This is a genomic window from Roseitranquillus sediminis (assembly GCF_016918935.1).
Classification (GTDB): Bacteria; Pseudomonadota; Alphaproteobacteria; order Rhodobacterales; family Rhodobacteraceae; genus Roseitranquillus; species Roseitranquillus sediminis.
This window is the reverse complement of the sequence record NZ_JAFFOB010000014.1, coordinates 56253-112210: the sequence shown is the minus strand read 5'-3', so window position 1 is coordinate 112210 and position 55958 is coordinate 56253. Positions and strand designations below refer to the sequence as shown.

General features: G+C 67.8%; 56 protein-coding genes (2 of these 56 cut by a window edge). 33 read left to right on the top strand and 23 right to left on the bottom strand.

Going from position 1 to position 55958, the window contains the following annotated elements:
- From JM664_RS07360 to JM664_RS07340, 5 genes are all read right to left on the bottom strand, one after another.
- Positions 1 to 332, bottom strand: the 5' portion of a protein-coding gene (locus JM664_RS07360) for a sarcosine oxidase subunit gamma (protein ID WP_227419274.1). The gene continues 250 nt to the left of window position 1, outside the view; only the first 332 of its 582 coding nucleotides appear in the window; the start codon lies at positions 330 to 332; the stop codon falls past the left edge of the window.
- A complete protein-coding gene (locus JM664_RS07355) occupies positions 325 to 3306 on the bottom strand; it encodes a sarcosine oxidase subunit alpha family protein (protein ID WP_227419273.1) in 2982 nt (993 codons plus the stop codon). The genes JM664_RS07360 and JM664_RS07355 overlap by 8 nt, the downstream gene beginning before the upstream one ends.
- On the bottom strand, positions 3303 to 3620 hold the full coding sequence (locus tag JM664_RS07350; RefSeq protein WP_227419272.1) for a sarcosine oxidase subunit delta: 318 nt from the start codon (positions 3618 to 3620) through the stop codon (positions 3303 to 3305). Before JM664_RS07350 ends, JM664_RS07355 begins: the two co-directional genes overlap by 4 nt.
- 39 nt (positions 3621 to 3659) lie before the next feature.
- Positions 3660 to 3806 (bottom strand): hypothetical protein, encoded by a 147-nt coding sequence (locus JM664_RS07345; RefSeq protein WP_227419271.1) that lies wholly within the window; start codon positions 3804 to 3806, stop codon positions 3660 to 3662.
- Between the two features lie 109 nt (positions 3807 to 3915).
- Positions 3916 to 5163 (bottom strand): sarcosine oxidase subunit beta family protein, encoded by a 1248-nt coding sequence (locus JM664_RS07340; protein ID WP_227419270.1) that lies wholly within the window; start codon positions 5161 to 5163, stop codon positions 3916 to 3918.
- A gap of 175 nt (positions 5164 to 5338) precedes the next feature.
- Here JM664_RS07340 and ccmI point away from each other — a divergent pair, with 175 nt between their 5' ends.
- From ccmI to JM664_RS07325, 3 genes are read left to right on the top strand one after another with little or no spacing between them, the layout of a single operon-like run.
- Positions 5339 to 6550 (top strand): c-type cytochrome biogenesis protein CcmI, encoded by a 1212-nt coding sequence (ccmI, locus tag JM664_RS07335; RefSeq protein ID WP_227419269.1) that lies wholly within the window; start codon positions 5339 to 5341, stop codon positions 6548 to 6550.
- 16 nt (positions 6551 to 6566) lie between these two features.
- Positions 6567 to 7037, top strand: a complete 471-nt coding sequence (ruvX, locus tag JM664_RS07330) for a Holliday junction resolvase RuvX (protein ID WP_227419268.1) — start codon at positions 6567 to 6569, stop codon at positions 7035 to 7037.
- 7 nt (positions 7038 to 7044) lie between these two features.
- The gene (locus JM664_RS07325) at positions 7045 to 7260 is read left to right on the top strand and encodes a DUF1289 domain-containing protein (RefSeq protein ID WP_227419267.1); all 216 of its coding nucleotides are present in this window, start codon (positions 7045 to 7047) and stop codon (positions 7258 to 7260) included.
- Here JM664_RS07325 and dusA read toward each other — a convergent pair.
- From dusA to JM664_RS07285, 8 genes are all read right to left on the bottom strand, one after another.
- Positions 7257 to 8273: a tRNA dihydrouridine(20/20a) synthase DusA gene (dusA, locus tag JM664_RS07320; protein ID WP_227419266.1), complete on the bottom strand. Its 1017-nt coding sequence runs from the start codon at positions 8271 to 8273 to the stop codon at positions 7257 to 7259. The two genes, JM664_RS07325 and dusA, sit on opposite strands and share 4 nt — an antisense overlap.
- A 1063-nt stretch (positions 8274 to 9336) precedes the next feature.
- On the bottom strand, positions 9337 to 10506 hold the full coding sequence (locus tag JM664_RS07315) for a WD40/YVTN/BNR-like repeat-containing protein (protein ID WP_227419265.1): 1170 nt from the start codon (positions 10504 to 10506) through the stop codon (positions 9337 to 9339).
- 88 nt (positions 10507 to 10594) lie between these two features.
- Positions 10595 to 11518 (bottom strand): isoaspartyl peptidase/L-asparaginase family protein, encoded by a 924-nt coding sequence (locus JM664_RS07310; RefSeq protein ID WP_227419264.1) that lies wholly within the window; start codon positions 11516 to 11518, stop codon positions 10595 to 10597.
- Positions 11515 to 12414 (bottom strand): polysaccharide deacetylase family protein, encoded by a 900-nt coding sequence (locus tag JM664_RS07305; RefSeq protein WP_227419263.1) that lies wholly within the window; start codon positions 12412 to 12414, stop codon positions 11515 to 11517. The genes JM664_RS07310 and JM664_RS07305 overlap by 4 nt, the downstream gene beginning before the upstream one ends.
- A complete protein-coding gene (locus tag JM664_RS07300; RefSeq protein WP_227419262.1) occupies positions 12411 to 13160 on the bottom strand; it encodes an SDR family NAD(P)-dependent oxidoreductase in 750 nt (249 codons plus the stop codon). The genes JM664_RS07305 and JM664_RS07300 overlap by 4 nt, the downstream gene beginning before the upstream one ends.
- Entirely contained in the window at positions 13151 to 14167 is a 1017-nt protein-coding gene (locus JM664_RS07295; RefSeq protein WP_227419261.1) for a ketopantoate reductase family protein, read from the bottom strand. Before JM664_RS07295 ends, JM664_RS07300 begins: the two co-directional genes overlap by 10 nt.
- Entirely contained in the window at positions 14164 to 14865 is a 702-nt protein-coding gene (locus JM664_RS07290) for a creatininase family protein (protein ID WP_227419260.1), read from the bottom strand. The genes JM664_RS07295 and JM664_RS07290 overlap by 4 nt, the downstream gene beginning before the upstream one ends.
- A complete protein-coding gene (locus JM664_RS07285) occupies positions 14862 to 15860 on the bottom strand; it encodes a GntR family transcriptional regulator (RefSeq protein ID WP_227419259.1) in 999 nt (332 codons plus the stop codon). The genes JM664_RS07290 and JM664_RS07285 overlap by 4 nt, the downstream gene beginning before the upstream one ends.
- A 155-nt stretch (positions 15861 to 16015) precedes the next feature.
- Here JM664_RS07285 and JM664_RS07280 point away from each other — a divergent pair, with 155 nt between their 5' ends.
- The 10 genes from JM664_RS07280 to JM664_RS07235 all read left to right on the top strand — a co-directional run bounded on the left by JM664_RS07280 (position 16016) and on the right by JM664_RS07235 (position 26568).
- Positions 16016 to 17593: an ABC transporter substrate-binding protein gene (locus JM664_RS07280; protein ID WP_227419258.1), complete on the top strand. Its 1578-nt coding sequence runs from the start codon at positions 16016 to 16018 to the stop codon at positions 17591 to 17593.
- Positions 17594 to 17644: 51 nt separating this feature from the next.
- Complete coding sequence (locus JM664_RS07275) at positions 17645 to 18619, top strand: ABC transporter permease (protein WP_227419257.1); 975 nt, start codon at positions 17645 to 17647, stop codon at positions 18617 to 18619.
- Complete coding sequence (locus JM664_RS07270; protein ID WP_227419256.1) at positions 18616 to 19554, top strand: ABC transporter permease; 939 nt, start codon at positions 18616 to 18618, stop codon at positions 19552 to 19554. The genes JM664_RS07275 and JM664_RS07270 overlap by 4 nt, the downstream gene beginning before the upstream one ends.
- Positions 19551 to 20516 carry an ABC transporter ATP-binding protein gene (locus JM664_RS07265; protein WP_227419255.1) on the top strand — a complete coding sequence of 322 codons (966 nt, stop codon included), beginning with the start codon at positions 19551 to 19553 and terminating at the stop codon, positions 20514 to 20516. Before JM664_RS07270 ends, JM664_RS07265 begins: the two co-directional genes overlap by 4 nt.
- Entirely contained in the window at positions 20513 to 21529 is a 1017-nt protein-coding gene (locus JM664_RS07260; RefSeq protein WP_227419254.1) for an ABC transporter ATP-binding protein, read from the top strand. The genes JM664_RS07265 and JM664_RS07260 overlap by 4 nt, the downstream gene beginning before the upstream one ends.
- Positions 21526 to 23058 (top strand): carboxypeptidase M32, encoded by a 1533-nt coding sequence (locus JM664_RS07255; RefSeq protein WP_227419253.1) that lies wholly within the window; start codon positions 21526 to 21528, stop codon positions 23056 to 23058. Before JM664_RS07260 ends, JM664_RS07255 begins: the two co-directional genes overlap by 4 nt.
- A 97-nt stretch (positions 23059 to 23155) precedes the next feature.
- The gene (gene secG / locus JM664_RS07250; RefSeq protein WP_227419252.1) at positions 23156 to 23509 is read left to right on the top strand and encodes a preprotein translocase subunit SecG; all 354 of its coding nucleotides are present in this window, start codon (positions 23156 to 23158) and stop codon (positions 23507 to 23509) included.
- 92 nt (positions 23510 to 23601) lie between these two features.
- A complete protein-coding gene (locus JM664_RS07245) occupies positions 23602 to 24195 on the top strand; it encodes a CHRD domain-containing protein (protein WP_227419251.1) in 594 nt (197 codons plus the stop codon).
- A gap of 138 nt (positions 24196 to 24333) precedes the next feature.
- On the top strand, positions 24334 to 25977 hold the full coding sequence (locus tag JM664_RS07240) for a CTP synthase (RefSeq protein WP_227419250.1): 1644 nt from the start codon (positions 24334 to 24336) through the stop codon (positions 25975 to 25977).
- Between the two features lie 78 nt (positions 25978 to 26055).
- Positions 26056 to 26568: a RipA family octameric membrane protein gene (locus tag JM664_RS07235; protein ID WP_227419249.1), complete on the top strand. Its 513-nt coding sequence runs from the start codon at positions 26056 to 26058 to the stop codon at positions 26566 to 26568.
- 25 nt (positions 26569 to 26593) lie between these two features.
- Here JM664_RS07235 and JM664_RS07230 read toward each other — a convergent pair whose 3' ends face one another.
- Both JM664_RS07230 and JM664_RS07225 read right to left on the bottom strand, forming a co-directional pair.
- Positions 26594 to 27028 (bottom strand): hypothetical protein, encoded by a 435-nt coding sequence (locus tag JM664_RS07230; protein ID WP_227419248.1) that lies wholly within the window; start codon positions 27026 to 27028, stop codon positions 26594 to 26596.
- Positions 27025 to 27234, bottom strand: a complete 210-nt coding sequence (locus JM664_RS07225) for a hypothetical protein (RefSeq protein WP_227419247.1) — start codon at positions 27232 to 27234, stop codon at positions 27025 to 27027. Before JM664_RS07225 ends, JM664_RS07230 begins: the two co-directional genes overlap by 4 nt.
- A gap of 636 nt (positions 27235 to 27870) precedes the next feature.
- Here JM664_RS07225 and JM664_RS07220 point away from each other — a divergent pair.
- A complete protein-coding gene (locus tag JM664_RS07220; RefSeq protein WP_227419246.1) occupies positions 27871 to 28392 on the top strand; it encodes a DUF421 domain-containing protein in 522 nt (173 codons plus the stop codon).
- Between the two features lie 86 nt (positions 28393 to 28478).
- On the opposite strand, the gene JM664_RS18665 is transcribed toward JM664_RS07220, so the two are convergent.
- The gene (locus JM664_RS18665; RefSeq protein ID WP_264465563.1) at positions 28479 to 28610 is read right to left on the bottom strand and encodes a hypothetical protein; all 132 of its coding nucleotides are present in this window, start codon (positions 28608 to 28610) and stop codon (positions 28479 to 28481) included.
- Positions 28611 to 28811: 201 nt separating this feature from the next.
- Here JM664_RS18665 and JM664_RS07215 point away from each other — a divergent pair, with 201 nt between their 5' ends.
- From JM664_RS07215 to JM664_RS07165, 11 genes are all read left to right on the top strand, one after another.
- Entirely contained in the window at positions 28812 to 29252 is a 441-nt protein-coding gene (locus JM664_RS07215) for a tellurite resistance TerB family protein (protein WP_227419410.1), read from the top strand.
- A gap of 129 nt (positions 29253 to 29381) precedes the next feature.
- Positions 29382 to 30191 carry an ABC transporter ATP-binding protein gene (locus JM664_RS07210; protein WP_227419245.1) on the top strand — a complete coding sequence of 270 codons (810 nt, stop codon included), beginning with the start codon at positions 29382 to 29384 and terminating at the stop codon, positions 30189 to 30191.
- Between the two features lie 31 nt (positions 30192 to 30222).
- Positions 30223 to 30948, top strand: coding sequence for a transporter substrate-binding domain-containing protein (locus tag JM664_RS07205; RefSeq protein ID WP_227419244.1), 726 nt, complete (start codon positions 30223 to 30225; stop codon positions 30946 to 30948).
- Between the two features lie 116 nt (positions 30949 to 31064).
- Positions 31065 to 31949, top strand: coding sequence for an ABC transporter permease (locus JM664_RS07200; protein WP_227419243.1), 885 nt, complete (start codon positions 31065 to 31067; stop codon positions 31947 to 31949).
- Positions 31946 to 32773 (top strand): ABC transporter permease, encoded by an 828-nt coding sequence (locus tag JM664_RS07195; protein ID WP_227419242.1) that lies wholly within the window; start codon positions 31946 to 31948, stop codon positions 32771 to 32773. Before JM664_RS07200 ends, JM664_RS07195 begins: the two co-directional genes overlap by 4 nt.
- The gene (locus tag JM664_RS07190) at positions 32770 to 34308 is read left to right on the top strand and encodes a glutamine synthetase (RefSeq protein ID WP_227419241.1); all 1539 of its coding nucleotides are present in this window, start codon (positions 32770 to 32772) and stop codon (positions 34306 to 34308) included. The genes JM664_RS07195 and JM664_RS07190 overlap by 4 nt, the downstream gene beginning before the upstream one ends.
- Before the next feature lie 40 nt (positions 34309 to 34348).
- Entirely contained in the window at positions 34349 to 35023 is a 675-nt protein-coding gene (locus JM664_RS07185; protein ID WP_227419240.1) for a type 1 glutamine amidotransferase, read from the top strand.
- Entirely contained in the window at positions 35020 to 36372 is a 1353-nt protein-coding gene (locus JM664_RS07180; RefSeq protein WP_227419239.1) for a glutamine synthetase family protein, read from the top strand. Before JM664_RS07185 ends, JM664_RS07180 begins: the two co-directional genes overlap by 4 nt.
- Positions 36369 to 37658, top strand: a complete 1290-nt coding sequence (locus tag JM664_RS07175) for an NAD(P)/FAD-dependent oxidoreductase (RefSeq protein ID WP_227419238.1) — start codon at positions 36369 to 36371, stop codon at positions 37656 to 37658. The genes JM664_RS07180 and JM664_RS07175 overlap by 4 nt, the downstream gene beginning before the upstream one ends.
- Before the next feature lie 63 nt (positions 37659 to 37721).
- A complete protein-coding gene (locus tag JM664_RS07170) occupies positions 37722 to 38906 on the top strand; it encodes a DegT/DnrJ/EryC1/StrS family aminotransferase (protein ID WP_227419237.1) in 1185 nt (394 codons plus the stop codon).
- Between the two features lie 67 nt (positions 38907 to 38973).
- Entirely contained in the window at positions 38974 to 40338 is a 1365-nt protein-coding gene (locus JM664_RS07165; protein ID WP_227419236.1) for an aminotransferase, read from the top strand.
- A gap of 3 nt (positions 40339 to 40341) precedes the next feature.
- On the opposite strand, the gene phaR is transcribed toward JM664_RS07165, so the two are convergent.
- The 3 genes from phaR to JM664_RS07150 all read right to left on the bottom strand — a co-directional run bounded on the left by phaR (position 40342) and on the right by JM664_RS07150 (position 43394).
- Complete coding sequence (phaR, locus tag JM664_RS07160) at positions 40342 to 40890, bottom strand: polyhydroxyalkanoate synthesis repressor PhaR (protein ID WP_227419235.1); 549 nt, start codon at positions 40888 to 40890, stop codon at positions 40342 to 40344.
- A 154-nt stretch (positions 40891 to 41044) separates the two neighbouring features.
- A complete protein-coding gene (locus JM664_RS07155) occupies positions 41045 to 41485 on the bottom strand; it encodes a phasin family protein (protein ID WP_227419234.1) in 441 nt (146 codons plus the stop codon).
- 115 nt (positions 41486 to 41600) lie between these two features.
- Entirely contained in the window at positions 41601 to 43394 is a 1794-nt protein-coding gene (locus JM664_RS07150; protein ID WP_227419233.1) for a PHA/PHB synthase family protein, read from the bottom strand.
- A gap of 135 nt (positions 43395 to 43529) precedes the next feature.
- Between JM664_RS07150 and phaZ the strand changes: the two genes are divergently transcribed.
- Entirely contained in the window at positions 43530 to 44849 is a 1320-nt protein-coding gene (phaZ, locus tag JM664_RS07145) for a polyhydroxyalkanoate depolymerase (protein WP_227419232.1), read from the top strand.
- A gap of 3 nt (positions 44850 to 44852) precedes the next feature.
- Here the strand turns inward: phaZ and JM664_RS07140 are convergent, their stop codons facing one another.
- The 4 genes from JM664_RS07140 to uxuA form a co-directional block, all read right to left on the bottom strand.
- A complete protein-coding gene (locus tag JM664_RS07140) occupies positions 44853 to 46913 on the bottom strand; it encodes an NAD(+) synthase (protein WP_227419231.1) in 2061 nt (686 codons plus the stop codon).
- Positions 46910 to 47416, bottom strand: coding sequence for a CinA family protein (locus tag JM664_RS07135; protein WP_227419230.1), 507 nt, complete (start codon positions 47414 to 47416; stop codon positions 46910 to 46912). Before JM664_RS07135 ends, JM664_RS07140 begins: the two co-directional genes overlap by 4 nt.
- Positions 47417 to 47496: 80 nt before the next feature.
- On the bottom strand, positions 47497 to 48426 hold the full coding sequence (locus tag JM664_RS07130; RefSeq protein WP_227419229.1) for a sugar kinase: 930 nt from the start codon (positions 48424 to 48426) through the stop codon (positions 47497 to 47499).
- A gap of 7 nt (positions 48427 to 48433) precedes the next feature.
- Positions 48434 to 49651, bottom strand: a complete 1218-nt coding sequence (gene uxuA, locus JM664_RS07125; RefSeq protein WP_227419228.1) for a mannonate dehydratase — start codon at positions 49649 to 49651, stop codon at positions 48434 to 48436.
- A 105-nt stretch (positions 49652 to 49756) separates the two neighbouring features.
- Between uxuA and JM664_RS07120 the strand changes: the two genes are divergently transcribed.
- The 7 genes from JM664_RS07120 to JM664_RS07090 all read left to right on the top strand — a co-directional run.
- Positions 49757 to 50473, top strand: a complete 717-nt coding sequence (locus JM664_RS07120) for a GntR family transcriptional regulator (RefSeq protein WP_227419227.1) — start codon at positions 49757 to 49759, stop codon at positions 50471 to 50473.
- A 22-nt stretch (positions 50474 to 50495) separates the two neighbouring features.
- Entirely contained in the window at positions 50496 to 51467 is a 972-nt protein-coding gene (locus JM664_RS07115) for a TRAP transporter substrate-binding protein (protein ID WP_227419226.1), read from the top strand.
- 57 nt (positions 51468 to 51524) lie between these two features.
- On the top strand, positions 51525 to 52028 hold the full coding sequence (locus JM664_RS07110) for a TRAP transporter small permease (RefSeq protein WP_227419225.1): 504 nt from the start codon (positions 51525 to 51527) through the stop codon (positions 52026 to 52028).
- Positions 52025 to 53302, top strand: a complete 1278-nt coding sequence (locus JM664_RS07105) for a TRAP transporter large permease (RefSeq protein WP_227419224.1) — start codon at positions 52025 to 52027, stop codon at positions 53300 to 53302. Before JM664_RS07110 ends, JM664_RS07105 begins: the two co-directional genes overlap by 4 nt.
- A 10-nt stretch (positions 53303 to 53312) precedes the next feature.
- Positions 53313 to 54350 (top strand): L-idonate 5-dehydrogenase, encoded by a 1038-nt coding sequence (locus JM664_RS07100; protein WP_227419223.1) that lies wholly within the window; start codon positions 53313 to 53315, stop codon positions 54348 to 54350.
- Positions 54351 to 54439: 89 nt separating this feature from the next.
- Positions 54440 to 55477, top strand: coding sequence for an AI-2E family transporter (locus JM664_RS07095; RefSeq protein ID WP_227419222.1), 1038 nt, complete (start codon positions 54440 to 54442; stop codon positions 55475 to 55477).
- Between the two features lie 89 nt (positions 55478 to 55566).
- Positions 55567 to 55958, top strand: partial view of a DMT family transporter gene (locus JM664_RS07090; RefSeq protein ID WP_227419221.1) — the 5' portion only. Its footprint extends 514 nt past the window's final position; 392 of the gene's 906 nt are visible here — the first part of the coding sequence; its start codon is at positions 55567 to 55569; the stop codon falls past the right edge of the window.

Here is a 55958-nt window from a genome sequence, read left to right as displayed (position 1 = left end):
GACCCGCTCATGCGGAGCAGCGTACGCATGTCGCTGACGTCCGCGACGAGGTGATGCCGGTCCGCCAGCGACCGGCCCAGCCGCTCCACCAAGTCCTGCGCCTGCCCCTGGGGTACCAGCAGCAGGAGCTCGTCGGGCGCCATCCAGAGCGCACCCACCTCGCCCGTCCAGGCCGCCTCGCCCGTCGCGGGCCACGCAAGGCCCACCGACTCCTCAAGCGCGGACGACAGCTCCTCCGGAGTGCCGCGCAGCGCGATCATGCCACGCGGCTCGGCGGACTCAAGTCTGACGAGGCCGTCGAACCTACGTCCCTCAAGCGGGTATTCAGGCATTCAGCCGCTCTCCCTCCGGATCGTGGAACACGGGCGAGACGATTTCCGCGCGGTACTCGCTGCCATCGGGCTGAAGGAATGACAGCGTCTCGCCCATCCGCTCAGGCCCCCGGTCGACCAACCCCAGCGCGATGCCCCGCCCCAGGGTCGGCGACCAGTAGGCCGATGTTACGCGGCCCTGCGTGCGCCGCTGGCCGTTGGCGTTGGTCCCCTGCGCCACAGCCAGGCTGCCCTCCGGCAAAACCGCGCCGTCTGGGGTAAGAAGGCCTACCAGGCGCCACCGCTCGCCCGCCATGTGCAGGCGCATCTGGCCGCGCTTGCCGATGTAGTCATCCTTCTTCTTCGCGATCGCCCAGTTCAGGCCGAGGTCCTGCGGGATCACCGTACCGTCAGTCTCATCCCCGATCATGATGTAGCCCTTCTCGGCGCGCAGGACGTGCATCGTCTCCGTTCCGTAGGGCGTGGCGTCCTGCGCCAGCCGGTCCCAGATCTCGCCAGCGCGCCCGGCCGGCGCCGCGATCTCGAAGCTGAGCTCGCCCGAGAACGAGATGCGGAAGACCCGCACCGGCACGTCCATCAGCCGCCCCTCGGTCCAATGCATGAACGGCAGCGCCTCGCGCGAGAGGTCCATGCCGCCAAGGCGCTCGAGCAGATTGCGCGCCAGCGGCCCCGCCACCGCGATCTGGCCGAACTGCTCGGTCACGTTCAGAACGTGCACGCGCCAGTCCCACCACTCGGTCTGCAGCCACTCCTCCATGTGGGCGTGGATACGCTCGGCCCCGCCCGTGGTGGTGTGGCAGAGCCATGTCTCGGGGCCTAGCCGCGCCACCACGCCGTCGTCGATGAGAAAGCCATTCTCGTTGCAGATCAGGCCGTAACGGCAACGTCCTTCGGCAATGGTCGAAGGGCGGCCAGTGTAGATCATGTCGAGGAACTGCGCCGCATCCGGCCCCTTGACGATGATCTTGCCGAGCGTGGTGGCGTCGAGGATCCCGACCTCGCTCCGCACCGCCAGAACCTCCCGCCGCACCGCGTCCTCGACCGTTTCGCCGGCCTTCGGATAGACGTACGGCCGACGCCACTGTCCTACCGGCTCCCACGCCGCGCCCAGAGCCTCGTGGCGCGCGTGCAGCGGGGTGCGGCGCACCGGCTGGAACAGGTCGCCGCGCGCCTGCCCGGCAATGGTGGCCAGCGTCAGCGGCGTGTAGGGCGGACGGAACGTCGTCGTCCCGACCGCGGAAATCGCCTGACCTGTCGTGTGAGACAACGCCGCGAGACCATTAATGTTGCTAAGCTTCCCTTGGTCTGTCGCCATCCCGAGGGTCGTGTACCTCTTGGCATGTTCGACGCTGCGATAACCTTCCTGCGCCGCGAGTTCGACATCCGTCAGCTTCACGTCGTTCTGGAAGTCGAGGAAGGTCTGCGCCCGCAGCCGGTGGTCAGCGCTCTGCGGCATCCGCCAGACGGCGAGCGCCGGTGCCTCCGCGCCTTCCTCCGCCGTCACGACCTGACCCGCATCGCCCTCGTGCGCCGCTGCTGCCGCGCCCGCGACCCCGGCCCGATGCGCCGACGCCAGCACCTCGACGGCCCTTGAGTGGCCATCGGCGGAGCCCGCAGGCAGGATTGCCGCCTGCCCATCCGCGCCAGTCGGCGGGAACTGCGGATCGGGCCGGAAAGCGGCCGTCGCCTCGTCCCAGCGCAGCCGCCCGCCGCAGTGCGACCAGAGATGCACCGCAGGCGACCAGCCGCCCGCCATCGCCACGGCATCGCACGGCACGTGCTCCAGCGCGCTTCCCTCGCCCGCCTGCAGGCAGACGTCCACGCCAGTGATGCGCCGTTGCCAGCGGACCCCGGCTATGGCGCGGCCCGGCGCGACGCGGATGCCCATCTCGCGCGCCCGGCGCGGCAGCGGACCGTTGCACTCCGGTCGCGCATCGACGACGAGCGGCACCGACAGGCCCGCCTCGACCAGCGCGATCGCCGTGCGGTAGCCGTCGTCGTTCGCCGTCACGAGCACGGTCCGGTCCCCGGGCGAGACGGCGTACCGCATCAGATTGTCCCTGACAGCCGAGGCCAGCATCACGCCGGGACGGTCGTTCCCGGCGAAGGCCAGCGGCCGCTCGAGGGCGCCGGTCGCCATGACGGTGCGGCGGGCACGGATCTTCCAGAGACGCTCGCGCGGCCCCGGCTCGGGCATCTCGACGGCAAGCATCCAGCCGTGATCGTAGGCGCCCACCACCGTCGCGTTCAGCCGCAGCCGGACGTTCGGCATGGCCTCCAGCTCGGCCACGGCTCGGGCGACCCATTCCGCCGCCGGATCGCCTTCGATCCGCACCCCGTCCACCTGCGCCCGGCCGCCCCAGTGCGGCGACTGCTCCATCAGCAGGACCTGCGCCCCCGCACGTCCCGCGGCCAAAGCCGACTGCAGGCCGGCGATGCCGCCGCCTGCCACCAGCACGTCGACATGGAGGTGGAAATGCTCATAGCGGTCTGGATCCCGCGTTTCCGCGTCTGGCGCACGGCCGAGTCCGGCGGCTTGCCGGATCAGCGGCTCATAGACGCTCTCCCAGAACCGGCGGGGCCACATGAATGTCTTGTAGTAGAACCCCACCGGCAGGAAACGCGACAGTGCCGCGTTCACCACCCCGACGTCGAAGGCGAGGCTGGGCCAGCGGTTCTGGCTGCGGAGCGCCATCCCCTCGCGGAGAGGCGTCGTGGTCGCACGGGCGTTCGGCTCGAAGCGGTCGCCGGTACCGATTCCCAGCAGCGCGTTCGGCTCCTCCGGCCCGCTCGCCACGATGCCCCGGGGTCGGTGGTACTTGAAGGACCGTCCCACGACCCGCTCGCCGTTCGCGAGTAGCGCCGACGCCACAGTGTCACCGGTGAGGCCCGCCAAACGCCGACCGTCGAAGGTGAAGTGGACGGGCCGCGAGCGGTCGATCGCGCTCCCGCCGGTGCCGAGGCGCGTGCTCATCGCTCCCACTCCGGCCGGCGCCGCCGGATCGCCTCCAGCACCTCCTCGGGCGGAGCGGCGGTCTGTGCCGGGTAGGTCCCGAAGACCTCGTTGGTCACCGTGCAGCGCGCGGCGTGGAACCATTTGCCGCAGCCGAAGGCGTGGCGCCAGCGCTCGAAGTGCACGCCCCTGGGATTGTCACGAAGGAACATGTACGCCTCGAACGCCTCGTCCGAGGCCTCGGGCCCCTCGCGGCGCAGATGCGCGGTGCCGCCCGGTGCGAGCTCGGTCTCGTCCGCCAGCACGCCGCAGCAGGGACAGCGCAGCGTCAGCATGTGCCGCCCTCGCCCGCCTGTCGCGCAAGAGACGCGCGGCTAGTTCGCCTCGGGCTCGACCGCGACGGCGCCCTCGTCCGGCGCGACGGCTTCGACCGCCTCTTCGCCTGCCTCGAAAAAGAGCCAGATGATGAGGAAGACAATGATGACGACGGCAGCGATCGCGATGAGGATGGTGCGTCCCATGGCTGCATTCCTTCCCGTCCTGGGTTCACCTGATTGAGGACACAGATCGGCGCGATTTTCCACCCTAGCGTAGGTCGTTCGCAGCCTGCCGAGCGCTCGAGCCCGCCGCTCAATGCGCCACTCCCGCCGCAACGCTCTCGTCGATGAAGCGCCCCTCGCGGAAGCGCTCGAGCCCGAAGTCTGCCGCGAGGGGCCCGGAAGCGCCCGTCGCCACCAGCTCGGCCGTGGCCCAGCCGGAGCCAGGAATGGCCTTGAACCCGCCGGTCCCCCAACCGCAGTTGAGGTAGATGCCTCGGACCGGCGCGCGGCCGATGATCGGCGAGCGATCGCCCGTCATGTCTACGATCCCGCCCCACTGCCGCAACACCTTGAGGCGCGAGAGCATCGGGAAGGTCTCGACCAGCGCCCGCACCGTCTCCTCGATATGGTGGAAGCTGCCGCGTTGCGTGTAGGCGTTGTAGCCGTCGGTGCCGCCGCCGATGACCATCTCGCCCTTGTCTGACTGGCTCATGTAGCCATGGACGGTGTTGGCCATCACCACCACGTCCATGCAGGGCTTGATCGGCTCGGAGACCAGCGCCTGCAGAGGCACGCTCTCGATCGGAAGGCGGAACCCTGCCATCTGCGCCAGTTCGCCCGAGTGCCCCGCCACGACGAGGCACAGGCTCTCACAGTCGATCGAGCCACGGGACGTCTCGACTCCCTGCACCCGGCCACCCTCAGTGCGGACGCCGGTGACGGCGCAGCGCTCGACGATGTGCATGCCCATCTCCGAGCACTTTCGGGCGTAGCCCCACGCCACCGCGTCGTGCCGGGCGGTGCCGCCTCTCGGTTGCCAATGGGCGCCCAGCACGGGGTAACGGGGCCCGTCGATCCGGATGATCGGACAAAGCTCCTTCACCCGCTCCGGCCCGATCCACTCGGTCGCGACGCTTTGCAGCGCATTTGCCTGTACCGTGCGCTTGTAGCCGCGGACCTCGTGCTCGGTCTGGGCCAGCATCATCACGCCGCGCGGGCTGAACATGACGTTGAAGTTCAGCTCCTGGCTGAGGTCCTCGTAGAGCGCGCGGGACTTCTCGTAGATGGCCGCGGACGGGTCCTGCAGGTAATTCGAGCGGATGATCGTCGTGTTGCGGCCGGTGTTGCCGCCGCCGAGCCATCCCTTCTCGAGCACGGCGACGTCGGTGATGCCGTAGTTCCGGCCGAGGTAGTAGGCCGTCGCCAGCCCGTGTCCCCCCGCGCCGACGATCACGACCTTGTAGCGCCGCCGCGGCTCCGGGCTGCCCCAGGCACGGCCCCATCCTGCATGCCGGCGCATCGCCTCACGCACGATCCTGAGCGCTGAATAGCGGGACATGACGCTTCCTCGGCCTCGACTCGACGCCGCCATTCTTGGAGGGTCGAGGCCGCCCTGCCAACCCGTCGCCGTGCCGGAGTATCGCGACATCACGTCCCCCGGCGCGGCGGTTCCCGCGGGCTTTCGCCAGCGCCCCGGCTCGGCTAGACCGGCGCGGAACCGGACGGGACGAAGCATGGCATTCTGGATCACGGCACTGGCGATGGCGGCGGCGGTTGCGGCCCTGCTGCTGCGCGCGTTCTGGAGCGACGCCGGTGCGCCGAACGAGGCGACGGACGTCGACGTCTATCGCGACCAGCTCAAGGAGGTCGATCGCGACGTCGCGCGTAGCGTCCTGACGGAAGACGAGGCGGCGCGGATCCGGCTTGAGGTGTCGCGGCGCCTGCTCGACGCCGATCGTCGGGCGGCGTCCGGAGGGGCCTCGGATGGTGCGCCGAAGGCAGCGAGCGCCGGTGTGGCGTTTACCCTCGCTTTGCTGGTCCTGGGCGGCGGCGTCGGCCTCTATGTCTGGCTCGGCGCGCCGGGATACCCGGATCTTCCGATCGCCGCGCGGCGCGAGGCGGCGGAGGTGGCGCGCGCCGAGCGGCCGAGCCAGGCGCTGGCCGAGGCGGAGGCGGCGGTCGCGATGCCGGCGGTCGAGGGCGACCCACGCCACGCAGCGCTCATGGAACAGCTAAGGCAGACGCTGCAGGAGCGATCGGACGATCTGCAGGGATACGTGCTGCTTGCGCGCAACGAAGCCATCCTCGGCAACTACGCGGCAGCGCACCGGGCGCAGGCACGCGTAATCGAGCTCAAGGGACAGGAGGCCACAGCGGCAGACTGGTCCGACTATGCCGACCTCCTGGTCATGGCCGCCGGAGGCTACGTCTCGCATGAGGCCGAGCGCGCTCTGGCCGAGGCGCTGCGCCGCGACCCGGCGAACGGCACGGCGCGCTATTACTCGGGACTGCTCTACGCCCAGACCGGCCGCCCGGACCTCGCCTTCCAGGTCTGGCGCCCGCTGGTCGAGCAGGGTCCGGGAGACGCGCCGTGGGTGCAGGCGGCCCGGGCGCAAATTGGGCGCGCGGCGCAACTCGCCGGCGTGCGCTACGATCCGCCAGCCGCGCCGGGACCGTCCGCCGCCGATCTCGCCGCCGCGCAGGAGATGTCGCCGGAGGAGCGGCAGGAGATGGTGCGCGGCATGGTCGAGGGCCTGTCGCAGCGTCTCGCCACCGAGGGCGGTCCGGCCGAGGACTGGGCGCGGCTGATCGCGGCCCTCGGCGTGCTGGGCGAGCAGGACCGCGCGGCGGCGATCTACGCCGAGGCGCGGTCCGCGTTCGGGACTGAGGCCGAGAGCCTTGGCCTCATCGACGAGGCCGCCGAACGCGCAGGAATAGCGCGGTGACGTCGCAGGAACCTGGATGATCCACGAGGACATCTCCGACTTCGCCGCCGCCCTGCCCCCGCGCCGGGCGCTCGCCGGGCTCGACCTCGGAGAGCGGACCATCGGCGTCGCGGTTTCCGACGCCACACTCTCTGTCGCGACGCCGCTGGAGACGATCCGCCGGCGCAAATTCACGCTCGACGCGCAGCGGCTGCTCGAGATCGTCGGCGGCCGCGAGATCGGAGGATTGATCCTCGGCCTGCCGCGCAACATGGACGGCAGCGAGGGGCCGCGCTGTCAGTCGACGCGCGCCTTCGCCCGCAACCTCTCGCGGCTTGTCGATCTGCCCGTCGGCTATTGGGACGAGCGGCTCTCGACCGTCGCGGCCGAGCGCGCGCTGCTCGAGGCCGATGCGTCGCGCCGCCGTCGAGCCGAGGTCATCGATCAAGTCGCCGCCTCCTACATCCTGCAGGGCGTTCTGGATCGCCTGCGCAACCTGTCGCCTTGAGTCGCCAATGAAGACGCCCTGCATCGACATCTGCGTGATCCACCGTCGCGAGGGCCTCTGCGTCGGCTGCCTCAGGACCGCCGATGAGATCGCGGCCTGGAGCTCCCTGACCGACGACGAACGTGACGCATTGATGGACGAGCTACCGTCGCGCGCGGCGCGGCTGAAGCGCCGTGCGGGAGGCCGCACCGGCAACGGCGAACGCCGCCGCGCGGGGAGCTAGGAGGCAGCCCGCTCCCGCCCCGCCTCCTCGACCGCACCGAGCGCCGCCAGAACCAGTTCGCGTCCCGCCCCCGGCCTGTGCGCCCCTTCCGACAGGATGTGCCGCCAGCTCCGCGCGCCCGGGCGGCCGGCGAAGAGGCCCAGCATGTGCCGCGTGACGTCATGGAGGCGCCCGCCTGCGGCGAGGTGCCGGTCGATGTAGAGCAGCATCGCGCGCACCGCGTCCTCGCCGGTGACGGCGGCCCGGTCGTCGCCGAAGATCCGGCGGTCCGCGTCCCCCAGCAGGTCCACCGGCGCGTGATAGGCTGCGCGTCCCACCATGACGCCGTCAAGGCCGGCATCGTGGAAGCGCTGGGCCTGATCGAGGCTCGCGATACCGCCATTCACCGAGAGCCGCAGGTCCGGGAACTCGGCCTTCATCCGCAGCACGAGGTCGTGGTCCAGCGGCGGGACGTCACGGTTCTCCTTCGGCGACAGCCCCTGCAGCCACGCCTTGCGCGCATGGATCGCGACGTGCCGCACCCCTGCCGCTCGCATCCGGGCCAGGAAGTCCGGCAGCACCTCCTCGGGCTCCTGCTCGTCGACCCCGATGCGGCACTTTACCGTCACCTCCACCGGAGAGGCGGCGATCATCCCCGCAACGCACTCGGCGACGAGCTCTGGCGACCTCATCAGTACCGCGCCGAAGCAGCCGCTCTGCACCCGGTCGGACGGGCAGCCGACGTTGAGGTTGATCTCGTCATACCCCTCGTCGGCCCCCATCCGCGCCGCGGCCGCCAGCTCCCCCGGCTCCGATCCGCCGAGTTGGAGGGCCACGGGATGCTCTGCCCGGTCGAACGCCAGCAGATGTCGCGCCCCGCCCCGCACCAGCGCCACCGACGTCACCATCTCGGTATAAAGCAGGACCCGCCGCGAGAGCGCACGATGCAGCGCACGACAATGCCGATCCGTCCAATCCATCATCGGAGCGACTGAGAGGCGACTTGCGCTGACTGGATCGAAAAGGTCAAACATGACAAAGCCTTACTTAGAACTTTCGTCCGCAGATCAAGAGCCCTTCGGCCCGAAACGGTGCCTCAACTGCTGCGTTTCTCGCGACAGCGACCATCAAGGCCCGGCTCATGGTTCGGACATGCCCGCCACCGGTTCGAGGACATGCTTGAACCCCGTCCTCGCGAACCTTGAGGCAGGTCGCATCGAGCCGAAGCCAGGGGCGCCGACTCTCGCGGGGGGCAGGAGAAGGTCGTAGCACGCCCTGATCTTCCACGTGCAGCGCAGTGTCAAACAGGGAGCACGTGCCGAGACTGACAGATCGCACGGCCGGACGGTGACGCAAAACCGAGAGAGAGCGTTACGCGAGCCGCGAAGGGCGCGTCGCAGGCCCCGCAGACAGTAGCTCCCTAAGATCTGCGTAGCCAGGCGCCTGCACGGAGGTTCCTGGTCGACGGGCCGCGCAGATCGATCCACATGTGGCGGTGCGAGGAGAGGTGCGAAAAGATTGCCTCCATTCCTTCCTCCGCTATGCGAACAGCATCGCCTCCAGCACCTCCGTCCGTTCCGACGGATGGCTCCGGAACGCCTCGTGCGCCGGCTTGCTGTCGTGCATACTCCGAAAGCCCTCGTCAGCTCCGGCCGCTTCCGCGCGGCATGCCGCGCGCGCAGTCCCGGCTGACCGACTCTTCAATCCTTGCCACAACCTGCTCCATCAGCGTGGCCAGCTCCCCACGGCGAGCGGCTTCGCAAATGGCGCTATGTCAATTCTGCCTTGCGTTCCAGCGTCCAAAGCGCGGCGCCTCTTTCGGTCCTGCGCAACTGAAGCAAATTCTCCGGTATCCGGCTCGATCACCGGCTCGAGAATCGTCAAACTCGTCCGCCTCTGGACTGGAAAAGCAGGGTCAGTCCGGCCCGAATGAGCCATCGTAGGCATCATCCGTCACCGGGTCGAGGAGCGCCGGTGCGAATGGTTGCGCTCCATCCTCAGGGTAGCTTCCACGTATGTCCGGCGGGCGAGCCGGGCAGATAGCGTACACGCTGTACGGCCTCCACCCCCAGCCATATCGCAGCCGCGCGGCTGCCCTCACCCCCGCTCGAGGACCTCTACGCTGAGCACCGTCGGCAGGTGGCGGGCGATCTCGATCCAGCTGTCGCCTTCGTCGGCGCTGGCAAAGATCGAGCCGCTGTTGGTGCCGAAGTAGATGCCAGCGGGAATGCCGCTGTCAGTCGCCATCGCCTGCCGCAGCACGGTGAAGAAGCAATTGCGCGCGGGCAGCCCCTCGCGGAGCGCCGTCCAGCTCTCGCCGCCGTCGCGCGAGCGCCAGACCGCAGCCGAGGCGTCGGGCGGAAAGCGGCCGGCCATGTCGCCGTTGAGCGGCAGGACCCAGACCGTCTCCGAATCCCGAGGATGGACCGCGATGGGAAAGCCGAAGGTGGAGGGGAGCCCGCCGTCGATCTCCTGCCAGCTGCGGCCGCCGTCGCCGCTGCGAAAGACGCCGTGGTGGTTCTGCTGGTAGAGCGTGTCGCCGCCGTTCCCGACCCGCGCGCGGACGATGTTGTGGACACAATGCCCAACCTCGTGCGGGTCGTGGCCGATTGCGGCCGAGCCGGTCTTGTCCCCCAGCGGATCGTAGTTGGCGCGGCGGTTGCGCCGCTCCCACGTCGCGCCGCCGTCCTCGGTGGCGAAAACTCCAGCCGCCGAGATCCCGACCCAGATCCGGCGCGGGTCCTCGGCGGACGGCACGATGGAGTGCAGCGTCAGGCCGGCGCCGCCCGGCTGCCACGACTCGGCCGACGGGTGATCGGTCAGGCCGCTGACCTTGCTCCAGCTCTCGCCGCCGTCGGTGCTGGCGAATAGGAGCGCGGGTTTGCAGCCTGCGTAGATGGTGCCGCCGGCGCGTGCCAGGCTCCAGACCGCGACAACCTCGCCGGTGAAGGGTGCTGGTGGCGCGGGGCTCATCCCGAATTCCGCTGCCATCTCCGGCTGCTCCATCAGCCACGCGTCGAGATGGCCGTGCGACAGCTTCGAGAGGGTCCAGCTCCCCCCGTCGTCGATCGAACGCCAGACGCCGGCGCCGGTCCAATCGCCGCCCCCGGCGGCCCAGAGCGTCCCGTTATCGGCGTCACCGATGACATGGTTGATCGACCATCCGTCGCAATGCGGCCCCCGTACCGCCCACTCGCGCCGGTCCGCATCCCCCTCGAGCAGAAACGCGCCCTTCGTGGTACCGACGAGCAACGTGACGCTTGGCATCTCCACCTCCTCCGACCGTCGACCGGACGGAGAATAGCATGCGGCGCGCCATTCCGCCGCAATCTAGCGCGGCGGTGCGAGATGTTGCTCAGCGATAGATGAAGGTGCGAATGTCAGCCCCGTCCGTGACGCATCCGCGGTACATTCCCTCGCAATTGAAGGGCATCGCGATCCGGCCTGCCGCGTCCACCGCGATCAGGCCGCCGGAGCCGTCGTTCGGCGCGAGGTCCTGCATCACGACGTGGCTCGCCGCCTGCTCCAGCGACTCGCCGCGGTGGCGCATGCGCGCGGCGACCTCGGCGGCGGCGGTCCAGCGGGTGAAGATCTCGCCGTGACCGGTGCCGGAGACCGCGCATGTGGCGTCGTCGGCGAAAGTGCCGGCGCCGATGATCGGCGTGTCGCCGACGCGGCCCGGCGCCTTTGCGGTCATCCCGCCGGTCGAGGTCGCCGCCGCGAGATGCCCGTCGCGGTCGCGCGCGACCGCCCCCACGGTTCCGTGGCGGCGCGCGGGGTCGTCCGTCTCCCGCCCCTCGGCCCGCATGGCGAGCGTCGCCTGCAGCGCGTCCCACCGGCTGTCCGTATGGAAGTAGTCGGCGTCGCCGAACGGCAGCTCCGCCTCGCGCGCGACGCTGAGCGCACCCTCGCCGATCAGCAGGACGTGCGGCGTCCGCTCCATCACCGCGCGAGCGGCCTTCACCGGATTGCGCGGGCCGAAGATGCCGGCGACCGCTCCGGCGCGGCGGGTGGCGCCCTCCATCACAGCCGCGTCCATCTCCTGCGTCCCGTCCGAGGTGTAGACGGCGCCACGTCCGGCATTGAAAAGCGGCTCGTCCTCGAGCGCACAGACCGCCGCCACCACGGCATCGAGCGCGGCGCCGCCCTCATCGAGCACCGCCTGCCCCGCGGCAAGCGCACGGGCGAGACCGGCGTGGTAGGCGGCCTCCTTCTCCGGCGTCATCTTCGACCTGAGGATTGTTCCGGCGCCGCCGTGGATGGCGAGGGCGTAGGTCATGCAGCTCCTTTCAGCCCGGCCTCCCGGGCGCAGTGGCGGGCGATGTCGGCGTGGGTGGCGATCCAGCAGTCGCCCCTGGCGGCGATCCGCTCCAGCAGCGCTTCAAGGATGAAGATGCGGCTGCGGTAGCCGATGACGTGCGGGTGCATGGTCAGCAGGAACAGACCGCCCTCGGCATGAGCGCCCTCGAACTCGCGGGTGAAGATGTCGAGCACGGCCTCGGGCGGCGTGTAGGGCCGCTGCGCGCCGAAGCGGTTCATCATGAAGTAGACGGCGTCGTCGCGGACCCACTCCACCGGCAGCTCGACGATGCCGGTCGACTCGCCGTCCGCCACGATCTCGTAGGGGTCGTCGTCGGCGAAGAGCGAGCTGTCGTAGAGAAGGCTGAGCTCGCGCGCGATGGCCAACGTGTTGGGACTGTAGTCCCACGAAGGGGTCCGCATCCCGACTGGGCGAACGCCAGTCACCTGCTCCATCGTGTCGGCGGCGCGGAACATCAGGTCGCGCTCGGTCTGCGCGTCGAGCTTCGAGTTCACCTCGTGAATCCAGCCGTGCAGCCCGACCTCGTGGCCCTCGTCCACCAGCATCCGCTGCTCGTCAGGGTGCAGGAGCGCCGAGACCGCGGGCACGAAGAAGCTGGCCTTGGCTCCGTGCCGGTCGAGCGCCGCCTTGATCCGCGGAATGCCGCGCCGGGCACCGAACTCGCCCCAGGAGAGGCGGGCGGGGGAGAGGCCGCCGTCGCGCAGCTCGTTCGTCTCGTGGTCGCTGTCAAAGCTGAGCGCGACGGCGCAGCGGGCGCCGCCGGGCCAGGAGGCGGGCTTGAGGTTGCGGCCCGCGCGGACCTGGTTCACGAGGCCGCGCCAAGTCGGCTCGTCCCATTCGTGCGGTTCGCTCATGCGTGTCCTCCGTCGACGGACAGGATCTGCCCGGTGATCCAGCCGGCGCGGTCGGAGGCGAGGAAGGTGACCGCGTCGGCGATGTCCTCCGCCCGGCCGAGCCGGCGCATGTGGATGCCCTGCACGATCTGCTTCTGCCGCTCCGGCCCGAAGGCGTCCCATTGCCGCTCGGTTGAGGGGTTCGACAGGATGAAGCCCGGCGCCACGGAATTGACCGTGATCCCGTGCGGCCCGAGTTCGAGCGCGAGCTGGCGCGTCAGCCCGACCAGCGCGTGCTTGGCCGCGGCATAGGCCTGGATGCCGGTCAGGCTGGGCCGGAGGCCGGCGCCAGACGAGATGGTCACAATGCGCCCCTGCCCTCGCGCCTTCATCAAGGGTGCCGCGGCCTGCGCGCACCACATGGCGGCGTCGACGTTGGCTTCGAAGATCGCGCGCCAGCCCGCGGGTTCGATCTCCTCGATCGGCCGCCCCGCCTGCCCCCGCACGCCACCGGCGGCGGTGACGAGGCCGTCGATCCGGCCGTGCCGCTCGATGACCGCGCCGATCGCCGCGTGGGCGCCGTTACGGCTGCCGAGGTCCGCCACGTGGGTCGTGATGCGGCCGTCGAAGCGCGTGAGGCCGGCCGCGTCGATGTCGATGGCGGCGACGATCGCGCCCGCTTCCGCGAGCGCGGCGACGATGGCCGCGCCAATACCCTGCGCCGCGCCGGTGACGGCGAAGACCTGTCTCTCGAGGTTCAGGCGCATGCGGCAACCATCCGGTCGACGAGGTCCGCAGACTGCTCGCGCCGTCCATCCTCGAGGTCGTGGATCAGCTCGACGAGCCGCGCGAGCGCTGGTGTCTCCACGCCATGCTGCCGGCCGAGGTCCACCAGCAGGCCGACCTGCGCATCGACCTCGGTCCGGCGCTTGCGCACCGCCAGGTCGCGCCAGATGCCGGAATGCGTCTTGGCGGTGTGCCGGTTGTGCTCGACCATCGCGTCGAGCGACGCGGCCATGCCGGCTCGGTCGGCGCGCAGGAAGGCGTCCGGGTCGAAGCCGTTGAAGCCGAGCGGCCGGATGCCCTGCGCGGCGGCGAGGCGCATGACCTCGTGCCCCAGCGCCTCGTAGACCGGGCGGTGGTCCGGCCGGGCCATCGCGTCGGACATCGAGAGCGGCGTCAGCGCGGTGGCGAACAGCAGCGCGCCATATCCGAGCTTTCCCCAGAGGTAGCCCCAGATGTTGTCGGTGAGCACCGCGTCCGGCTCCACGATGCGGAGGAGCGCGTGGATCTCGCGCACACGGTCGGTGATGCGCCCGTCGAGCTCGCCCACGGCGACGGCGGCGCGGTTGCCGTAGAGGATGCGCCCCGGCTCCAGCCAGTCGGCGCCGTAGTTGACGAAGCAGCCGACGGTGTTCTCTGTCCCGATCCGCTCGGCGATGGCGATCTCGTTGAGCCCGTTCTGGGCCGAGACGACAAGGCCGCCCGGTGCGAGGTGTGGCACCAGCATGTCGAGAGCCTCCCCGGTGTGGTGCGCCTTGACCGCGAGGATGATGCGGGAGAAGCGGCCGGTGAGCTCGGAGGGGGTGCTGGCGGGTAGCCTCTGCGTGAACTCCTCGACCGGGCCCTCGATGCGCAGGCCCCCCTCATGCATCGCACGGACGTGGTCCTCGACGATGTCGACCATGTGCACCGCGTGGCCGGCGCGGGCGAGATAGGCGCCGAGGATGCCGCCGATGGCGCCTGCGCCCCAGATCAGGATCGGCTCGGTCATGCCCAGTCACCCTCCAGCAGGGCGCGCGTCTCCTCGACGGCGACGGACCAGAGGCGGTCGGTGTCGGCGTCGGGCTTCTGGTATACGCCGCCGTAGTTGCCGTCGCCGATCAGCTCGCGCACCGCCGCTGCGTTGCGGTCGCGCAGGCGGTCGAAGGGGACAAAAGGCTTCTGCTCGGTGGGTAGCTGACGGCCGGGGAGGCGGGTCCACGGGAAGTTCTCCATCCACGAGGCGTGGCTGGCGACCGGGTCGATCTCCTGCACCGCGGCCCACGTCTTTGGCGCCTTCCACCAGTCGTGGAAGCGGCAACGGGTTCCCTCGTGCGCCTCCATCCATTCCATCGTCACCGGCTGAACCGGACTGTTGCCGCCGTGGCCGTTGACGATCAGGACCCGGCGAAAGCCGTTGGCGTAGAGGCTGTCGAGGATGTCGCGCACCAGCGCCGCGTAGGTCGCGAGCTTCAGCGACACGGTGCCGGGAAACCCAAGGAAATAGGGTGTCAGGCCGTAGGCGACCGCTGGAAAGACCGGCACGCCCAGCGGCTCGGCCGCGTCGGCCGCGACCTTCTCCGACAGGATCGAGTCGACGGAGAGCGACAGGTACGCATGCTGCTCCGTCGACCCAAGCGGCAGCACGCACCGGTCGTCATGCTCAAGGTACTTCTCGATCTCGAACCAGTTGCTTTCGCCGATCCTCACTGCGTCTGTTCCTCTCGTTGCCGGTGCCGTCCGCGACAGGCGTCGATCGCCGGAAGCAGGTCGGTCTCGATGGCGTGACTGTCCGGCGTGTGCCGGTACTCGATAACGGTCTGGTCAGGGCGCAGGTCGCGGCGCAGATACTCCGCCCCTGTCGAATGGATCACGACGTCGGCGCCCGCGAGCAGGTCCGCCAGACCCTCATCGAGCCGTACGGCGCCGGTGACTCGCGTGACGTGGGGAGCGAAGCGCATGATCCCCGCCCGCATCACCGGCAGGAAGTTCGGGAAGTAGGACACCGCCACCACCTGCGCCTGTGGCGGGATCGTCGCCAGCGCGACCCGCGTCGCCTCATTCGGGATCAGCGTCAGCCCGACGACGGGGATCGACGGAAAATGCGCCTCCGCCTCGGCCCGCAGCGTACGCGGCGTCACGACGAGGTCCACGTCCTGCGGCACCTCCTTCGCCAACTCCTCCGTCGTGCGAGCCAGGATGACGTCGTCGGCGCGCAGGTGCGGCCGGATCTCGCGCGCATAGGCCTCGGTCGCGTCGTGGAACGTCCCCAGCATCAGCAGTCGGACGCGCCGTGGTTCGGCGGCCGCGGAGATGCGGTAGGCGAGTTCGGCCCGCGACAGCCCGGCCTCCCCGCCCAGTCTCACGAGTTCGTCGATCCGGCGCCGGATCTCGCGCAGCCGGGCCGCATGCTGGTGCGACACCCCGCCGTCCGCGACGAAGGTTCCGGCGCCGACCCGCCCTTCGACGTGCCCCGCCTCTTGCAAGGCGGCGTAGACGTGGCTCACGGTGACAGGCGACATGCCGAGCCGGCCCGCCAGGCCGCGCACCGAAGGCAGACGCGTGCCTGGCGCTATGTCTCCGGAGGCGATCCCGTATTCCAGCGCACCGCGCAGCTGGACCGAAACCGGCACCGACGACGCCTTGTCGATCGCCAGCGCGAGGCGGGCGAAAGCGTCATCATGCTCCTGACCGGTGACCATCATTCCGTATCAATGCAGAATAACATTCCGGCGCTCAAGCACGTTTATTGGGCGGCGCAGGCCCTGCTGGAGAAGAAATTGCCACGTCACGGCTTGACCGATAGCGGAATCTGTCCAGTAGTGTGACAGCCGAGTGTAACATCAACAGGAGGGGACACATGCTCAAGCAGGTACTCAAGACGGGCCTCGCCGTGGCCGCGCTGACGGCAGCAGCGCCGGCCGCATTCTCGCAGGAACTGGTCATCGGCCTCCGCGCCGGCCCCGATTCGATCGACCCGCACTGGTCGACGCTCGGCAGCCAGGCCGAGGCCCTGCGCCACATCTACGACACGCTGGTCGATGTCGACGAGACGCTACAGCTCAAGCCCGGCCTCGCCACGAGCTGGGAGCCGATCGACGACACCACTTGGGAATTCAAGCTGCGCGAGGGCGTGACCTTTCACGACGGGTCGGATTTCACCGCCGAGGACGCCAAAGCCTCCATCGAGCGCATCCCCGCCGTCACCGGCCCGATGTCGATGACGCTCTACACCAAGTACGTCGACTCGGTCGAGATCGTCGACGACCATACGATCCGCGTGAAGACGAAAGGGATCGCGCCGGCGCTGCCTAACGACTTCACCCGCCTCTTCGTCGTGCCTGCCGAGACCGGCACCGACGTCGGCAACGAGGAATTCAATGCGGGCGAGGCGGCGATCGGCACCGGCCCCTACCGCTTCGTCTCGTGGGAGCCGAAGGGCGACCTGGTGCTCGAGCGCTACGAGGACTACTGGGGCGAGCAGCCGGCGTGGGAGCGCGTCGTGCGCAAGGAGATCCCCGATGACGCCGCACGCGTCGCGGCACTGCTCTCGGGGCAGGTGGATCTCATCAACTACGTCCCCGCGACGGATTACCTGTCGATGCAGGGCAACCCGGAGATCGAGACCTTCATCTCGGACTCGGTCTACATCCTCAACATTCAGCCTTCGGTGAAGGACGAGGAGCCGCAGCCGATTACGGTCAACGGCGAGGAAGTCGAGGGTAATCCGCTGCAGGATCTGCGCGTGCGCAAGGCGCTCGACCTCGCCATCAACCGCGACGTGCTGGTGAACGTGGTGCTCGAGGGGCTGGGCACGCCGGCGAACCAGCTGATGCCCGAGGGCTTCTTCGGCTACACCGACGAACTGCCCCAGCCGGAGTACGATCTGGAGCAGGCCAAGGCGCTGCTCGAGGAGGCGGGCTATCCGGACGGGTTCGAGGTGGACTTCACCTGCACGAACAACCGTGTGCCGGGCGACGCCGTCGTCTGCGAGGCGCTGGCGCAGATGTGGTCGCGCCTCGGGCTGACCGTCAACGCGCAGGCGCTGAACGGCACCGTGTTCTTCCCGGCCGCGGCCAACGAGGAATACACGATGGCGATGTCGGCCTGGGGCACGCTGACGGGGGAGGCCGCCTACACCTACGGCGCAATGGTCCACAGCAAGGACCCCGAGAAGGGCTTCGGCAACTTCAACCGCACCGGCTACTCGAACCCCGAGTTCGACGAGGTCTTCGTCCGCGGCACCCAGACCCTCGACGAGGAGGAGCGCCGCGGGATCTACGAAGAAGCCTCGCGCATCGCGATGGAGGATCGGGCGCTGATCCCGACCGTTATCCTCCAGACCGTCTGGGCGGCCGACGCCGACACGCTGGAGTTCACGCCGCGCATCGACCAGGAGACGCGCGCCTACGAGATCGCGCCCGCCGAAGCGCAGTAATCAATCGGGGCGCCCCGCAGGGGGCGCCCTTTCCACGCGACACGAGGTTTCATGCTCGGATTCATCGTCAGCCGGCTGATCCAGGCGATTGTCGTCGTCTTCGTGATGTCTGTCGTCGTCTTCGTCGGTGTCTACGCGATCGGCAATCCGATCGACGTGATGATCGACCCCGGCGCGACGGCCGAAATCCGGGAGAACCTGATCCGCCAATACGGCCTCGACCAGCCGCTCTGGCGCCAGTACCTGAGCTTCCTCGGCAACGTGGCCGAGGGCGATCTCGGCCGCTCGATGGTCTACAACACTTCCGTCGTCGGCCTCGTCTTCTCGCGCCTGCCCGCCACGCTGGAACTCGTGCTGGTGGCAGTAGCCATTGCGACCGTCATCGGCATCCCCGCTGGCATTTACGCCGGCTACAAACCCGACAGCGCCGGCGCCAAGGCGATCATGGCGCTCTCTGTGCTCGGCTTTTCCGTCCCGACCTTCTGGATCGGGATGCTCCTCATCATGGCCTTCGCGGTCGAGCTCGGCTGGCTGCCCTCCGGCGGCCGGGGCGAGGTGGGCACGATCCTCGGCATTCCGACCTCGCTCGCCACCGCCAACGGCTGGAGCCACGTGATCCTGCCGGCGATCAACCTTTCGCTCTTCAAGATGGGCCTGCTGATCCGCCTGACCCGCGCCGGCATGGTCGAGGCGATGCAGACCGACTACGTCAAGTTCGCCCGTGCGCAGGGGCTGACTGACCGGCAGATCGTCTTCAGCCACATCCTGCGCAACATCTCGATCCCGATCGTCACCGTCTTCGGGCTCGAACTCGGCTCGACCCTCGCCTTCGCGGTGGTGACCGAGACGGTGTTCACCTGGCCCGGCGTCGGCAAGCTCATCATCGACTCGATCCTGCAGCTCGACCGGCCGGTGATGGTCACGTACCTGATCCTGGTGGTGATCCTCTTCGTGCTGATCAACTTCACCGTCGACGTCGTCTACGCCCGGCTCGACCCGCGCGTGCGCTTGGGAGGTTCGCGATGAGCGACGTCGCCACCACCACGGGCGAGACGCTCGCCGTTCCCTCCGCCGCGCCAATCGAGACGCGCGCTACCCGCCTCAGGAACTTCTGGGCCGACTTCCGCCGCTCCTGGGTCGCCGTCGGCGCACTGATCGTCATCGTCGCGCTGCTGGCCGTGTCATTTGGCGCGCCGCTCGTTGCACCGCAGAACCCCTACGACATGGCGTCGCTGGACTGGATGGACGCATTCCTAACGCCGGGCGAAACTGGCACCGGCGGCTACGTGCACATCCTCGGCACCGACAACGCAGGGCGCGACATGCTGTCGGCCATCTTCTACGGCCTGCGCACGAGCTTCACGATCGGCGTCTCCGCCGGCGCGCTGGCGCTTGCCATCGGCATCTGCGTGGGCCTGACGGCGGCCTATTTCGGCGGCCGCGTCGAGTCGCTGCTGATGCGCATCGTCGACCTGCAACTCTCGATGCCGGCGATCCTGCTCGCGCTGGTGCTCGTTGCGATGCTGGGGCAGGGAGTGGTGCAGATCATCCTGGCCCTTGTCGTCGCGCAGTACGCCTATTTCGCCCGCACCACCCATGGCGCGGCGACGGTCGAGCGCGGCAAGGACTACATCGAGGCCGCGCGCTCGACTCCCCTGCCGACGCGCCGCGTGCTTTTCCGCCACCTCCTGCCGAACGTCCTGCCGCCGCTCATCGTCGTGGCGACGGTGCAGGTCGCCTCGGCCATCGCGCTCGAGGCGACACTGTCGTTCCTTGGCGTCGGCCTGCCGCTGACCGAGCCGTCGCTCGGCTCGCTCATCTCGAACGGGTTCAAGTACATCCACTCCGACCGCTACTGGCTGTCGATCTATCCGGGCCTCTTCCTGATGGTCACCGTCGTCGCCATCAACCTCGTCGGCGATCAGGTCCGCACCGTCCTCGACCCGAGGCGCAGCCGATGAACGCCGCGCTCGACGTCCAGGGTCTGACCACCCGTTTCGACACTCGCGCGGGCACCGTCACCGCCGTCAACGACGTGAGCTTTTCGGTCGAACCCGGCCGCATCATGGGCCTCGTCGGCGAGAGCGGATCGGGCAAGTCCGTCACCGGCTTCTCGATCCTCGGCCTGATCGAGGAGCCCGGACGGATCACCGACGGCCGCGTGCTGGTGGAGGGAACGGACTTGCGCGCCATGCCGCCAGGCCAGCTGCGCTCGATGCGCGGGCGCAAGGTCTCGATGGTGTTCCAGGACCCGATGATGACGCTGAACCCGGTGCTCCGGATCGGCGACCAGATGTCGATGGCCGTCCGCGTGCACGAGCGAATGAACAAGCGGCAGGCGCTGGCGCGGTCCCGCGACGCGCTTGCCAAGGTCGGCATCCCCTCGCCCGAGGAGCGGCTCTCGGCCTACCCGCACCAGCTTTCCGGCGGGATGCGCCAGCGGGTGGCGATCGCGATCGCGCTGCTCCACCGGCCCGCCGTCATCATCGCCGACGAGCCCACGACGGCGCTCGACGTGTCGATCCAGGGCCAGATCCTGGCCGAAGTGCGCCGCCTCGCCGACGAGACCCGCACCGCCATCGTCTGGGTGACGCACGACCTCGCCGTCGTCTCGTCGCTCGCCGACGACATCTGCGTGATGTACGCCGGCCGGATCGTCGAGCGCGGCACGGCCGAGGACGTGATCGCCCGGCCCCGCCACCCCTACACGCGGGGGCTCCTCGACTCGGTGCCCGGTCAGCACGCGCCAGGCACCCACCTGCCGCAAATCCCGGGATCGACGCCGCAGCTCTCGCGGCTGCCGTCGGGCTGCCCGTTCCGCAACCGGTGTCCGCGCGCGACGGAGGTCTGTACGACCGAGCCGCCGGTCGCGCGCTTCGGCGGCCATACCGCTCTCTGCCATCATCCGCTGGAGGCCGCATGAGCCCGCTCCTGACCGTCGATCGCGTCTCGAAGCGGTTTCCGCTGAAGGCGACGCTCATCGACAAGCTGACGGCGGGCCTTGGCAACCGGCGGGCCGGAGGCACGGTTCATGCCGTCACGGATGTCACCTTCGAGGTCGCACGGGGAGAGGTGTTGGGCATGGTCGGCGAGTCTGGCTGTGGAAAGTCGACGCTTGGCCGCATCGTGTCAGGCATCTACGCGCCGACGGAGGGCACAGTCAGGCTCGACGGCGAGCCGGTGGCGCGCGGGCGTGACGACCATGTCGACAAACTGACCACGCGCGTCCAGATGATCCACCAGGACCCGTTCGCGAGCCTCAACCCGCGGATGAAGGTGGGCGAGACCATCTCCGAGGGTCCACGCATCCACCGGCTCGTCCCGGCCTCCGACGTTCGCGCCCGCACGCGTGCGCTGCTGGAACAGGTCGGCCTCGAGGGCGCCTACGCCGATCGCTTCCCGCACCAGTTCTCGGGCGGTCAGCGGCAGCGGATCGCTATCGCCCGCGCGCTGGCGATGCAGCCCGACCTCTTGGTCCTCGACGAAGCCGTCGCCTCGCTCGACGTTTCGATCCAGGCGCAGGTGCTGAACCTCTTCCTCGACCTCCGCCGCGACCTCGGGCTTACCGCGCTCTTCATCAGCCACGACCTGTCCGTCGTGCGCCATGTCTGCGACCGGGTCGCCATCATGTATCTCGGGCGGATCGTGGAGCTCTCGCCCGCCGAGCAGCTTTACGCGGCACCGAAGCACCCCTACACGCAGGCGCTCTTCGCCTCGGTCCCGACACTCGGCACCGGGCGCCGCGCCTTCCGGCCGATCGAGGGCGAAATCCCGTCGCCCATCGACCCGCCGCCGGGTTGCGCGTTCCACCCCCGCTGTCCCTTCGCCGGTCCTCGCTGCCGTGCCGAGGTGCCGCGGCTCACGGCGTCGGGCCCCGGCCGCACCGTCGCCTGCCATCTCAACGACGGCGGCGTCGGACTGAAGGAGGCGGCATGAGCAATCTCGCCACCCGCGTTGCGCGACTGAACGACGTGCTCTGCGCTGTGAACACGCTGGTCTGGGACTCGCGGACGATGATGCCGCCGGGCGGCGCCGCGACGCGCGGGCACCAGGTCGCGACGCTGAAGGGCCTCGCCCGCGACATGATCCTCGACGACGGCATGCGCCGCGCCGTCGATGCGACGCTGGCCGCGACCGAGGGACGTGATCCCGCCGACCCGGAGCGCCGGGCGGCCGAGGCCGTGAGGGAAGCGATCGAGCGGCACGCGCGCCTTTCGCCGGAGCTCCTGCGCGCGCAGGCCGAGCACAGCGCGCTCGCCGCCGCCGCCTGGGCCGAAGCACGCGCCGCCGGCGACTTCTCCGTCTTCCGCCCATATCTCGAGCGGGTTGTGGCGCTCGCCCGGCAGCAGGCTGAGGCACTGGGCTACGACGAACATCCCTACGACGCGATGGTTCACGCCTTCGAGCCGGGTGAGACCGCGGCATCGCTCGGGCGCCTCTTCGACCGGCTGCGGACGGGCATCCTGCCGATACTCGACCACGCGCTTGGCCGGCCCCGGCCTCGAACCGACTTCCTCTACCGCGACTATCCCGAGGCGGCGCAGCAGGCGTTCTGCGCCGAGACCGCCCGGCTCCTCGGCTACGACACCCGTCGCGGCCGCCTCGACACGACGGTGCATCCGTTCGAGATCAGCTTCACCCGCAACGACGTCCGCATTACCTCGCGTTGGTCGCGTAACTACCTGCCGATGGCGATATTCGGTACGATCCACGAGACCGGCCACGCCCTCTACGAGCAGGGAGCGGACCCAGCGTTCGACCGCAGCGCGCACACCACCGACATGCTCACCTTCTACGCGGTGGCGGGGTCGAGCTTCGGCATGCACGAGAGTCAGTCGCGCCTGCTGGAGAACCACGTGGGCCGGTCGCCCGCGTTCTGGAGCGTGCACTACTCGCGCCTGCGCGACACTTTCCCCGAGCAGCTCGCTGACGTGGCGGAGGAGGAGTTCGTGGCCGCCGTGAATCGGGTCGAGCCGGGCCTCGTCAGAGTCGAGGCGGACGAGCTGACTTACGACCTCCACATCATGCTGAGGGTGCAGATCGAGATGGCGCTGATGGATGGCTCGCTCGCCGTCGCCGACGTGCCCGAGGTCTGGAACGAGGCGATGCGGCGGGACTTGGGGCTGGAGGTGCCGCACGACGGGCTCGGCTGCCTGCAGGACGTGCACTGGTCCTCGGGCTATATCGGCTCGTTTCCGACCTACACCATCGGCAACGTGACCGCGGTGCAGATCATGGCGCATCTCGACGCCGAGCGGCCCGAGGTCCGGCAGGCGCTGCTCGCGGGTGACACTGCGCCCCTCCGCGCCGAACTGCGGGAACTGGTCTGGTGTCACGCCCGCTCGCGTAGCCGGGCGGAGATCCTCGCGGAGATCGGGCACGAGGCGTCCGATCCGTCGGCTTATCTCGCCTACCTCGCGGAGAAGTTCGGGATGCCGGCCCGCGGCGCTCGCGCGGCGCAGTAGCGCCCGCAGGCGACCCCGGGCCGCGCGGGCCCGTCGAGGCTTGCGACCACCTCGCCTTTCTCCTAGGTAGGCCGCGAACCAGCCAGGGCCTGTCCGCATGGAAAACGTCATCCTGATCGTCCACCTGATCCTCGCGCTCTGCCTCATCGGGGTCGTGCTGCTGCAGCGCTCCGAAGGCGGCGGTCTCGGGATGGGCAGCGGCGGCGGCGGAGTGATGACCGGACGCGGTGCGGCGACCGCGCTGGGCAAGCTCACTTGGGCTTTTGGCGCGGCTTTTGTCGTGACGTCGCTGACGCTGACGATAATCGCGGCGCAGAATGCCGCTGGCACGTCGATTCTCGACCGGCTGGGTCCGTTGACGGAGGATGGAGCGCCCGCGCTGCCGCCGACGGATGACCTTCTGCCGCCGGCCGCCGGCGACGGGCCGCTGCTCCCGCCTCCGTCGGAGTAGCCCACGGACACCGTTACCGATCGCGCACAACGTGCTACCCTCCGGGAAGCCCGCGGATCAGACGCGCGGCCGCCCACCAAGGAGGGACATCAATGCGTCATCATCTCGCGCTCGCCGCGGCGGCCATCGGCCTGCTCGGGGCGGCCCCCGCCGCGCTTGCCGCCCCCATCAGCTATGTCGCCAGCCTCAGCGGCAGTGCCGAGGTTCCGCCCAACGCCTCTCCGGGCGCCGGGACGGCGCGCCTCACGATCGACACCATCGCGAATTTCATCTCCTACGACGTCAGCTTTTGGGGCCTCCTCGGGACGACCTTCGCGGCGCACGTGCATGGTCCCGCCCCTGCCGGCGTGAACGGCGGTGTCGCCTCGACGACGCCAGCGCCGCCGGGCTTTCCGCTGGGTGTCACAGCGGGCAGCTTCTCTGGCGTCTTCGACACCACGCTCGCCTCCACCTACAGCCCCCCCTTCCTCACCGCCAACGGCGGCACGCCGGAGGGCGCCGAAGCCGCGTTCGCCCAGATGCTGGCCGACGGGAACGCCTACTTCAACATTCATACGACCGTGTTCGCTGGGGGAGAGATCCGTGGCCAGTTCGGGTTGGCGCCCATCCCGCTTCCCGCCGGGGCGGTGCTGATCGTCACGGCGCTCGGGGCACTCGGCGCACTCCGCCTCCGGCGTGTAACCTGACCGGCATGGGACCGGCACGGCGCGTCAAGCGCCGGTCCCATGCCTTGCCGCCTGCCCTCGAATGGCGTAGAGGTGCACTCCCGTAGCGGATAAAGCGTCGGACACCTCTCCGGCCACAAGATACGGGGCTTCACGGGCATGGCACGATACATCTTCATCACCGGGGGCGTGGTCTCGTCGCTCGGAAAGGGTCTCGCGTCGGCCGCGCTCGGGGCGTTGCTCCAAGCCCGTGGATTCACCGTCAGGTTGCGCAAGCTCGACCCCTACCTCAACGTCGACCCCGGCACGATGAGCCCGTTCGAGCATGGCGAGGTCTTCGTCACCGACGACGGCGCCGAGACCGACCTCGACCTCGGGCACTACGAGCGCTTCACCGGCGTCGCGGCCCGCAAAACCGACAGCGTTAGCTCAGGCCGCATCTACCAGAACGTGCTGGAGAAGGAGCGCCGCGGCGACTACCTCGGCAAGACGATCCAAGTGATCCCGCACGTCACCAACGAGATCAAGGACTTCCTCTCCATCGGCGACAACGAGACCGACTTCCAGCTCTGCGAAATCGGCGGCACCGTGGGCGACATCGAGGGGCTGCCCTTCTTCGAAGCAATCCGCCAGTTCGCCCAGGAACGCCCCCGCGGCCAGTGCATCTTCATGCACCTTACCCTCCTGCCGTGGATCGCCGCCAGCGGAGAGCTCAAGACCAAGCCCACCCAGCACTCCGTCAAGGAACTCCGCTCCATCGGCATCGCCCCCGACGTCCTCGTATGCCGCTCCGACCACCCGATCCCGGACAAGGAGCGCGCCAAGATCGCCCTCTTCTGCAACGTCCGCGAGGAGGCGGTGATCGCCGCCCCCGACCTCTCGTCGATCTACGAGGCACCGCTGGCCTACCACCGCCAGGGGCTCGACCAAGCGGTGCTCGACGCGTTCCAGATCCACCCTGCCCCGCGCCCCAACCTCGGCCGTTGGGAAGACGTGATCGACCGCCTCACCCACGCCGAGGGCGAGGTCAGGATCGCCATCGTCGGCAAGTACACCCAGCTCGGCGACGCCTACAAATCCATCGCCGAGGCGCTGACCCATGGCGGCATGGCCAACCGCGTCCGCGTCCGCCCTGAATGGATCGACGCAGAAATCTTCGAGCGCGAGGATCCGTCGCCCTACCTCGAGATTTTCCATGCGATCCTCGTTCCCGGCGGCTTTGGGGAGCGCGGGACCGAGGGCAAGATCCGCGCCGCCCAGTTCGCGCGCGAACACAAGATCCCCTACTTCGGCATATGCCTCGGCATGCAGATGGCGGTGGTCGAGGCGGCGCGAAACCTTGCCGGGATGCCTAACGCGGGCAGCCAGGAATTCGACCACGAGGTCGGCGCCACCCGCTTCGAGCCGGTGATCTTCCACCTAAAGGAATGGATAAAGGACAACCAGAAGATCGCCCGCTCCGTGCTCGACGACAAGGGCGGCACCATGCGCCTCGGCGCCTACACCGCCTGCCTCAAGAGCGGCAGCCATGTCGCCGACATCTACGAAAGTCACGAGATCGCCGAACGCCACCGCCACCGCTACGAGGTCGACGTCAAATACCGCGAGGCGCTCGAGAAGCACGGCCTTTGCTTTTCGGGCATGTCACCGGACGGGCGGCTCCCCGAGATCGTGGAGGTCGCAGATCACCCGTGGTTCATCGGGGTTCAATTCCACCCGGAGCTGAAGTCGAAGCCGTTCGCCCCCCACCCGCTCTTCGCGGATTTCGTCCGGGCGGCGGTAGAGGTCAGCCGGCTTGTCTGACACGGTCGAAGAATCTGCGTTCGCGTCTCGACGGGCTCGTGATATGATGGTGACCGTTCGTGATGACCTGGCACCGACATGGCAGAGGAACCGAAAGACTCGAAGGCGCCTGAGCAACTCGTGGCTTTCTATGCCGAGGACTACAAGTCGAAGGTTGCTTATCTAGTAGGCCAGTTCGACCGGATGTGGACCAGGTTCAACCTCTTCCTGACGCTAGAGACCGCCATATTCGCAGGCTTCGGCGCCGCCTTTCTGCAGGCGCCTCAGCTCGCGCAGGTCGTTTCTTTGGCAGGTGCTGCAGTTTCGCTGCTCTGGCTGTTTACCGCGAACGAAGATCGGAACTTGGTCAAGCTCTACCGGGGCCATGTGCGGCAGGCTTTCGATGCCCTCAAGACGAGTCTCGGGACTAGGTCCGCGACGATCGATTCCGCCTATTGTCACGTCGGCGACAAGTCGCCCGCTCCTGGCACTGAGGGCCAGCGGAGGAGCGGGCTTTTCACCATCACGCAGATGCCAAGATGGGCCGCAGGCACCCTGCTCGTCCTATGGCTTCTCGCCGCATATTTCGCTTCACTGCGACTGAACAGCTAGAGCCAGACACATCATCGGACGAGCCTCAGCCGCGGCGGAACACGCGTCTGAAGGCGTGGGCGACAGCTCCGGACAGCCCCCCCGGCGGGTAGAACACGCTGGTCAGGAGGTTGTAGTTGCCGCGCGCGGCGCGCGGAATCGAGGAGTGGATGGCCTTCAGGCTGTAATAGCTGGCAACGATCACGACGATATTGAAGATCGTGTTCATCGCGCGGCCGCTCGATGCCTGATACCAGCGCTCCCACGTATCGGCTCCGATCCAGTTCGGCAGCACATCCCAGTACGTGGCTCGCGCGAAAACCTTGAGGTAAAGCAGCAGGAAACCGAGCGTCAGGTACCGCACTACGCCTGTCGAGATCAGCAGCAGGCGAAAGAAACCGAAGCCAACGAGCGCCGTCATGAAAGCCACAAGATAGGCCGACACCTGATTGGCTTCGATGATGACTTGGTCGGGGGTCATCGATCCAGTTCCTTGTTCCTCATGTTGCGTTCTCGGATCATGTCGGCGAGCGCGTCGCGCAGGTCGTCATAGGCCTTTGCGTTCTTGTAGCGCTCGACGACGAGGTTGCGGTCGAAGCGGTCCGCCGCGCCGGGTCGATCCTCCGACACGCCATGGGCCTCGTTCGCGCCGCTTCGCCAGAAGAGCAGCCGGCGAAAAATCTGCATGAGCACTTCATCCTGGTTGCCATGCCTGTCGGCCGACGACGCAGTGCCGTACCGGACGCCGTTGGTGGCGGTTCGGGAAGTGTCATTTTACCGGTGCGAAAAAGTTGCTAACCAGGGGCGCTCAACCTTGGCCTTTCAAGCAACGGCGCAGATATGGGACCACCCTAGGGTTACAGATTCTGCAGCTCACGACTCGCCGCCGACAGAGTGGGCGGCATCGTCGTATCCGCTCCCCGTACCCGTGTTGAACTCGTAGTCGCTCAGTTCCGCATCTGCATCGGTTTCCCAGTCGCCGAGGTCGCCTGTATCACCACATCCTGTGTTGAACTCGTCCGGCGAAATCGAGCCGCCTGTGTCTGCATTTCAGTCGGCCACGTTGTCTTGTGCCATGACGGGTGCGGTCGCCAGTGCGGCCACGATTGCGGTGCTTCCAATGCTGGCGGCAAACCTGTTCATCGTAGGTCCTTCCGATCTTTCGCGGCGCGGCCGCTCTACTGGGCGGCTGGAGGGGTGAGGTTAGCCGTCGTTCCAATGCGCGTCGCAGCCGCGAGGCGCTGCGCCCCGTCCAATATCTTCATCTGCGCGAACAAACCTGCGCCTCCGCCGTTGTGCAGGGAGGCAAGGAGGATGCGGACAATGAACTGGGAAGAAATGTTCTTTCAGAACTGGAGCGGCATCGTCCGCACCATCATCGTGGGACTACTCGCCTATGGCTTCCTTGTCCTGAGCCTGCGTATCTCGGGAAAGAGGACGCTCGCCAAGCTGAACGCCTTCGACCTGGTGGTGACGGTCGCGCTAGGCTCGACGCTGGCTACGATCCTGCTTAGCGAGAACGTCGCGCTGGCCGAAGGTGCGGTGGCACTGCTCGTGCTCATCACCGCGCAATACCTCGTGGCGGCGGTCTCGGTCCGATCTCAACGCTTTGCCCGTATCGTGCGCTCCGAGCCGACGCTGCTGCTGCGGGACGGAGAGCCGCTGGCGAATGCGATGCGGCGCGAGCGCGTCACACGTGAAGAGCTGGAGACCGTGGTGCGGACGGAGGGACAGCGCGAACTCGCGAGCATCGCCGCGGTGATCCTCGAATCGGACGGCTCGTTCTCGGTCATCGACGGCGGCCGGAGCAGCCGGGAAACGCGCCACTCGGACGCCGGCCGATGACGTCGTCAGGGCGTCAGATCTCCGGCAGATAGCGCTGGATCAGCTTCCAGCTGCTTTCGTTCTCCAGCCGCCGCAGCAGCGCTCATTCAGCGCCTCGTGCAGGTCCCCTTCCCTTGTGGCAGCGCATAGTGCGGGCCGAACAGCGTCGTCCGGACGTTGAGGTCCAACCCGCCGATCTCGCCCACGACGTGCCGCAGTGACGGCGCAGCAGCGGCCACCAACTTGACCTCCCCCGCGTCCAGAGCCGTTATCTCCGGATCGGCGACCTGCGCCGCCGCCGGAACCTTTGAAAGCAGGAAAGAAAGTGCCAGCAGAAAGCGCGCAGGAGCATGTCGCGCCCCCCCTGACCTGCGCCCAACGCTAGAGCAGCAGACAGCGGCGCGCTTGGCAAGGCCCGCCTGGTGCTCCATATCCCGCAGATGATTGGTGACCTGATCCGCCGGCTGACCGAGCCCGAGCCGCAGCCGCTTCCGGAGCCCGACGCGCGTGTGGCGCTGGCGGCGCTCCTCGTCCGCATCGCCCGCAGCGACGGGACCTATGCCGAAGCCGAGGTTTCGCGCATCGATCGCATCCTGACGAAGCGCTACGGCCTTTCGCCCTTCGAGGTGACAAAGCTGCGCCGCGAGGCCGAGCAGATCGAGGCCGAGGCGCCCGACACTGTGCGTTTCACCCGCGCAATCAAGGACGCGGTTCCCTACGAGGACCGCGAGGCGGTCATCGAGGCGCTGTGGTCAGTCGCTCTGGCCGACGGACAGCGAGATGCGGAGGAGGACGCACTGCTGCGGACCGTGGCACCACTTCTCGGCGTCAGCGACCGCGACTCCGGCCTAGCGCGGCAGCGGGTAGATCAGACCGACTGAATCATCCGCCCCGGACGATAACGCTCGTGTCGCTTCTCTTCAGAGGCGAAGAGGGCCGCACCTGAGGCTTTTCCGCCACGTCACGGGGGCTTTGCGCGTTGCAAAGGCGCGACAAGCGCGGCTAACTCCATGCTCGACAGTTCCCTGCCGAAAGCCGACGTGACCGAAGCCGCACCGCCTGTCATCGAGTTGAGAAACCTCCACAAGCGCTACGGCGATCTCGAGGTGCTCAAGGGCGTGGACCTTCGGGCGCCGCAGGGCCAAGTCATCTCGCTCATCGGCTCGTCGGGGTCGGGCAAGTCCACGCTACTGCGCTGCGCAAACCTGCTCGAGAACAGCCAGGACGGCGACGTCCTCTTCCAGGGCGAGCGCATTCGCTGGCACGGCGGGGGCCTCGACCGGCATCCGGCGGACCGGAGGCAGGTGACGCGCATTCGCACCAATCTTGCGATGGTCTTCCAACAATTCAACCTCTGGGCGCACATGACCATCATCCAGAACGTCATGGAGGCGCCCGTCACCGTCCTCGGTCAAGATCGCAAAGAGGTGCGGGCGCGGGCGCAGGCGCTGCTCGACAAGGTAGGAATCGGCGACAAGGCCGAGGCGTGGCCGGCGCAGCTTTCTGGAGGCCAGCAGCAGCGCGCGGCGATTGCGCGGGCACTGGCGATGGAGCCCCAGGCCCTGCTCTTCGACGAACCCACCAGCGCGCTGGACCCCGAGCTCGAGCAGGAAGTGGTGCGGGTCATCAAGTCGCTCGCCGACGAAGGGCGGACGATGATCCTCGTCACCCACGATATGCGTCTGGCCGCCGACGTCAGCGATCATGTCGTGTTCCTGCACGAGGGCCGCATCGGAGAGGAGGGTCCACCGTCCCGCCTCTTCGGCAGCCCCGAGACACCGCGACTGCGGCAGTTCCTCTCCGCAGGACAGGCTGCCTGAAGCAACAAGCAAGACATCAAGGAGTATTCGAATGAAGACCATCGTTCTCGCGTTCGCCGCGGCCGGCCTGGCGGCGACCGCTGCCCTCGCGCAGCAGACGGTGCGCATGGGCACCGAGGGCGCCTATCCGCCGTACAACTTCATCAACGACTCCGGCGAGATCGACGGTTTCGAGCGCGCTCTGGGTGACGAGCTCTGCGAGCGGGCCGGTCTCACCTGCGAATGGGTGACGAACGACTGGGACTCGATCATCCCAAACCTCGTCTCCGGCAACTACGACACGATCATGGCCGGGATGAGCATCACCGACGAGCGTGAGGACGTCATCGACTTCACGCAGAACTACATCCCGCCCGTGCCGTCCGCCTATGCCGCGCTGAGCGAGGATGTGGACGTCGCGAGCGGGGTTGTCGCGGCGCAAACCAACACAATTCAGGCCGGGCACGTCGCCGAGAGCGGCGCAACACTCGTGGAATTCGCGACACCCGACGAGACGGTGGCCGCGATCCGCAACGGCGAGGCCGACGCGGTGCTGGCCGACAAGGACTTCCTGCAGCCGATCGTCGAGGAGTCGGGCGGAGAGCTGATGTTCGTAGGCGACGACGTGCTGCTCGGCAACGGGATCGGGATGGGCCTGCGCGAGTCCGATGACGAGCTGCAGCAGACCTTCGACGCCATCCTTACCGAGATGAAGGAGGACGGATCGCTGAACGAGCTCATCCGGGAATGGTTCGGCGAAGACGCACCGACCTATTGACAGGCCAGCCGGAGCGGATCGTCCGCTCCGGCGCCAAGAACGCGAGGCTCGGTGCGACACGCGCATGATCACTTGAGCGGATTGCAACCGCCCGCGCGAGCGGGTTGAACGTCCCCGTGTTCGACTTCTGCACCGATCCGGCGACGCTCTCCGATCCAGCGTGGTTCGCCTGCTACCTGACCAGTGGCAAGCACCTCGCCTTCTACGGCTCGTTCGGCACGGTGCTGATCCTGCTGGCCGTCACCGCGCCGGTAGCGCTCGCGTTCGGCTTCGCCGGCGCGATGGCGGCGCGATCGGGCTTCGCGCCGCTGCGCTGGCTGGGCGTCGCCTATACTTCGATCGTGCGCGGTGTGCCCGACATCGTTTTCTTCCTGTTCTTCGTGATTGCGCTCGACCAGATGTTCGAGTGGACGCGCCACCAGGTCCTATGCCCCGACTGGGACCAGCCGGTGCGGCAGGGCAACGAGTTCCTCGTCTGCCCCGAGGCCAAACTCCCCCTCGGTTCGGCGCCGCAGTGGGTGCATGAGGGCTACGGCTTCTTTCTGGCGATCCTGACCTTCGCCATCGTGTTCGGCGCCTTCGCCGCCAACGTGCTCTTTGGCGCCATGCGGGCTGTCCCGAAGACCCAGACCGAGACGGCAGAGGCCTACGGCATGACGCCGCGCCAGACCTTCTGGCGCATCCTTGTACCGCAGATGTGGGTTTACGCTCTGCCGGGGCTGTCGAACCTCTGGATGATCCTCGTCAAGGCGACGCCACTCCTGTTCCTGCTGGGGGTCGAGGACATCGTCTACTGGGCGCGCGAGCTCGGCGGCTCGAAGACTTCGACCTTCACCTACCCGCACCCCGATTGGCGTCTCTGGTACTTTCTCGGGCTCCTGATCTTCTACCTCACGCTCACGAAGGTCAGCGAGGTCCTGCTGGGGCGACTGACCCGTAGGCTGAGCCAGGGACAGGCCACCATCGGCGGCGAGACGCTGCGCGGAAAGGGCGTTGCATGAGCTGCGCCGAGACCATCGCGAACTACGCCCTGAGGTCGATCGGCATAGGCGAGCGCCTTTTGCCGCGCGGAGAGATCACGCTCTGCGACCAATTCGTGCTGATCGGCTCCGGCATGATCTGGAACGTCTACTTTGGCGCGCTTGCGCTGGCCTTCGGCTTCTTTCTGGCCACCGGCCTCGCGCTGATGCGCGCCTCCCGCTCGGCGTGGGCACGCAAGCCGGCCGAGTGGTTCATCTTCGTCTTCCGCGGCTCGCCGCTCTTCATCCAGTTCTTCCTGGCCTACGAGGCGCTGGTGCTCCTGCCGCGGTCGGGGATCGAGTTGTGGGGCCTGACGATCGAGACGAGCTGGACTACCCGCGCCTGGGCCGGCGCGCTCTTCGTGCTGTTTCTGAATACCGCCGCCTATTCGGCCGAGATCTTCTACGGCGCGCTGCGGAGCGTTCCGCGCGGCGAGGTGGAGGCGGCGGACGCCTACGGCATGACCGGCTGGACCCGCTTTCGCCGCGTGATCTGGCCGACGATGCTGCGCCTCGCCTGGCCCGCCTACACCAACGAGGCGATCTTCCTCTTCCACGCGACGACACTCGTCTTCTTCTCCGGCTTTCCGGCGTGGCAGCAGCGCGGCGATGCGCTCTACTACGCCAGCTACTTTGCCGACCAGACCTTCAACCCTTTCGTCCCCTACCCTATTGTCGCCCTCTATTTCATCGTGACGACGCTCGGGATCATATCGCTCTTCGGCTGGGCCAACCGGCGCCTCAACCGCCACCTGCCGCAGGCTGCTCCCAGCCGGATACGCTACCGCCCGGCGCTGCTCAGATGACCGAGGCGTTCCGGGAGAAGCTCCGCCGCCACCTGCGCGAGAGCCGCCTTCCGGTGGGCGAGCTCGCGCGGCGCTCTGGCGTCAGCGGGCGAGCGATCGAACGGCTCTTCGCCGACGAGACGCTGGGGACGGAGGACGAGCTGGCGCTGGCACAGGTCGTCGGCCTCGACCTCAGCGAGGCGACGCGGCCGGGCCGAAACCCCGAGCTCGACTGGCTCGCCCACAACCGGGAGGTTCGGACCGTCCATGTGGCGGTGGCCGACCTGAACGGACAGGCGCGGGGCAAGCGGCTGCCGGCGCGCTTTGCCCACAAGGTAGTCGAGGACGGTGCGCGGATGCCGATGTCGGTCCTCAACGTCGACATCTGGGGTGACGACATCGAGAACAGCCCGCTGGTCTTCGAGACTGGCGACCGCGACGGCATTCTCTGGCCGACCGAACGCGGGTTCGTCCCGATGCCCTGGCTTGGCTCGCCCTCCGCCCTGCTCCCGACCTGGATGTACACCGAGGAGGGACAACCCTTCGACGGCGATCCGCGCCACGCCCTTGCCCGGGTCGTCGACCGCTACGCCGAGCGCGGCTGGCGGCCGGTCGTGGCGACCGAGCTCGAGTTCTACCTGATCGACGACGCGGGCGACGACCTCCAGCCGCCGCCTTCGCCCCGCTCCGGCAAGCGGCGACTCGGGGGCGAGATCCTGAGCCTGCGCGCGCTCGACGCCTTCGACGCCTTCTTCACCGACCTGTATGACGCCTGCGAGGCCATGGACATTCCGGCGGAGACGGCGATCAGCGAGGGTGGCCTGGGGCAATACGAGATCAACCTCGTGCACGGCGACCCGCTTAAGGCCGCCGATGATGCCTGGCTCTTCAAGCTCCTGCTGCGCGGCCTCGCCCGTCGCCACGGCTTCGCGGCAAGCTTCATGGCCAAGCCCTACGCCGAGTGGGCTGGCAACGGGATGCACGTCCACTTCTCGGTCCTCGACGAGGAAGGTCGCAACATCTTCGACGACGGCGGCGCGCGCGGCACCGATCTGCTGAGGCAAGCGATCGCCGGCTGCCTCGCCGCCCTGCCCGACTCGACGCTGATCCTGGCGCCGCACGGCAACAGCTACGACCGGATGGTGCCCGAGGCGCATGCGCCGACGGGCATCGCCTGGGCCTACGAGAACCGCACCGCAGCGATTCGCATTCCCGCCAGCACACCGCAGGCGCGGCGGATCGAGCACCGGGTCGCGGGGGGCGACGTGAGTCCCTATCTGCTCCTCACAGCCGTGCTGGGGGCGGCACTCACCGGCATCGAGGACGAAGCCGTCCCGCCCGATCCGATTACCGGCAACGCCTACCAGATGAACCTGCCGCGGCTGACGGACGACTGGGGAGAGGCGATCGCGGCCTTCGAGCGGAGCGCTCTTATCCGCAGGATTCTGCCGCGCGGGCTGATCCGCAACTACCTGATGACCAAGAAGCAGGAGCGGCAGTACTATGCGGAGCTGTCGCAGACGGAGCGCCTCGACCTCTATCTCGACACCGTCTGAGGTGCGCATTACCGTCCGGCCCGTCCAATTACGGTGACCCATGCACATCGGCATCCTGCAGACCGGCCACGCCGCCGATCCCGTCCGCGCAGAGAACGGCGACTATGATGAGATGTTCCAGCGACTTCTCGGCGGCCACGGCCTGACCTTCACGACCTGGAACGTCGTCGACGGCGTGTTTCCCGACGGACCCGAGTCCGCCGAGGGCTGGCTCATCACCGGCTCGCGGCACGGCGCCTATGACGATCTGCCGTGGATCCCACGGCTGGAGGCGCTGATCCGCGACATCCGCGATGTTCACCGGCCGCTCGTCGGCATCTGCTTCGGCCACCAGATCGTGGCGCAGGCCTTGGGTGGCAAGGTGGAGAAGTTCGCGGGCGGCTGGTCTGTCGGGCCGCAGACCTACACGATCGAGGGACGTGACTACCGGGTGCCCGCGTGGCACCAGGACCAGGTGGTCGAGGTGCCACGCGAGGCGCAGGTGGTCGGCCACAGCGACTTCTGCGCAAACGCCGCGCTGCTTTACGACGGCATCCTCACTATCCAGCCGCACCCGGAGTTCGACGCGGCGACCGTGCGCGGCCTGATTGAGCACCGCGGCCGGGGCACGGTTCCGGACGGCCTGCTCGACGCGGCGACGGACGGCCTCGACCGGCCGATGGATCGCGCCGCGATGGCCGAACGGCTGGCCACCTTCCTCAAGGAGCATGCATGAGCTGGCTCGACAGGTTGCCGGAAGCGGCACGCAACTATCTCGACGGGCGGCGCGTCGATGAGGTCGAGTGCATCGTCGCCGATCTGAGCGGGATCGCCCGCGGCAAGGCGATGCCGGCGGCCAAGTTCGCGCACCAGACGCGCTTCTACCTGCCGAACTCGATCTTCCTCCAGACGATCACCGGCGACTGGGCCGACGACGGTCAGGACGCGTTCACCGAGCCCGACCTGATCCTGACCCCCGACTTCGAGACCGCGACTGCCGCGCCCTGGGCGCAGGACATGACGCTGCAGGTGATCCACGACATCTGCGGCCAGGACGGCCACCCTTGGCCGATCGCGCCGCGCAACGTGCTGCGGCGCGTCGTGAACCTCTACAACGCCCGCGGCTGGCACCCGATCGTGGCGCCGGAGATGGAGTTCTACCTCGTCGCGCGGAACGTCGACCCGAACCAGCCGATCGAGCCGCCGCTCGGCCGCACCGGCCGCCGCGCCGCCGCGCGTCAGGCCTACTCCATGAGCGCCGTCGACGAATACGGCCCCGTGATCGACGACATCTACAGCTTTGCCGAGGCGCAGGGCTTCGAGATCGACGGAATCCTGCAGGAGGGCGGCGCTGGTCAAGTCGAGATGAACTTGCGGCACGGCGATCCGATAAAGCTGGCCGACGAGATCTTCTTCTTCAAGCGCCTAATCCGCGAGGCCGCGCTGCGGCACGACGGCTTCGCCACCTTCATGGCGAAGCCGATCCAGGACGAGCCCGGCAGCGCCATGCACATGCACCATTCGGTGGTCGACGTGGCGACGGGGTGCAACATCTTCTCGACCGAGGACGGCGCGGAGACGCCGGAGTTCCTGCACTTCATCGCCGGAATGCAGAAGCACCTGCCGAGCGTCATCGCAGTCCTGGCGCCCTACGTGAACTCCTACCGTCGCTACGTTCCCGACTTCGCGGCGCCCATCAACCTCGAATGGGGGCGCGACAACCGCACGACCGGGATCAGAGTGCCGGTCTCGGAACCAGCGGCGCGGCGGGTCGAGAACCGGCTCGCGGGGATGGACTGCAATCCCTACCTCGGGATCGCGGCCTCCCTCGCCTGCGGCTATCTCGGGCTGGTCGAGCGCGAGCTGCCGGGTGAGCCCTTCGGCGGGGACGCCTATACGCGCGACGCGGCAATTCCCAGGGGGCTAGGCGACGCGCTCGACCTATTCGGCGCGGCGCATCAGATGCACGAGGTGCTGGGCGCTGGCTTCGCCCGCATCTACACCAACGTGAAGGAGCTCGAATACCGCGAGTTCCTGCAGGTCATCTCCCCCTGGGAGCGGGAGCACCTGCTGCTCAACGTATGAACCTGCTCGACGCGAACGACCGGCCTGGCGAGCACCCGCGCAGCTGGTACGCCGAGACAGCCGGAGACCTGCGCCCGCGCCCACCGCTCGCTGGAGACGTCCGCGCGGACGTCTGCGTCATCGGCGGCGGCTACACCGGGCTCTCCACCGCCTGGCACCTTGCGCGTACGGGCGCGCGCGTGGTGCTGCTCGAGGCGCAGAGGATCGGCTTCGGCGCCTCGGGCCGCAACGGCGGCCAGGTCGGCAGCGGACAGCGACTCCACCATGACGCGCTCGAGGCACGTCTGGGGCCGAATCTCGCGCGGCGGCTCTGGGATATCGCGGAGGACGCGAAGCGCCTGGTCCGGGGCGTCTCGGAGTGGCCCGAGGTTCAGGCGGGCTGGCGGCCGGGGGTCGCCGCCGCCGCCCGCACCGAACGCGAGGCCGCGGCTGCGCGAGCCTATGGCGAGTGGCTGGCGGCAGGCTACGACTATAATCTCGTCGAGCCGCTCGACCGGGAGGAGATCACCAACCTGACGGGGAGCGAGGTCTTCGCCGGCGGCACGATCGACTGGGGCGCCGGCCATGTCCACCCCCTGCGTCTCGCGCTGGGCGTCGCACGGCTGGCCGACGAGGCTGGCGCCGTGCTGCACGAGCAGAGCCGCGTCGTTCGGCTGGACGGCACCACGGCCGTGACGGCACAAGGCTGCGTGCGTGCCGACGCCCTTGTGCTGGCCTGCAACGGATATCTCGGAGAGCTTTCCCCCGCGATTGCCGCGCGTGTCATGCCGATCAACAACTTCGTCGCAGCAACCGTGCCGCTCGGGGATCGGATGCCGCTCGCCCGTCCGGTGGCGGTGGCCGACGACCGCTTCGTGGTCAACTACTGGCGGCCTACGGATGACGGGCGGCTGCTCTTCGGCGGCGGCGAGAGCTACGGCTACCGCTTTCCTGCAGCTATCGCCGCGCCGGTGCGACACCGGCTCGGTGCAATCTATCCGCAGCTTCGGCAGGTGGAGATCACGCATGCCTGGGGCGGCACGCTGGCCATCACGCGCTCGCGCATGCCGCTCTTCGCCCGGCCCGGGCGAGACATCTGGTCGGCCTCGGGTTATTCTGGGCACGGTGTGGCGATGGCGATGATGGCCGGACGCATCCTCGCGGAGGCGATCCGAGGCGAAACGGCCGGCTTCGACGCAATGGCGGCAATTCCCAATCCGCCCTTCCCGGGGGGTACCGCGGCACGAGCTCCTCTCCTCGCCGCGGCGATGACATGGTTCGCCCTGCGCGACCGGTTCGGCATTTGAGTTCGCAACGCAGCGTTCCATAAGTTAATCTTCGAGCGCCACGACCATGGGGACCGCGATCACATGCTATCTCAGCCTGGCGCCTTTGACGCCGAGCCAATTCCCGATGCCGCCAGAGAAGAAATCGAGCGCCTGCTGACATCGGGCGACCTCTTTCGCTATACTGCATCGCAGGATGCGCCGGCAGCCTTGCTCGAAGCCGAGTTCGCGTCGCTGATCGGGTCGCGCTACGCGCTCGCCGTCTCCTCCTGCTCTGCCGCGCTCTTCCTGTCGCTCAGGGCACTCGACCTGCCGCGCGGGGCGCGAGTGCTGGTGCCGGCGTTCACCTTCGCCGCGGTGCCATCCGCCGTCCTGCACGCCGACTGCACACCGGTGCTCGTCGAGTGCGGGCGCGACTACCGCATCGATATCGGCGATTTCCGGTCAAAGCTGTCCTCCGCCGACGCCGTGCTCGTCAGCCACATGCGCGGCCATACCTCGGACATGGAGGCCATCATGTCCGCCGCCGATGAGGCCGGCGTGCCTGTCGTGGAGGATGCCGCACACTCGCTCGGCACGATCTGGCGCGGACGCAACATCGGCACGATTGGGCGGGTCGGTTGCTTCTCTTTCCAATCCTACAAGCTGCTTAACGCGGGCGAAGGCGGGATGCTCGTTTCTGACGACCCGGACCTGATCGCACGGGCGATCATCATGTCCGGCGCCTACGAGCACAACTGGCGCAAGCATCCGGTCCTGCAGGAGGCGTTCGCGCGGTGGCAGAACGCGCTGCCGCTCTACAACACACGCTTGTCGAACCTTTCTGCTGCCGTCGTGCGCCCGCAGCTTGGCGAGTTGCCGCGTCGGGTGCGTGACGGCAGGCGCAATCACGATCTGGTCGCGGCGAAACTGCGTGCGTCTCCGTGGTTCGACGTGCCGATCCCGTTGCAAGGCGAATTGCGCGCACCGGATTCGATCCAGTTCAACCTGCTGGGCATGGACGATGCCGGCGTCCGCCGCTTCACCGAGGCCGCCACGGCAGGCGGTGTCGCGGTGCAGGTCTTCGGCCTCAGCCCCGACAACGCCCGCGCCTTCTGGAACTGGCACTTCCTTGGCCACATGCCGGAGCTGCCGAAGACGCGCGAGATGCTGATGCGGGCGTGCGACGTCCGGCTGCCGGCGCGTCTCTCGCCCGAAGCGTGTGTGGGCGTGGCCGATACGGTTGTCGCTGCGGCCTCGTCGGCCGCCGGGGCCGCGCGCGCCGCCTGACGCAACGCTTCCCTGATTGAAGCCGCCGTCGCGCGGGACTAGCGTGCCGAGCGAAAAGGAGACGCTCATGCGCGACGAGCCGAACGACTGGGAGAGCCGGGCCGAGGCCAATTCGTTCTACGGCTTCACCGACCTGCCGTCGGTGCGCCGGCGCGGCACCGTCGTCGTCACGCACGGCGAGGGCCCCTACATCTTCGACACCCGCGGTCGGCGCTATCTCGACGCGAACTCGGGCCTCTGGAACATGGTCGCTGGTTTCGACAACCCGAAGCTCGCTGAGGCGGCCAAGGCTCAATACGACCGACTGCCCGGCTACCACGCCTTCTTCGGGCGGATGTCGGACCAGACGGTGATGCTGTCGGAGCGCCTGATCGAGGTCTCGCCGTTCGAGCGCGGCCGCGTCTTCTACACGAACAGCGGGTCCGAGGCGAACGACACGCTGGTCAAGATGCTCTGGTTCCTCAACGCCGCCGAGGGCCGGCCGGAGAAGCGCAAGATCCTGACGCGGGTCAATGGCTATCACGGCGTGACCGTCGTCGCCTCGTCGATGACCGGCAAAGCCTACAACAGCGTGTTTGGGCTGCCCCTGCCCGGCTTCGTCCACCTGACCTGCCCGCACTACTGGCGCGAGGGGCGGCTTGACGAGAGCGAGGCGGAGTTCACCGCACGCATGGCGGCGGAGCTCGAGGAGACGATCTCGCTTGAGGGCGCCGAGACGATCGCCGCCTTCGTCGCCGAGCCGGTCATGGGTGCAGGCGGTGTCATCCCGCCATCCGAGGGCTATTTCCAAGCGATCGCACCTGTCCTGCAGCGACACGGCATCCCGCTGGTCGCGGACGAAGTCATCTGCGGCTTTGGCCGGACCGGCGAAGCGTGGGGATGTCAGACCTACGACTTCATGCCCGACGCGATCATTGCGTCGAAGGCAATGACCGCGGGGTATTTCCCGATGGGAGCCGTGATCCTCGGCCCCGAGCTCGCCGACAGACTGCAGGCGGCGAGCGACGCGATCGAGGAATTTCCGCATGGCTTCACCGCCAGCGGCCACCCGGTCGGCTGCGCGGTCTCTCTCGCCGCGATCGAGCTGATCCTCGACGATGGCCTCCTGGAAAATGTGCGCCGCCTGACTCCGCGGTTCGAGGCAGGGCTGGCGGAGCTTGCCCGCAAGCCGAACATCGGCGAGTGGCGCGGCAAGGGACTGATGGGCGCGCTCGAAGCGGTGGCGGACAAGGAGAACCGAACGCCTTTCGCGTCGGAGCTGAGCGTGAGCGAGCGCATCGCCAACACCTGCACCGACCACGGCCTCATCTGCCGGCCCCTCGGCCAGTCGGTGGTACTCTGCCCGCCGTTCATCATGACCGACGCGCAGATGGACGAGATGTTCGAGAAGCTGGAAGGCGCCCTCGATCAGGTGTTCAACGAGGTCGCCTGAGCGTCAGCTCAACTTTGACAGCTTGTCCTGCAGCTCGGCAAGCTGCCGCTTGATGTCGGCAAGGTCCGACGGCTCGGACTTCGCCTCGTCCTTCGGCGGCTGCGATTGGGGCCAAGTTCCGGCCATGCCGCCCGTCATCGCCTTGAAGAACGCTTCTTGCTGCGCGCGGATCGCGTCGTAGCCCGGTGTACCTGCCATGGGCGCGACCATCGTCTCGAGCATCTTGGTCTGGCCCTTGCGCAACATGTCGAACGACATTGCGAGGAATTGCGGCACGACGCTCTGCGCCTGGGTCGTGTAGCTGCGCACGAGGTCCGTCAGCACGTTGAGTGGCAGGACATTCTCGCCCCGGCTCTCGTGCTCGGCGATGATCTGGAGGAGGTACTGTCGGGTGACGTCGTCACCGCTCTTCAGATCCTTGATCTGCACCTCGCGGCCGTTGCGGATGAAGGCCGCGATGTCGTCAAGGGTTACGTAGTCGCTCGTCTCGGTGTTGTAGAGACGGCGGCTCGCGTAGCGCTTGATTAGAAGCGGTTTGGGGGGTTCTGCCAAGGTCCGACCCTTCGATCTGCGGCGGTGCAGCGAAGCTTAAGGCGGCTTCGGGCGAAAGAAAAGCCCGCGCGGCCGGACATGAAAAAGGGCGGACCCTGAGGTCCGCCCCGTCGCACACCGGCTGGAGGACGAGCCGGATTGCGATGTCTCGCGTTTACTTTGCGGCGCGCTTGGCGGCGCTGGTGGCTTCGCCGCCGACCTTCTTCATCGCGGCGGTCGCATCTTCCTGCGCGTCCTTGCCAGCGGCAAGCATCAGCTCGACAGTCTCCATCTGGACCTTCTTCGCGATCTCCGCAAAGGCGGCCACGGTCTCGGCATTCATCTCGGCTTGCGCGGTTGCGTAGTCGGAGACGGCCTTCGTGTACTCGGTCGGCTCTTCCTTGACGGTGGCAATGTCACCCATCTTGGCAAGCGTGTCCTTCATCCACTTGGACGAGATCTCGTTCGACTTCTCGGCGGCCTCGAGCGCGACCTTCGAGAACTTTTCGCCGAAGGCGGCGTAGGTCTTGAAGCTGTTCTGATAGGCCGACATGTCCATCGGGAACGAGCCCATCATGTCCTGCATCATCTTGGTGTAGTCTTGCGTCGTGTTCATCTGCTGGCTCCTACGTTCGGCTGGTTCCGTCTGCCTTGGCCAGCATATGCCTGCCGCAGCGCAGCATTTCAAGAATTTTGTGCTGCGATGCGGCAAAAAGTTTCCGTAGAGGGAATTAGGCGGCCGGTTCGCCGACGACGTAGGTTCCAGGAGCATCCGCGAGCTGGGGATGTTTCGAATCGCCGATCTGCCGCGCATCGATCTTGCGGCCCGATCGCTTCGAGAGCCACTCGTTCCAGGTCGGCCACCAGGATCCTTCGTGAAACTGCGCCCCGATCTTCCATGTATCGGAGTCGCCAGACCAGTCGCCGTTGGTCCAGTGGCCGTACTTCTTCTTCGAGGGCGGGTTCACAATACCCGCGATGTGGCCCGACTCCGACAGGATGAAGGTTTTGGACCGGCTGCCCATCGCGCGCACGCCGTCGAAGCTGGCCCGCCACGAGGCGATGTGATCGGTCTCGCAGGCGATGGCGCAAAGCGGCACGTCGACGTCCGCTAGCGACAGCGTCTCGCCCAGGAGGCGCAGGTCGCCCTTGGCGAACTTGTTGGCCTGGCAGAGGTCGCGCAGGTACTCAACCGACATCTTGGCAGGCAGGTTCGTCCCGTCCCCGTTCCAGTAGAGCAGGTCGAAGGCGGGCGGCGTCTCGCCCATCATGTAGCTGCGGATGGCCGGCCCGTAGACGAGATCGTTCGAGCGCAGAAAGCTGAACGTCCGGCTCATGAAGAACGAATCGAGGATGCCCTTCTCCTTCACCTCGCGCTCGATCCCGTCGATGAAGTCGTCGCTGAGAAACACGCCGACCTCCCCCTGATCAGCGAAATCGGTCAGCGTCGTGAAGAAGGTGGCGGACTTGATCCGCTTGTCCTTGCGCTTCTTCATCAGCGACAGTGTCAGCGACAGCGTGGTTCCGGCGATGCAGTACCCGACCGCGTTGACCTGCTCCTCGCCAGTGATGGCCTGGACCTCCTCGATCGCCTTGAGGAAGCCGTTCTCGATGTAGTCGCCGAGGCCGACGTCGCGGTAGCTCGGGTCCGGGTTCTTCCAGCTGGCGACGAAGAGGGTGTAGCCCTGATCGAGGACCCAGCGGATCAGGCTGTTCTGCGGCTTGAGGTCCAGTATGTAGAACTTGTTGATCCAAGGCGGAAAAATGATGAGGGGCGTCTTGTGCACCTTCTCGGTGCGCGGCGCGTACTGGATCAATTCGAAGAGGCGATCCTGGTACACGACGGCGCCCTCGGTCGTGGCAAGGTTCTCGCCCACCTTGAAGGCGTCACGGTCCGCCAGCGTCACCATTATGTCGCCGTCGTTCGCCTCGAGGTCGCGCACGAGGTTCTCGAGCCCGTCGACGAGGCTCTGCCCCTCCGTTTCGGCCGCGCGGCTCAGCGCCTCCGGATTCGTGCCGAGGAAGTTCGTCGGACTGAACATGTCCATGATCTGGCGGCTGAAGTACTCGACGCGCTTGCGGTCACGCGGCTCCAGACCCTCGAGGTCCTTCACGGCCTGTGCGATGGCCTCCGACGAGAACAGGTACTGCTGCTTGATGTAGTTGAAGTAGGGGTGGGTGTCCCAGAGCGGATTCGAGAAGCGCCGGTCGCGCGGGCTGTGATCCTCCGGTGGCGAGAGGTTGCCCTTCGCCAGCGTGTTCTGCGCCTCCACGTAGTGCTTGAGCGCCTTGCCCCAGTAGCCGATCTGATGCTCTAGGATCTTGCCCGGATTGTTCATCATCTGGGCGATGTACGCCGAGGTTGCCTTCATGAAGAGGTCCTGCCCCGGCCCATGCAGGCCAGGATCTACGGTCTTCTTTCGCGACAGCGCTGCGACCAGCCGCGCCGACAGCTCCTCGACCCTCGCCAGGTTCGCGTTCAGTCGGTCGAGGTTTGCGGGAGTACCACTTTGTTCAGTTGTCATCGGGTATGATCCGGCCTAGCTTTTTGCAGGTGCAGCATTGCGGCCGTCGGCAGGGCGTCGCCGGCGACACTAGGGTCAACCTTAGCCCGCCGACCGGCGCTGGGCAAAGAGTGGCGATTAAGAGGAGCAGTCCAGATGCGCTACATCGCGACCTACGATCTGATCGAGAGCTGGCGCAACACCAGCGCGTGGTTGGGCGCCACGGCGCAGGCGATCGGATCGTACCCAGCCACCGGGCTGGTGCCGACGCCGGCCTTCTCGCTGCTCGCGGCGTGGGGCGAGGTCACCGAGCGCGCATTCTCGCGGATGGTTGCCAAACCGGACTGGGGCATCGACACCGTGGTCGGCGAGGACGGGCGCGACAAGCTGGTCTCGGTGGAGACGGAGCTGAAGCGGCCATTCGGCGACCTGATCCGCTTCCGGGTGGCGGAGCGGAACGAAAAGCCTCGGCGCATCCTACTCGTCGCGCCGATGTCAGGGCACTACGCGACGCTGCTGCGCTCCACGGTGGCGAGCCTCCTGCCGGACGCCGAGGTGTGGATCACCGACTGGCACAACGCTCGCGAAATTCCGGTCAGCGAAGGGAAGTTCGATGTCGAGGATTTCACCCTCTACCTCGCGGACTTCATGCGCCACCTCGGGCCGGACGTTCACGTCATCGCCGTCTGCCAGCCGGCGCCGCTGGCGCTTGCAGCCACGGCGTGGCTCGCGGGCGATGACCCGAAGGCGCAGCCGCGGACCCTCACGCTGATCGGCGGGCCGATTGATCCCGACGCCGCCGCCACCGATGTGACGGACTTCGGCAGCCGCGTCACAATGGGCCAGCTCGAGGAACTTGCGATCCAGCGCGTCGGCCTCAAGCACGCTGGCGTTGGCCGCATGGTTTATCCGGGCCTGCTGCAGCTGAGCTCGTTCATGGCGATGAATGCGGAGCGCCACGGCCGAGCCTTCCGCGACCAGATCATAGCCGTGGCCAAGGGCGAGGCGGCGGACCACGACCGCCACAACCGCTTCTACGACGAGTACCTCGCGGTCATGGACATGACGGCTGAATTCTATCTTTCGACGGTCGAGCGCGTCTTCAAGCGGCGCGACATCGCCCGGAACGCCTTCACCATCGGCGGTCGGCATGTCGACATCAGCGCGATCACCGACGTCGCGGTTAAGGTTGTCGAGGGTGAGGAGGACGACATCAGCGCCCCCGGCCAGTGCCTTGCGGCACTCGATCTCCTGACGGGCCTGCCGGACCACAAGAAGGCCAGCCACCTTGAGCCCGGTGCCGGCCACTACGGCATCTTCGCGGGCGGCTCGTGGCGCAAGAACATCAGGCCCCTTGTCCTCGACTTCATCGACGCGAACTCGCCGGACCTGCCCGACGCCCACCGTGCTCGCGGCACGAACGGCAAGAAGGCGCCGCATCACAGGGCGCCCTACGAGCATTCCACACCGGTCTAAGGCTCAGGCCTCAGGTACGTTCCGCCGCAGCTCGTCCAGCCAGACGTCCGCACTGGCATCGGACGGCGCCCGCCAGTCGCCGCGCGGGGACAGCGAGCCGCCTGCCGAGACCTTGGGTCCGTTCGGCAGCGCCGAGCGCTTGAACTGGCTGAACGCGAAGAATCGCCAGAGGAACGAGCTCAGCCACTTGCGGATCGTCGGCAGGTCGTAGGCCCGCCGCAGGTGCTCGGGGAACTCGATCGGCCATAGCCCTGCCTCGATGTCCCGCCACGCGTGCCAAGCGAGGAAAGCCACCTTCGACGGCGGCAGCCCGTAGCGCATCGTATGGAACAGGAAGAAGTCGTGCAGCTCGTAAGGGCCGATCTTGTCCTCCGTGCTCTGCATCTCCTCCTCGTCGCCCGGCACCAGCTCGGGCGAGATCTTGGTCGCGAGGATCGCCTCCAGCACCTCGTCCGTCGCCGGGTCGAACTGGTTCGTCCGCACCACCCACCGGATCAGGTACTGGATCAACGTCTTCGGGACGCCCGAGTTGACGGCGTAATGGCTCATCTGGTCGCCGACGCCGTAGGTGCACCAGCCGAGCGCCAGCTCGCTCAGATCGCCCGTGCCGATCACGAAGCCGCGCCGCTGGTTCGCCAGGCGGAAGAGGTAGTCGGTGCGAAGCCCCGCCTGCACGTTCTCGAAGGCGATGTCGTAGACAGGCTCCCCCTCCGCGAAGGGATGGCCCATGTCATTCAGCATCTGCGTCGCCGCGGGCCGAATGTCGATCTCCTCCGCCGTAATGCCCAGGGCCCGCATCAGCTTCCACGCGTTGCTCTTGGTAGTCTCGCCGGTTGCGAAACCGGGCATCGTGTAGCCGAGGATTTTCGTCCGCGGCAGGCCGAGCTCGTCGCAGGCCTTGGCCGCCACGATCAGCGCGTGCGTGGAGTCGAGCCCGCCCGAGACGCCGATCACCATGTGCTCGCCCGACGTCACCTCGAAGCGCCGGCGCAGGCCCTCGACCTGGATGTTGAAGGCCTCGTAGCAGTCGAGGTCGAGGTGGCTCTTGCGGTTCGGAACGTAGGGAAAGCGCCGGATCGGCCGGATCAGGCCTGCATCCTCGAAGTGCGGCTGGTGGTCGAAGCCGATGCGGCGGAATGCCCGCTCGGGCCGGTGCGCATGCTCGGCCGCGTCGGCGAATGTGCCGGTCCGCATCCGCTCGTTCAGGATGCGCTGCGTGTCGATGTCGGCCATGCAAAGGACCGGCTCCAGCGAGAAGCGCGGCGAGTCCGCCATCAGGTCGCCCAGCTCGTAGATCGCCCCCTGCCCGTCCCATGCGAGGTCCGTGGTGCTCTCCCCCGGCCCGGCGGCGGAGTAGGCGTAGGCGGACATCGCCCGCTGCGACTGCGCCCGGCAGAGCATGTGCCGCTCGTCCGACTTGCCGATCACGATGTTCGAGGCCGAGAGATTGGTCAGGATCACCGCTCCCGCCAGCGCCGCCGCCGAGGACGGCGGAATCGGTGCCCAATAGTCCTCGCAGATCTCGACGTGGAAGGTGAATCCCGGCAGGTCGCGCGCCTCGAAGATCAGGTCGCCGCCAAAGGGCACTTCCCGGTCCGCCACGTGCATCGTCTGGCCGACGATACTCCGGCCATGCGCGAACCAGCGCTTCTCGTAGTATTCGCGGTAGTTCGGCAGGAAGAGTTTCGGGACGACGCCCAAGATCTCGCCGCGCGCCACTGCAAGAGCGCAGTTGTAGATGCGCCCCCCGTGCCGCAGTGGCGCACCGATCAGCAGCACGGGCGACAGGCTCCCGCTCTCCTCCACAATCCCTCCTACTGCCGCCTCGGCCGCGTCCAGAAGCGCGGTCTGCATGTGCAGGTCGTCGAGCGCATAGGACGAGACGCAGAGCTCGGGATACACTAGCAGGTCTACCCGCGCCTCGTGCGCCCGCCGCGCTTCCGCCAGAATCGCGTCGCAATTGAAGCTGACGTCGGCCGTCCGGACCTTCGGTGTGCTGGTGCCCACCCGCACGAAACCGTGGCGATGCAGCGAGCGAAAGTGCTCCGGTCCGGTCCTGATCATGTCATCATCTCCTCATAGAGTGTCACTCCCGTCTCAATGCACCGCAATCGGACGCCGCCGCGGCCGAGCGCGCCGAACCGTTCCTCCCGATGCACCGTCTCGCGGCCGCGCCGGGCGCAGCCGAAATGCACCAGCCCTTCCTCGGCGCCCTCGCCGCCCGGACCCGCGAAGCCGGTGATCGAGACGGCGATCTCGGCGCTTGAACTCGCGATGGCTCCCTCCGCCATCGCAATGGCTACCGGCTTGGACACGGCGCTGTGTCGCTCCAGCATGTCGGCAGGCACGCCCAGCATCTGCCGCTTTGCCTCGTCGGTATAGACGACGAAGCCGCGGTCGAAGGCGTGCGAGCACCCGTCGACGTCGGTCAGGAGCGAAGCCAGCAGGCCGCCGGTGCAGCTCTCGGCCGTGGCCAGCAGGATGCCCTCGTCGCAGGCGCGTTCGAGGACGCGAAGGATCCTCTCCTGCAGCCCGTCCGGCAGATCACTCGATAATGTCTCGGTCACGGCGCGCTCATCCTCCGGATATCGTCACCCACGGCCAAACTTGCGGAGCGACGCTGCGGGTCCATCCGAAGCGCGCGCGCTCAGGAACTCCAGCGCCTGGCGGCGTCGAGCGGCACGATGCCTCCGTGCTGCGCGATGACCTTGGCCGCCATCTCGATGCCGGCAACTGCGGCCTCCTCCGGCTCCGCCCCGCCGAGGCGGCTCGCTAGGTAGGCACCATTGAAGGAATCTCCCGCGCCGGTCGGGTCGATCACCTGCGCCGCCTGCGGCACCGGCACGTCGCGGCTGCGTCCGTCCCGACTGATCAAAACAGGTGCGCCGCCGTCCTTTACCGCCACTTCGTCAGCACCGGCGTCGTGGTAGCGCGCAGCCGTAGCGCCCGGCGTGGCGTCGCCGAATATCCGTCGCTCGTCGTCGAAGCTCGGCAGCAGTATCGAGGCCGCTCCCGCCGCGGTCATGAGTGTCTGGCGCATGACCTCGACGTTCTCCCACAATGCCGGGCGGATGTTCGGGTCGAAGGCGACAAGCTTGCCCTGCCGCCGCGCCGTCGACGCCAGCGCGATCAGCCGCGCCCGCGCATCGGGCTTCAGTATCGCAAGCGTGATCCCGGAGAAATAGATCGCTTCGGCCGCTTTCATCGCCGCCGCGACGGTGGCCTCATCGTCGGCCAGTTGCCGTGCCGCCGATGTCTCGCGCCAGTAGGTGAAGTGTCGGTCCCCTTCGCGCTGCTCGATCAGATAGAGACCGGGCCTGCGCCCCTCGAGCCGCCGGATCAGGCGGGTCTCGATGCCGTTGAGCTTCAGAAAAGCCAAGATCCGGTCCGAAAAGTGATCGTCCCCAAGCGCGGTGAAATAGCCAACCGGTCCGTCCTTCGGGTCGAGGCCGGCACGCACATACCAGAGCGTGTTCAACGTGTCGCCGGCGAAGCCGAGGCGCCACGTGCCGTCGGCCCCACCCGACATCTCGATCATGCACTCGCCGATCGCGAGGACCTGCATCCGGTCGGTCATGGCGCCCTCAGTGTCCGAGGCCGTGGATGGGATGATCCAGCGCCGTCATGATGCCTCGCAGCTCGGCCAGGCCCTTCAGGCGCCCGATCGCGGGATAGCCCGGCTGCGCCTTGCGGGAAAGGTCGTCGAGAATGTCCTGACCGTGATCGGGGCGGAACGGGATCGAGACGTCATGGCGCCCGGCTGCGCGCCGCCGCGCCTCTTCCCGCAGCACCGCAGCGATGAAGGCCACCATGTCGGTGTCGCCGCCCAGATGCTCCGCCTCGTGAAACGAGCAGGGCGTGCCTTCGGACTCTCGTGACACGTTGCGCATGTGCAGGAAGTGTACCCGGTCGCCCAGCCGCTCCATCATGCCAGGGATGTCCACGTCCGGCCGCGCGCCGAGCGAGCCGGAGCAGAGCGTGATGCCATTTGCGGGGCTGTCCACGGCCTCCATCACCGCCTGGTAGTCACTCTCCGTCGACATGACCCGCGGCAGGCCCAGTAGCGGGAACGGCGGGTCGTCGGGGTGGCAGCAGAGGCGCAGCCCCAGACGCTCGGCCGTCGGCACGACCTCCGCGAGGAAGTCGACGAGGTGCCGGCGCAAGTCTTCGGGGGGCACGTCGGCGTACTCGGCGATGTGGCGCCGGACATCGTCCATCGTGAAGTGCTCCGCAGCACCCGGCAGGCCGAAGACGACGTTGGTGGCAAGCGCCATGCGGCGGTCCTCGTCCATGGCCGCAAAGCGACGCTCCGCCTCCTCGGCCACCCCCTTCGAGAAGCTATCGGCCGCGCCCTCGCGGCGCAGGATGTGGATGTCGAAGGCGGCGAAGTCGATCAGGTCGAAGCGCATCGCGGTCCCGCCGTGGTGGACGCGATAGGCAAGGTCCGTGCGCGTCCAGTCCAGAACCGGCATGAAGTTGTAGCAGATGACCTCGAGGCCCGCCGCGGCAAGGTTCGCGAGGCTCTCTCGATAGGCGTCGACGTGTTCCCGCCAGTCGCCCTTCTGCTTCTTGATGTCCTCCGACACCGGAAGGCTCTCCACCACCTCCCAGGCGAGGCCGGATGCGGAGCCGTCGGCGCGGGTGGCAATCAGCTTTTGCCGCCGGGCGATCTCCTCCGACGACCAGACCGTCCCTGTCGGCACGTGATGCAGCGCCGAGACGACGCCCTCGACCCCGGCCTGCAGCATATCGTCGATTTTCACGCCATCTGCGGGTCCAAACCAGCGCCACGTCTGTCGCATCACCATTCTCCTCTGTTGCCACCCGCGTAGCAGGCAACAGAGGAGTTGACAAGTATGGTAGTAGGCCACTACCATGGTCGCCATGCCGGAAAGGGCGTAGATTAGATGAGCACGACGGCCCACGAGCGGATACTCGCGATCAATGCGACAGCACCAATCGGCGTTCAGCTGATTGCGGCGCTGCGCGAGCGGATCATGCGGGCCGAGCTGCCTCCGGGCACCCGCCTTTCCGAGCAGGAAATCGCCTCGGCCTACGGCATGTCGCGTCAGCCGGTGCGCGAGGCGTTCATCCGGCTGGCCGCCGAGCGGCTGGTCGAGATCCGGCCGCAGCGCGGCACGTTCGTGCTCAAGATCGACATCGGAGAGGTCGAGATCTCGCGTTTCGTGCGGGAGGCGGTCGAGGCCGACATCGTGCGGCTTGCCGCCACCACGGCGAACCGGGCGCTGGCCGACGAGCTTGAGCGCCAGATCGAGCAGCAGGCGAGCCTGCTGGGCGGAGACACGGAGGCCTTCCTGCAACTCGACGAGCTGTTCCACAGGACGCTCGCCGAGGCTGCAGGCAAGGCCGGTGCCTGGATGCACCTACAGCCAATCAAGCTGCACATGGACCGCGTCCGCTACCTGACGGCGTCCGAGTTCCCTCGCGACAGGCTGGTCCGCCAGCATCGGCAGATCGCCGGCGCGGTGGCGGCCGGAGACGCGCGCGCGGCTGAGTTGGCGATGCGCACGCACCTCGGCGGGGTGCTCGACGACCTGCCGCGGATCGTCGCGGCGCAACCGGAATTCTTCGAACGCGGCCCGGATGTTCCGGGCCGACACTGACTCACCCATAGGGAGGACCACCATGACGACCCAACTGACCCGAGGAATTCTTGCGGGCGCAGCGACACTGCTGCTGACCGGCGCCGCGATGGCGCAGGAGCGCACGCTGCAGCTCGGCCACCTCGCCAACGAGGACAACACCTGGCACAAGGCCGCCGTTCGCTTTGGCGAGGAGCTGGAGAGCCTGACCGACGGCCGTATTGCCGTCGAGGTCTATCCGAACGAGTCGCTGGGTTCGGAGATGGACCTCATCAACGGGATGCAGCTTGGCACGGCCGACATGACCATTACCGGCGAAAGCCTGCAGAACTGGGCGCCTATGGCCTCGCTGCTCGCCCTGCCCTACGCCTACGAGTCGCTCGAAGAAATGGACGAGGTCGCGTCGGGCGAGATCGGCGACCAGATCGAGCAGCAAATCATTGATAACGCGCAGATCCGCCCGATCGCCTACTTTGCGCGCGGGCCGCGGAACCTCACGTCGAACCGGCCGATCACGACGCCGGACGAGCTGGACGGCCTCGTGCTGCGGGTGCCGAACGTGCCGCTTTTCGTGAACACCTGGTCGGCGCTCGGCGCGAACCCTACCCCGATGGCCTTCTCCGAGGTCTTCACCTCGCTGCAGAACAACACGATCGATGCGCAGGAGAACCCGCTGGCGCTGATCGCCTCGGCGAACTTCAACGAGGTGCAGGACTACGTAAACCTGACCGAGCACGTGCGGTCGTGGATCTACCTGACGATCTCGGAGCAGACGTGGAATTCGCTCTCGGCCGAGGACCAGGAGGCGGTCACGGAAGCCGCCGCCCGCGCCCAGGCGTATGAGCGCGAGCTGTTCCTCGAGGACGAGCAGCGCCTGCGGACCGAGCTCGAGGAGCGGGGGATGGAGTTTGTCGAGGTCGACAAGCAGGCATTCGCTGAAAAGGCGCGTCCGGCCGTCGTTGAGAACGTCGATCCTTCGGTCCGCGATACCGCCGAACAGCTCTTCGGGAACTAAGCACCACGTGCCGGGCGGTTCCGCCGCCCGGCGCCTCCCCTGGTCAAGGTCGACCCCATGAACAGCTTCCAGTCCGCCCTGGTCCGGCTTTGCCGCATCGGCACGGGGCTCGGCTTTCTCGTCCTGATCTTCGCCGTGCTCACGCAGGTAATCGGCCGCTCCGTCGTCAACAGCTCGCCGTCCTGGACCGAGGAACTGACGCGCTACGCGATGCTCTGGACCATCGCCTGCGGCGCCGGCCTCTCGTTCCGCTCGGGCGACCTCGTCAACGTCGACATCCTCTCCGAGGCGTTGCCGGGCCGCTGGCCCTGGATCATGCGCCTGACCTCGGCCATCGCCACCGTCGGCCTCTGCGCCGTTCTGATCTGGCCCGCCTGGCGCTACACGGCAATCGGCGCGCGACAGACGTCGCCGGTGCTCAAGGTCGGCATGAACTGGATCCACGCCAGCATACTGGTGCTGCTCGTCCTTTTGATGGTGTTCGCGCTCCTGCGCATCGTCGAGATGCTGCGCGGCACATCTGACGGGCGCCCCGTCATCAATCCGGACAAACAGGCATGAGCCTCGCGATCCTCCTTGGCGTCTTCGTCGCCGGCCTCGCCATCGGCCTTCCCGTGGCGATCACGCTCGGCCTGTCGTCGCTCGCCTACATCTTCTCGGCCGGGCTGCCGATCGTGGTGATCCCGCAGAAGATGTACGCCGGCATGGACGTTTTCGTCCTGCTCTCGATCCCCGGCTTCATCCTGGCCGGCAACCTGATGAACCACGGCGGCATCACCGAGCGGATCATCCGCCTCGCCAACGCGATGGTGGGGTGGATCCGCGGCGGGCTGGGCCTCTCGAACGTCGCCTCGTCGATGCTCTTCGGCGGCATCTCGGGGACAGCGGTCGCGGACGCGGCCTCGATCGGCGGGGTGATGATCCCCGGCATGAAGAAGGTCGGCTACCCCGCTGATTTCTCGGCCGCCGTCACTGCCGCCTCTTCGACCGTCGGCCCGATCATCCCGCCGTCCGTACCGATGATCCTGGTGGGCTCGCTCTCCGGAATCTCGGTGGGGCGGATGTTCATGGCGGGCGCGATACCGGGTATCCTGCTCGGCCTCGCGATGATGGTGACGACCTACGTCATTGCCGTCCGCCGCGGCTTTCCGCGGCAAGAGTGGCAGGGCCTTCGCGAGTTGGGGCGCTCGTTCCTCGGCGCATTCTGGGCGCTCTTCATGACGGCGCTCATCATCGGCGGACTGCTGACAGGTCTGATGACGCCGACCGAAACGGCGGTGGTCGCCAGTGTCTACGCCTTCCTCGTCGGCTGCTTCGTCTACCGCGAACTTCCGTTCCGGCAGGTGCCGACCGTGCTGGTGAATTCGGCGATCTCGTCGGCGGCGATCCTGGTTCTCGTGGGCTTCGCCAACGTCTTCGGCTGGATTCTCGTCTCGGAGCGCATTCCGCAGACGATCACCGCCGCCGTGCTGTCGGTGACTGAGAACAAGTATCTGGTGATCCTGCTCATCAACCTCTGCCTGCTCTTTGTCGGCATGTTCATGGAGACCATTGCGGCGCTGATCGTGCTCTTCGTGCCGCTCCTCGCCCTCGCGACCAGCGTGGGCGTGGATCCGATTCACTTTGCAATCATCGCGGTTCTGAACCTGATGATCGGCCTCACCACACCCCCAATCGGCGTCTGCCTCTTCGTCTGCGCGAACATCGCGCGGCTGCCGCTGGCGCCGGTGGTGCGGGCCATCATGCCTTTCATCGCCACCAACATCCTGATCCTGTTCGTGGTCTCCTACGTGCCGCCGCTGGCCACATGGCTGCCGTCGGTGCTCTTCGACTGAGGGAACCCCAATGATCCGCGTCTGCCGCCTGCACTCTCAGAACGACCTTCGCCTCGAGACGATCGAGCCCACCGAACCCGGCGAGGGTGAAGTCCTCGTCCGCGTCGGCGCGGGCGGCATCTGCGGCTCGGACCTGCATTACTTTCAGGACGGCGGCTTCGGCCCGATCCGGGTTCGCGAGCCGATCATCCTCGGCCACGAGGTCGCCGGCACCGTCAAACGGCTCGGCCCCGGCGTCACCACCCTCGCCCCCGGCGACCGGGTCGCGCTGAACCCCAGCCAGCCCTGCGGCCACTGCCGGTTCTGCGGCGAGGGGCTCTTCAACCACTGCCTCAACATGCGCTTCTTCGGCTCCGCCCTGCGATTCCCGCACGAACAGGGCGCCTTCCGCGACAGCATCGCCGTCCCCGCCGCCCGCGCCGAAAAGGTCTCGGATCGCGTGACCGTAGCCGAGGCCGCCTGCGCCGAACCCCTTGCCGTCTGCCTCCATGCCGCCAACCAAGCGGGCGACCTCGCCGGCGCCCGTGTTCTCGTCACCGGCGCCGGCCCGATCGGCGCGCTCTGCGTCGCCGTCGCCCGCCACCGCGGCGCCGCCGAGGTCGTGGCCACCGACCTCCATGACCACCCGCTCGCCATCGCCGCGCGCATGGGGGCGACCTCTACAGTCAACGTCGCCCGCGACGCTGCCGCGCTGGAAGCTTACGAGACCGACAAGGGCCAATTCGACGCGGTCTTCGAGTGCTCCGCCGCCGCGCCCGCGATCGAGACCGCGATCCGCACCCTCCGCCCCCGCGGACGGCTGGTGCAGGTCGGCGTCGGCGGCACCCTCCCCGTGCCGATCAACGCGCTCGTCGGCAAAGAGATCGCCTTCATCGGCACGCACCGTTTTCACGCCGAATTCGCCGAGGCAGCACATCTGATCGACAGCGGCGCGATCGACGTGAAGCCGATCATCACCCACAGCTTCGCGCCCGAGGATCTGGCCGAGGCGTTTCGCGTCGCCGGCGATCGCAGCCGCGCCGTCAAGGCCCAACTCGTCTTCGCCTGACACCCCGCACCTTGCGCGAGGGCGTTCCTCATGGGACCCTCTCGCCTCGGTCGCGGGGCTCATCGATATACAGGGGACGGGCGGGACAGATGCAGTTGCGCAACGTTACCTATGCCACCGCCCTCGCGATCATGCTGGGCTGGCTGCTCTGGATCGGCAAGCCGATCCTCCTGCCGGTGATCGCCGCCATCGTCGCCCTCTACATCCTTTCGGCCGCGGCCAGCAGTATCCGCAGGCTGCCGTTCCTGCGCGTGGCGCCACTCTGGCTGCTCAGGACGGTCGTTCTCATCGGCTTCACCCTCGCGGCGGTGGCGATCTTCACCCTGATCGCCACCAGCTTCGCCCGCGTCGCCGCCGCGATCCCGGGCTACGAGCAGAACCTCGACGCGCTGATCGGCCGCGGCGCCAACCTCGTCGGGATCGACGACGAGCCGAGCTGGGAGCGGGTGCGCGAGGCGACGCTGGACCGCATCAGCGGCACGCGCATGATCGCGCCGGTCGCCGCGTCGTTGCGCGGGTTCGGTGTGACGCTGTTCCTCGTCGTGCTCTACGCGTCGTTCTTCGTTTCGGAACGGGTGCAGTTCGAGCGGAAGCTGCGCTTGGCGATGGGCGACACGGAGCGGGGCGAGCGCGCGCTCGCCCTTCTCGCCCGGATCAACGAGCGGGTTGGGCAGTATCTTCTCGTGAAGACGCTGGTGAATGTGATCCTCGGACTGATCTCGTTCGCGATCATGTGGCTGATCGGGATCGAGTTCGCGCTGTTCTGGGCCGTGCTGATCGCGTTCCTGAACTACATCCCCTATGTCGGCTCGCTCATCGGCGTGCTCTTTCCGGTGCTGCTCAGCCTCGCGCAGTCGGGCTCCATCGCCTTCGCACTCCTCGCCCTGGTGACGTTGACCGCGGCGCAAGTCTACGTGGGCGGGGTGCTCGAGCCACGGATGATGGGCCGCGCCTTCAACCTCAGCCCGTTCGTCGTGCTGCTGGCGCTGGCCTTCTGGGGGGCACTCTGGGGCGTGCCGGGCGCGATCCTGTCGGTGCCGCTGACGGCGAGTCTCGTGATCGTGCTGGCCGAGATCCGCGAGACCCGGCCTGCGGCGATCCTGATGTCGGCCAGCGGCCGCGTCTAGGGCGCCGCCGCGCGTCAATGCGCAGCTTCCGGGTCGTGCACGGCGCGGCGCCGTGGCATGCGAGCGTCATGACTCCGTCCGCCCCTCGCATGGGCCTCGTCGAATGGTCCCTTCTCCTCGCCCTCAGCGTGATCTGGGGCGGCTCGTTCTTCTTCGTCGCCGTCGCGGTGGAGGAGATCCCTGTGCTCACCATCGTCGCCGGCCGCGTCGCCCTGGCCGCGGCGGGCCTGTGGGTGGTGCTCGCCGCCAGCGGCCGCCGGGTGCCGCACCGCACATGGGGCGCCTGCCTCGTGATGGGCCTCGTCAACAATGCGCTCCCGTTCGCGCTCATCGTCTGGGGCCAGTCGCACCTGGCATCCGGCGTGGCCGCCATTCTCAACGCCACGACACCGCTCTTCGGCGTGATCGTGGCGCACCTCGGCACATCCGACGAGCGCATCTCGTTCGGCAGGCTGGCAGGCGTGTTGACTGGACTGGCGGG

Bases quoted from the DNA above. Each gene is read 5' to 3' on its own strand.
- JM664_RS07275 (WP_227419257.1), top strand. From the start codon at position 17,645: ATGCTCGGATTCATCGTCAGCCGGCTGATCCAGGCGATTGTCGTCGTC.
- JM664_RS07225 (WP_227419247.1), bottom strand. From the start codon at position 27,234: ATGCAGATTTTTCGCCGGCTGCTCTTCTGGCGAAGCGGCGCGAACGAG.
- JM664_RS07280 (WP_227419258.1), top strand. From the start codon at position 16,016: ATGCTCAAGCAGGTACTCAAGACGGGCCTCGCCGTGGCCGCGCTGACG.
- JM664_RS07220 (WP_227419246.1), top strand. From the start codon at position 27,871: ATGAACTGGGAAGAAATGTTCTTTCAGAACTGGAGCGGCATCGTCCGC.
- phaZ (WP_227419232.1), top strand. From the start codon at position 43,530: ATGCGCTACATCGCGACCTACGATCTGATCGAGAGCTGGCGCAACACC.
- JM664_RS07300 (WP_227419262.1), bottom strand. From the start codon at position 13,160: ATGCGCCTGAACCTCGAGAGACAGGTCTTCGCCGTCACCGGCGCGGCG.
- JM664_RS07175 (WP_227419238.1), top strand. From the start codon at position 36,369: ATGAACCTGCTCGACGCGAACGACCGGCCTGGCGAGCACCCGCGCAGC.
- JM664_RS07310 (WP_227419264.1), bottom strand. From the start codon at position 11,518: ATGACCTACGCCCTCGCCATCCACGGCGGCGCCGGAACAATCCTCAGG.
- JM664_RS07255 (WP_227419253.1), top strand. From the start codon at position 21,526: ATGAGCAATCTCGCCACCCGCGTTGCGCGACTGAACGACGTGCTCTGC.
- secG (WP_227419252.1), top strand. From the start codon at position 23,156: ATGGAAAACGTCATCCTGATCGTCCACCTGATCCTCGCGCTCTGCCTC.
- JM664_RS07295 (WP_227419261.1), bottom strand. From the start codon at position 14,167: ATGACCGAGCCGATCCTGATCTGGGGCGCAGGCGCCATCGGCGGCATC.
- JM664_RS07165 (WP_227419236.1), top strand. From the start codon at position 38,974: ATGCGCGACGAGCCGAACGACTGGGAGAGCCGGGCCGAGGCCAATTCG.
- JM664_RS07240 (WP_227419250.1), top strand. From the start codon at position 24,334: ATGGCACGATACATCTTCATCACCGGGGGCGTGGTCTCGTCGCTCGGA.
- JM664_RS07140 (WP_227419231.1), bottom strand. From the start codon at position 46,913: ATGATCAGGACCGGACCGGAGCACTTTCGCTCGCTGCATCGCCACGGT.
- JM664_RS07205 (WP_227419244.1), top strand. From the start codon at position 30,223: ATGAAGACCATCGTTCTCGCGTTCGCCGCGGCCGGCCTGGCGGCGACC.
- JM664_RS07315 (WP_227419265.1), bottom strand. From the start codon at position 10,506: ATGCCAAGCGTCACGTTGCTCGTCGGTACCACGAAGGGCGCGTTTCTG.
- JM664_RS07235 (WP_227419249.1), top strand. From the start codon at position 26,056: ATGGCAGAGGAACCGAAAGACTCGAAGGCGCCTGAGCAACTCGTGGCT.
- JM664_RS07350 (WP_227419272.1), bottom strand. From the start codon at position 3,620: ATGCTGACGCTGCGCTGTCCCTGCTGCGGCGTGCTGGCGGACGAGACC.
- JM664_RS07230 (WP_227419248.1), bottom strand. From the start codon at position 27,028: ATGACCCCCGACCAAGTCATCATCGAAGCCAATCAGGTGTCGGCCTAT.
- JM664_RS07130 (WP_227419229.1), bottom strand. From the start codon at position 48,426: ATGACCGACCGGATGCAGGTCCTCGCGATCGGCGAGTGCATGATCGAG.
- JM664_RS07355 (WP_227419273.1), bottom strand. From the start codon at position 3,306: ATGAGCACGCGCCTCGGCACCGGCGGGAGCGCGATCGACCGCTCGCGG.
- uxuA (WP_227419228.1), bottom strand. From the start codon at position 49,651: ATGCGACAGACGTGGCGCTGGTTTGGACCCGCAGATGGCGTGAAAATC.
- JM664_RS07105 (WP_227419224.1), top strand. From the start codon at position 52,025: ATGAGCCTCGCGATCCTCCTTGGCGTCTTCGTCGCCGGCCTCGCCATC.
- JM664_RS07155 (WP_227419234.1), bottom strand. From the start codon at position 41,485: ATGAACACGACGCAAGACTACACCAAGATGATGCAGGACATGATGGGC.
- JM664_RS07270 (WP_227419256.1), top strand. From the start codon at position 18,616: ATGAGCGACGTCGCCACCACCACGGGCGAGACGCTCGCCGTTCCCTCC.
- JM664_RS07115 (WP_227419226.1), top strand. From the start codon at position 50,496: ATGACGACCCAACTGACCCGAGGAATTCTTGCGGGCGCAGCGACACTG.
- JM664_RS07195 (WP_227419242.1), top strand. From the start codon at position 31,946: ATGAGCTGCGCCGAGACCATCGCGAACTACGCCCTGAGGTCGATCGGC.
- dusA (WP_227419266.1), bottom strand. From the start codon at position 8,273: ATGTTTGACCTTTTCGATCCAGTCAGCGCAAGTCGCCTCTCAGTCGCT.
- JM664_RS07100 (WP_227419223.1), top strand. From the start codon at position 53,313: ATGATCCGCGTCTGCCGCCTGCACTCTCAGAACGACCTTCGCCTCGAG.
- JM664_RS07345 (WP_227419271.1), bottom strand. From the start codon at position 3,806: ATGGGACGCACCATCCTCATCGCGATCGCTGCCGTCGTCATCATTGTC.
- ruvX (WP_227419268.1), top strand. From the start codon at position 6,567: ATGATCCACGAGGACATCTCCGACTTCGCCGCCGCCCTGCCCCCGCGC.
- JM664_RS07190 (WP_227419241.1), top strand. From the start codon at position 32,770: ATGACCGAGGCGTTCCGGGAGAAGCTCCGCCGCCACCTGCGCGAGAGC.
- JM664_RS07325 (WP_227419267.1), top strand. From the start codon at position 7,045: ATGAAGACGCCCTGCATCGACATCTGCGTGATCCACCGTCGCGAGGGC.
- JM664_RS07180 (WP_227419239.1), top strand. From the start codon at position 35,020: ATGAGCTGGCTCGACAGGTTGCCGGAAGCGGCACGCAACTATCTCGAC.
- ccmI (WP_227419269.1), top strand. From the start codon at position 5,339: ATGGCATTCTGGATCACGGCACTGGCGATGGCGGCGGCGGTTGCGGCC.
- JM664_RS07185 (WP_227419240.1), top strand. From the start codon at position 34,349: ATGCACATCGGCATCCTGCAGACCGGCCACGCCGCCGATCCCGTCCGC.
- JM664_RS07265 (WP_227419255.1), top strand. From the start codon at position 19,551: ATGAACGCCGCGCTCGACGTCCAGGGTCTGACCACCCGTTTCGACACT.
- JM664_RS07095 (WP_227419222.1), top strand. From the start codon at position 54,440: ATGCAGTTGCGCAACGTTACCTATGCCACCGCCCTCGCGATCATGCTG.
- JM664_RS07150 (WP_227419233.1), bottom strand. From the start codon at position 43,394: ATGACAACTGAACAAAGTGGTACTCCCGCAAACCTCGACCGACTGAAC.
- JM664_RS07170 (WP_227419237.1), top strand. From the start codon at position 37,722: ATGCTATCTCAGCCTGGCGCCTTTGACGCCGAGCCAATTCCCGATGCC.
- JM664_RS07110 (WP_227419225.1), top strand. From the start codon at position 51,525: ATGAACAGCTTCCAGTCCGCCCTGGTCCGGCTTTGCCGCATCGGCACG.
- JM664_RS07245 (WP_227419251.1), top strand. From the start codon at position 23,602: ATGCGTCATCATCTCGCGCTCGCCGCGGCGGCCATCGGCCTGCTCGGG.
- JM664_RS07210 (WP_227419245.1), top strand. From the start codon at position 29,382: ATGCTCGACAGTTCCCTGCCGAAAGCCGACGTGACCGAAGCCGCACCG.
- JM664_RS07215 (WP_227419410.1), top strand. From the start codon at position 28,812: ATGATTGGTGACCTGATCCGCCGGCTGACCGAGCCCGAGCCGCAGCCG.
- JM664_RS07285 (WP_227419259.1), bottom strand. From the start codon at position 15,860: ATGATGGTCACCGGTCAGGAGCATGATGACGCTTTCGCCCGCCTCGCG.
- JM664_RS07340 (WP_227419270.1), bottom strand. From the start codon at position 5,163: ATGTCCCGCTATTCAGCGCTCAGGATCGTGCGTGAGGCGATGCGCCGG.
- JM664_RS07260 (WP_227419254.1), top strand. From the start codon at position 20,513: ATGAGCCCGCTCCTGACCGTCGATCGCGTCTCGAAGCGGTTTCCGCTG.
- JM664_RS07120 (WP_227419227.1), top strand. From the start codon at position 49,757: ATGAGCACGACGGCCCACGAGCGGATACTCGCGATCAATGCGACAGCA.
- JM664_RS07305 (WP_227419263.1), bottom strand. From the start codon at position 12,414: ATGAGCGAACCGCACGAATGGGACGAGCCGACTTGGCGCGGCCTCGTG.